The sequence below is a fragment of the Anaerolineales bacterium genome (assembly GCA_030583885.1).
Taxonomy (GTDB): Bacteria; Chloroflexota; Anaerolineae; order Anaerolineales; family Villigracilaceae; genus Villigracilis.
The window spans coordinates 4,310,235-4,367,905 of sequence record CP129480.1 but is presented as its reverse complement, the minus strand read 5'-3'; the positions used below and the strand labels follow the sequence as shown (position 1 = coordinate 4,367,905).

Below are 57,671 nucleotides of genomic sequence, written 5' to 3'. Positions count from 1 at the left end.
CTTCTATTACATCTGGCTCAGGGTTTTCATCGGCTGGCCGCAAACAGTATTTGACCCCGACCTTCTATTCCTGTTGCCGCTGCCGTGGTGGGGACCGGTGCTTGCGCCTGTTTTGATTGCCCTGCTGATGGTCATTGTTGGCGCGCTGGCGGTCATTAAAGATGAACATGGACTGCGTCTCCTCCCGTCATTCATGGATTGGGCTACTCTGGCTGGCGGCATACTGACCGTACTGTATACCTTCATGGCAGACGCTCTTGCCGCCCTGCCTGCTGATACGCAAACACTCAGCCAATTGCGCCCCTCCGAGTTTAACTGGATTGTTTATGTGGTTGGGCTTGCGCTGTTGGCATTTTTTGTATGGCGTATGGGCAAACCAGCGCACGTAGAGATAACTCATGGAACAGAGTAATAAACTCCGCAAGTTACATCCTAATATTTGGATTGTCACCGCGACATCTCTTCTCATGGACATCTCTTCGGAGATGATTGTCTATCTCATTCCGTTGTTTCTTTCCAATGTATTGGGTGTGCGCATGGCGTTCATTGGTTTGATTGACGGGGTTGCGGAGACAACCGCCAGTTTGCTCAAGGTGTATTCAGGCGCGCTGTCCGATAGGCTGGGTCAGCGCAAGTGGCTGGCGGTGATCGGGTATGCCATCTCCGCCCTTGCCAAACCGTTCCTCTATTTTGCAAACACATGGGGATGGGTGATGGGCGTGCGGTTTGCGGACCGCGTAGGCAAGGGCATTCGCGCCGCGCCGCGCGACGCGCTCGTAGCCGCCAGTACGGATGAGAGCAATCGCGGATATGCCTTTGGGTTTCATCGAGCGGGGGATACGGCGGGCGCATTTATAGGCATTGCCATTGCCGCGCTCATCGTTTGGTTGACACAGGCAGGATCATTGCAGATTACGCGAGCTACATTTCAAACTGCGGTGTTGGCAAGCGTCATTCCCGCCGTGTTGGCGGTCATTGTTTTAGGGGTGGGCGCAAAAGATTTGGGAGGAGCAGGCGGCAGGTCAGGCGCGAAGCGTTTCTCCTTTAAGGAGTTCGATTCCCGTTTCAAGAATTTCCTCTTTATTGTGGTCATCTTCACGCTTGGGAATTCATCCGATTCATTTATTATTTTACGCGCGCAGGAACGCGGCTTGAATGTGCTGCAAACATTATTCATGTTGATGACATTCACCGCAATCTATACGATTTTATCCAGCAGGTTCGGCGCGCTCTCCGATATAGTGGGACGGCGCAAATTGATCGTCGCTGGCTGGCTTGTGTATGGGCTGGTCTATCTGGGATTCGCGTTCGCACGGGCGGGCTGGCAAATCTGGTTGATGTTCGGACTGTATGGAATTTACTACGCTGCCACAGAAGGCGTTGCTAAAGCGTTCGTCGCCGACCTTGTGCCAGAAGCGCAGCGCGGCGCCGCCTATGGACTCTTTAACGCCGCGATTGGAATTACCGCTCTCCCCGCCTCGTTTCTTGCGGGACTTTTATGGCAGGGATTTGGTCAATGGCTGGGGTTCGGTCCCTCGGCTCCCTTCCTGTTTGGCGCGGCGCTGGCTTTGATTGCAAGCGTGTTGTTATGGCGGCGCGTTAAATAATTCATCGGTATTGTTTCACCCGTTTAAAAAAGAGCAGAAAAATTTCGCCAATTCACTTTATGGAGGCTGTTTTGAAAATTCGTTATCTTGGTCATTCCTGCGTTGAAATTACCGGCAAGCATCACATATTGATAGATCCCGACTTCACCCGCGACCCTGAACCGAGTGTGGAATACGTCTGCATTACCCACGCTCACAAAGACCATATTGGACGTGTGGCTGATGTTCCGAATGCAATCGTCCTTGCCTCTGCGGATGTCTGTGAGATCGCGGCCCACCTCGGGGTCCCGCGTGAACGATTGCATCCAGTCACGCCGGGTGAGCAGGTTGCAAATATCCAAATCCTTGCGGGTTACAGCATGGTGAACCAACCGCTTTACACATTTTTCTATATGCTATTTCGATGGCGGCGGCCCGACCCCGGCGGTACGCCGCTTTCCTTCCTTGTTCAGGATGAAGCAGACTTGTTGCATATTGGCGACGCGCACGAAGCGCCACTTTCCATTCACCCCGATATTCTGTGCCTGCCCTGGCGCACCACGCCCTTTGGCCCCAAACGCTATAAGGAGACTCTGATCAAAATGGCAAACCGCTTCGGCGCACGTTACATCCTGCCCATTCATTACGACCTGCCCGGCACCGAAGCCGACCCGCGCGAGATCGAGGGACGTGTAAACGCCGTTGTGTTGGACGGACATGGCTGGTATGGGTTTCAAAACAAAAAGAAGCTGGAGTAAAGGTCTCGATCATGCCAATTCTCATTTTTCTGGTCTCTTATGTTCTTGGCTCCATTCCCTTTGGGCTGCTTTTGGTCCGTCTGTCAACCGGCGAGGATGTTCGTCGGATCGGAAGCGGACGGACGGGAACGACGAACGCGCTGCGCGCCGCAGGTCCTGCGATCGCGATCTTGACGCTGCTCCTGGATGTGCTTAAGGGGGCCGGCGCAGTCTGGCTGGCTCGCTGGCTTTTTCCAGATAACGCCTGGATGGAAATCCTTGCGCCTGTGATGGCCATTTTGGGCCATAACTACTCCATTTTCCTTGCTGAACGCGGCGAAAATGGGCGATGGCGTTTACGCGGCGGCGCAGGAGGCGCGCCCGCATTGGGCGGCGCGCTGGGTTTATGGCCGGGTAGTGTCCTGGTCTTGCTCCCGTTCATTGTATTGATCTATTTTGGCGTGGGGTATGCCTCTGTAACGACGATGACAGTCCCTCTCATTGCGGCCCTCCTATTTGCAGTACGAGCCTGGCAGGGACTCTCCCCATGGCCATACGCAATCTATTGCCTGATTGCCGAGGTTTTCCTGCTCTGGGCTTTGCGTCCGAATATCCGCCGCTTGCTCGAAGGCGCTGAGCGCGGCATCGGCTGGCGCGCCAAGCGTAAAAATTGATATCACTTCACCAAAGGAGAAATAAACATGAAAAAGCAAAAAGTCGCAATTGTCACCGATGGGGCATCTTCCCTAACCCCCGCTATGGGAAAGGAATATGGTCTGGATGTCGCGCCTGTTTATGTGACATTCAACGGAGAGACCTATCTGTCTGGCGTCAATCTGGATGCGGCGGAATTCTACCGCCTGCTGCGCGCCAACAAGAAACTGCCCACTACCGCCCAGCCTACTGCTCAGGATTTCATTGACATCTACACCAAACTGGCGGAAGATGTGGATGAGATTGTGACGGTGGTCATTTCCCATCACATGAGCGCCACGCTCCAGTCCGCGTTAATGGCGCAGGAGCAGTTCAAGACCGTTCCCGTCCACGTAGTGGATTCCGAGTCCGTCACACTTGGTTTGGGGATGATGGCGATTGCCGCCGCGCGCGCCGCCGCACAGGGACAGGACGCGCAGCAGGTCGTCCAACTATTGGAGAAAATCAAGCAGTCTATGAACGTGATCTTCACTGTCGAAACGCTTGAATACCTGCAAAAGGGTGGTCGCATTGGCGGCGCAACGGCTTTCCTGGGATCGGCATTGAGCATCAAACCCATTCTTTATATCAAGAATGGACGCATCGAGCCGTTGGAACGTGTGCGTACGCGCAAGCGCGCGATTGCCCGCCTTCTGGAATTGGTGGAAGAAAAAGTCGGTGCATCAGAAGCCCATTTCGCCGTTCTGCATTGTGAGGCAGACGTGGAAGCGCGTGAACTTGGGGAACAGGTCAAGGCGAAATTCAATTGCGCAGAACTGGTGATTGCCGAAGCCGGGCCGGTGATCGGCACGCACGCCGGGCCGGGAACCCTGGGGTTGGGCTTTTACCCTGTACCAGGAGTGTGATGGCGGAAGCCTCCCTAATCCAGAACGCAACGAAACTACTTGCAGAAAGCCGGGCGGCGGTCGCCTTCACAGGCGCGGGAATATCCACGCCGTCCGGCATTCCCGATTTCCGCAGTCCGAAGACAGGTCTGTGGGCGTGCCTGGAGGCTGCCGGAGCGGACGAGACGCAGGCTGGCACCATTCAGGCATTCGGACGCGACCCTCGGACCTTCTACGAGCGCATGAAGCCTCTCTTCCAGGATATGATCACTGCCGAACCAAATGCCGCCCACTACGCTTTGGCTGAACTGGAAGCCAGGGGAATCATTCAGGCTGTCATTACCCAAAACGCTGACATGCTGCACCAGCGGGCCGGTTCGAAAAACGTCATCGAAGTTCACGGCTCATTGGCTGAAGCCACATGTATACAGTGTTACAACGTCAAGCCATTTCGTCCTCTACTGGATCAATTTTTATCCGATGGCATCGTTCCGCGCTGCAAAGAATGCGGGGGAGCAATGAAGCCAAACGTCATCCTGACTGGGGAACAACTGCCAGTTCGGGCAATGCTGGCAGCCCAACAGGCAATCCGTCGTTCTGACATTTTGTTGGTTGCCGGAACATCCCTGGCAGGAGGGCCTTCTTCGACACTGGTTGATAACGCATATTTGAGAGGCTTAAATCTGGTTATCGTCAACCAATCGCCCACTTTGCTAGACCAGGTTGCTGATGTCATTATCCATGCGGATGTGGCGACTGTTCTGCCAGCGATTGTTAAAGCTTTTCAAGGAATACAAAGATGACAGTAATGTACACACCCATCTCAAACGAAGCCTTGTATATCTTGGGATGTCTGAGCCATGTGGCGATGACATCCCAGCAGTTGTCCGAATACCGAAAATTCACATCTAATTTGGAGTGGGCAGAAGTTAATTCTGAAGGAATTTATCGCGAAATACAACGCCTGCAACGTCAGGGTCTGATCAAATGGATTCGCAATCCAGGCGATCTCAAACGTATCTATCATATTACGGAAGCAGGCCGCCAGTTTTTGAGGGATTACCTCCTCATCGAAATCAATAGTTTAATGGAACAACAACGAGACTTCACACTGGTCGTGAACGCGCTTGACGTCCTGGAAAAAAGTAAACAACGTCAGATTATCAACAGGCGTCGAGTGTTTGTAAATAAAATGATTAGCAGGATAAAAAAGACGCAGGCTTTATTGGATAAAAGGGAAAAAACCCGCCAACTCTTACTTCAGTATTATCTTTATCGCTTTCAAGGTCAACTCAGGTGGCTGGAGGATATTATCGGCTCACAGGGAGCACAAAATGATCATACATAATAAAGGGAAAGTTGTATCTGCGGGTAAAACGATAATGCCCGGAAAACCTTCTAATGATATGTGGGCATCAAAGGCATTGAATTGCTCAAATAGTTTTGATCACTATTGTGAAAAATGTCGGAAGGTGACAGTCTGGTTTCTTTTGTGGGGAAGGAACTCAACCACCCCTGGCTTTTTTACAGGAAATGCGCTGCTGGATGGCTGGGCAAGATGGGTATTCCCGCAATATAGCATATGCTCGGAATGCGAAACCAGAATCCCGTTATAGAAAATGATATTATTCGCTGTTAGTTTTATATTAAAAACAGAAGGTGTTAATGAAAATATTAATCATACTCGCCGGGCTTTTTGTTCTCGTCTATATTGTATATTACAGGCGGGAAATCCAACCAGAGATTAACACCCAACATAACCTATCCCTCCTGGGAGGAGAAGCTCCTCTCCTGCGAGAAGACGGGATCGTATTCCGGGATTTGAACAAGAACGGAAAGCTTGATCCCTACGAAGACCCGCGCCGTCCCATTGAAGATCGGGTGGAAGATCTTCTGACACAGATGACTCTGGAAGAAAAAGCGGGCATCATGTTCCAAACCATGATCGGCATGAATAATGACGGCACTTTGCAGGAGAAAGGCGGCATCATTCCCATGCCGCAGTCATCCGACCTGATCGCCAGTCGGCTCATGAATCACTTCAACGTGCTCCGAACTGCTGAGCCGCGCCAGATGGCAGAATGGTATAACCGTATTCAGAAGTTGGCGGAGCAAACCCGCTTAGGCATCCCCATCACGATTTCCTCCGATCCCCGCCATGCTTTCACTCAGAATCCGGCGACGAGCATGATGGCGGGCAAGTTCTCTCAATTCCCTGAGCAGATTGGACTTGCCGCTGCCCGCGATGTTGAATTGGTTCAACAATTCGCCGATATCGCCCGGCAGGAATACCTGGCAGTCGGTATTCGCCTGGCCCTGCACCCAATGGCAGACCTCGCAACGGACCCGCGCTGGGGTCGGGCAAACGGCACGTTTGGCGAAGATGCCAACCTTGCGTCCGAGATGATTGCCGCTTACATCCGCGGCTTTCAGGGCGAGCAATTGGGAGCGCAAAGCGTTGCCTGTATGACCAAGCACTTCCCGGGCGCGGGTCCGCAGAAGGATGGCGAGGATGCGCATTTCCCTTACGGCAAGGAACAGGTCTATCCGGGTAATCGATTTGAATACCACTTAAAACCGTTTGAAGCGGCCTTCAAGGCTGGCACAGCACAAATCATGCCCTACTATGGGATGCCGGTTGGTCTTCCGTTTGAGAAAGTTGGTTTCGGTTTTAACAAAGATGTTATTGCCGGCTTACTACGTGAGAAATATGGTTTCGATGGCGTGGTCTGCACCGATTGGATGCTCATCAACCCGGTCAAGGTGATGGGGCGCGAAATTATTCCTGCCAAAGCCTGGGGGGTGGAGCATCTCTCGGCGGCTGGGCGCATTCAAAAGGCGATTGAGGCGGGTGTGGATCAGTTCGGAGGAGAAGCGTGTCCCAAAGTCATTGTGGAACTGGTTCGCAGTGGCAGGGTCAAGGAGGAGCGCCTTGACCAATCCGTTCGCCGCCTGCTGCGAGATAAATTCCGCCTGGGATTATTCGACAACCCTTACGTTGATCCTGATATCGCTGAACAAACCGTTGGCAACCCCGAATTTCGCAAGGTAGGGGAACTCGCCCAGCGCAAGTCCATCGTCTTGTTGAAAAATGAGGAAGGAATTCTTCCGCTCAAGGGTGAGTTGAAGATTTATGTTGAGAATATTAATCCTGAAACCGCCAGCCGGTATGGACGGGTGGTCAATAATCTGGCTAATGCAGATATTGCCATCCTACGCCTGAATGCTCCGTATGAGAAACGCAAAGGTTTATTGGAAAGTTATTTCCATGCCGGGGATCTGGATTTCCAAGGTAGGGAGAAGGAACATATTTTAGACGTAATGAGCCGCGTCCCCACGATTGTTGATATTTATCTGGAACGTCCGTCGGTTATCCCTGAGATTGCAGAACAAAGTGTTGCCTTACTGGCGAACTTTGGCGCAAACGACAGGGCAGTGCTGGATGTAATTTTTGGCAAATTTGTGCCTCAAGGGAAACTCCCCTTTGAATTACCTGCATCAATGGAGGCTGTGCGAAGACAAAAAGAAGATGTGCCGTATGACTCTGAGAATCCGTTGTTCCCATTTGGACATGGGTTGACTTATTAGGCTTGCGTCTCCTGCTCCATTATGGAGCAGGAGATATGATTCTATTGGCTGTCCAGGTTGTGCTCCGCTGTTACCAAATCCCTTAATGATGCGGAGATTGTCTCCAGTTGCTTTTCGGAAAGCGTCAGGGGCAATCTTTCAATCCATTGGTTGCGGAACTCAATAGCCTTTTCAATCAGGGTGCGCCCTTTGGCGGTTAGCGTTAATTGTCTGACCCTTCTATCCTGGGGGGATTCCGCCCTATCAACCAATTGTTTGTCCACCAACCTATTTATTAACTGACTGGCTGCCGCCACGGAGATATCCAGATGACCACCCATTTCTGAAATATCGTTTGGGCCGCGATAATAGAGGTGCATCAGGATACTGAAATGAGACAGGGACAATCCTGATGCTTTGACAAAGCGCATGTAATTGCGCATGGAACGGCTGATAAACCGCTCTGACCATTCTTTCAAAACCTTGTTGAATTCAATCGCATCAGTCATCCTGCCTCCAGGTTGAAAATTCATTTTTGATATGGGAATTTTACCTGATTGCAAAAGTCGCACGTATCTATTTCAGGCAACAACACAGGCATCCTTCAATACATAAATATTCTGAGATGGGATTTACGTTATACAATTTCATCAATTTTCATCCCGCTTCTTTCCAATCTGAGAGTTGCTTCTGTTTCAATTCGCTTATTCACTCTCTTCCATAAATAAACTCCTTAATGCATTAACAATAGAGAGAATAGGATAGTGGTATCGCCCGAGCATGAGCCCTTTACTTCTGGCAATATTATGCTTCCAGAATTTACTTACGGCAAAATTATCCTTCCAGTCCGTCCTTCACCCCGCTACTTTTTGTCATTGACCAAAGGCTGGAAGCGGCAAACTTATGTTTCCAGCCGTGGCAAACTTATGGGTTAGGTTACACAAATTACAACAAAACATCCATTGTCAAGGTTGGCTGTCACTTTTCAAAAGCGACACTTTCCCCATACCCACCCATCTATTTCTATATCATGAACAACCAATGACCTGGTTGCTTTTTTATCTTCTGGCTATGAGCTTGTATGACCTGCGCACCCGGCGCATCCCAAACTGGGCTACCTATCCATTGATGCTTGCGGGCATGATCGCGCATTTCCCCGGACATATGGATTTGTGGCTGGCATGTTTTCTGCTGCTTTCCGCCTGGGCAAGCGGATGGATGGGCGCCGGGGATGTCAAACTCTGGATGGCAGTTCTTTGGGCTTTACCTGATTCCAATATCCCATCCCTGATCCTGCTTGTATTCCTTTCCTTCCTGATCACCAGCATCATTCAGTTCTTCTGGAGATTCTTTCAGAAGCAATCCCTCACCGGCATGAAATCCCCCGCCGCCTGGCGAACGATTCCCTTTCTCCTGATGGTCTGGCATGTACACTGATCTCTTCCTTGCCATGCTCAACCCCAAAAACGCACGCGGGAATCCCATCCTTTCTGCGCTGGTTTATACCTTCTGTCCCGCTGCTGCACGTTGGTGGCTGGTGGGCGCCGACCCTACCCCGCCCTTCGATCCCGTCTGGAAATCCCTCGAAGATCTATCATCCGGTGGGACTCTGCTCGAATTCTTGATCAAGTATGACTTTGACTCTTTGATCGAGGAAATTCGAACCTACATCCGCGAAGTGGAGGAATATAGAAGGCAACATAATAATCTTCGCGCCCCGGAACTTATGCCCCTCTTTCGCGGCGGGAATATCGCCATGAATCGCCGGTATGGTTCCCAGAATGCGATCAATCATCTTGGCGGGGATTGGCGCAACCTGTTTATTTACGTTCGCACCTGGGCGTTCCTCTCCCAGGACTGGCGTGCCGCGATGCTGATCGGACGTGACGCTGGCTACAGCCTGAATGCGGAGAAAGTCTGCCTGACCCTGCCTGGAGTACGTCTGCCTGTCCAATTCGATACCTGGGTCTGGCAGATCCCTGTGGGACATGTCACGGAAACCAAGATTGGTTCACTCGTCTCCAATGGTGAACAGGATCAACTGCGCTTTTCCCTGCTAAGCCGCTGCACCACCCTGGGAAAACAACCCTGGTCCAACACGCCTGCCATCGTTGCCCTGGATCGGGAGACCGGCGAAGCGAAGCATTTCGATCAACTCCTGGCCAATAGGGATTTGGAGAAAACGGTGGAGTCCCTGTCCAACCTTGCGAAGAAGGGTCCGCATCCACCCTTGAACGCCCTGCGGCAACCTTCGATCTGCAAACAATGCGGATACCAGCAATTGTGCTTTACAAGGAACTATATCTCCCAACATGCCCTGAAGGACTTATGAAAAAACTTCGCATCCTTATCATCCTGACGATCTTCCTTGCCGTCCTGCTCCTGAGTGGATTGACAATGTCTGCCACGCCAGTGTATGCCTCCAACGCAAACCTGCTCCTGACTCCCACACCCATTGTGACGGTCACAGTCACGCCGACTCCACCAACGGGAGGTGGAGGAAATACCACAACCACCATCTCACAGATCTTCAATCACCTCATCTTCCCCGCCGAAACCATCTCCGAAGCCCTGGCGGGCATCTTCGATAAAGCCGCCGACAAGGAAGTGCGCGCCATGAGCGAGGAAGTGGCGCGCTGGACCAGCGTGATCGGCGAGATTATACAGGCTCCCAGCCAAGACGATTACAGTACAGTGGCACAATCCAGTTTGCCGGTTGCGGCGGCATTAGCGCCCGCTTTATTCCTATTACGACTGGCGCTGTATCACTGGGGAAGGCTACTCGGTGATGATGACAGCGGATTGCGTGTGGTCGGGGATTGGGTTACGGCTGGTGTGTTGGCGATTGCCTCCGGTCCATTCCTTGATCTGATCGTCCGACTCGGGTGGTGGATGGTTGGAAAAGTGATCGGGGAAACTGGTATCTTGGCAGTCAGTTTTGTAGAGAACACCACTGCAACATCCATATTGTTGGGACTTGCGAATCAAACCTTCTTGGGCAGCCTGCTCAACATCGGTCTTTCCATCGGTTCGTTACTCGCCATCGGCGGGATGTTGTTTGCGTTTGCGTCCGCCAATGCCGTTCTATTTATTCTTGCTGTACTCGCTCCACCTCTTGCTATTGCGAGCGTGTTGCCTCAGGCAACCTGGCTGCGTTCCCTATGGATGAAGGCAGTGATCTTGATTGCTCTTCTGCCTATTGTGGCAGGTGGAGTCTTCAAGGCAGGCATGGCAGCCAGTACTTGGATGGGTCAGCAGGGGTTGTTGTCCGCCATTCTGCGTGTCGTCTGGCTGTGGGGTGCAACCGGATTGTTGCTGTCACTGGCAGGCATCCTGGGCAAGATGACTATCTCCACCACAGCGGATGCATTCGGAGGAATGATCAAGGCAGCGCAACAAATCATTTCCATCGGGATGCTGGCTGCCAGCGGTGTGGGAGCGGCGGGAGCTGGTGCGGTTGGCGCGGCAGGAGCCACGACAGGTGCGGGCGCATCTGCAACATCTACTGCCACGAGTGGACTGACCGGCGCGGAAGTCACGATGGGTCATCTCAATGCGGCGGGACAATTAACACAACAAGCCGGAAATCTTGAAGCGATGGGATTGCGTGCCCCAGCCGCCTATAATCGTTCGCTGGCACATGGACATGAACTTGCGGCGCGACAGGCGGAGTTGGGGGAACGGATGCAACGCTTCAATGGCGCCCCACCCTCATCACCTTCGGATGATTTTGGTTTCTCGCCATCGGTGAATGCCTCCATTCAATCCAACTTCAACGGCTCTCCCCAGGAATTCCAGCAGGGATTTCAAGCCATGTCCGCGGACATCTCTCAACATGGGATGGACCCAAATGTTTTCGCTGCTCAGTACCCACAGGAAACAGCACAGATGACCAGAGCCTACCTGGATCATTCGGAAGAGATCATGACAGCGCGCGATCCATTGATGCGCGCTTCTGAAATCGGAAACGCAACACGGGTGAAAGAGATACTTACATTCATGCCAAATTCCAGGGATGAAGAGGATCGCTCATGACCCTCGCAGAGACCTTTGCGCTGGTCTCCTTTTCCATATTCAGCTATGCCGACCTGCGCTATCGCCTGGTTCCAGGGATTGAAGTCTTTCTGTTAGGAACGATCCTTTTGACATTTCCCGCCACACCCATTCAGACCGGGATCGTATTGCTGGCATGTCTGTGGAGCATCTTCCGTAATCTATCCGGTTGGTTTGCCATACCCTTGTTGTTTTACCCACCTGTCTGGCCAGTGTTGTTCACCGGATATGGGTATCGCAAGGGCATCATTGGCAGGGCAGATTTGCTTGCGATTAGCGGGCTTGCCTGTCTTTTTCCTTTACCTGCCGTATTGCTGTCTCTTCTGGGATTGGAACTCTGGCGCAGGCTTTGGATACGCAGACAACAAGGGAACATCCCTGCCCTGCCAGGTCTGTTGCTTGGATTGATCGTCTATCTCTTATTGCGTTTATTCCTACCGACTCCATAGCGACACGAGCACACATCCCCCTTCCACAATTGAATAAGATGACCCCATGCCGCGCTCTGGAACTCTGGGCAACCCTCAGCCCTACACTCCCTTTGGTGTCTTCGCTGGTTTGTCCTTCTGGGGCGGCGGCTTGACCCTGCTCGCCGCAGCGCCAGGAATAGGAAAGACTTCCTGGCTGCTGCGGATGATCTTCGAGTCCGCCTGCTTGCATATTCCATCTGCCATTGGCTGTTATGAACACACCCCGGAGGAATTGCGTTTTCGCCTGTTTCTGCAAACAGAGGCAATGACCGGTGGACCTCATACGCAACCATCACAACCCGTTGTGGAAGCAGCCCTGGCACGCGCCAGTGAAGCAGTATTGCTGTCGCTCAACTCAGGTGAGGATACCGTACGCGCGTTGGAAGACATGTTGATCCATGATTACGCCTTCCCTGTCAAAGGACCTGCTTTGATTGCCGTAGATTATCTCAATCGTGTTCCAGTCGTTGGGCTAACTGGCATGATGAATGAGGAGGGCCGCAGTGGTGAAGCTGCCGCCGCGTTACGCGAGATGGCACGTCATCATGGTTGGGCGATCATTGCGGCTGCCGCCTTGAAATCCGAACGCTTCAACGATGGCGATGATCTGTCTGCTCTCCTGGGCGACGAACGAGTTCCCTATGAAGCGGACCGTGTGTTGGTGGTCAACCGCACCGGCGATGTCCGCGATTGCGGTTGCGCTCCGCTGGAAGTCCTAACCCTCAAAGATCGCACCGGACCGGCACGACGCTGGCCCATGCAATTCTGGGGCGAACGTTTCTATCCCGCGCTCGAAGCGGAATTCCATAAACACAATCCGATGGCATTGTCATGAGTGAAGTCACATCCCTTTTATTGACCTTCCTGCGCGAAGCCTGGGTTGCCCTGGCAGGCGCATTTGTCGCCTTCGCGCTGCTGGCGGGTATTGCCCAGATGTTGCGCGTGAGTTCCGCCTCTGTATTAGGCGCGAATCTTTGGGTGTGGGAATCCATATCTGCGCTGATTTCCATTCTGGTGTTGGGCTTGTTTGCCTTCCTTGGAATTCCGCAGATCGTGAGCGCTTTGCAGTCCACCCTGCCAGGTGGAGGCAGTTGTGGACCGATCAGTGAATTGGGCACACTTGCCTCTGGATTGATCGGTGGACTGGCTGCTTTACGCATGTTGAAAGCGGCATTCACGACGATGTTGTCCGCTTCGATTGGCGGTGCATCCTCATTCACCAATGCACTCATTGAATCTGGTGAAGCGCTCTTTGGCATGATCCTCGCCAGCGCCGCCATTCCATTGGCAGCCTGGTTTCTTGGCACTTGTTGATAACGAAAAGGAGAAGATATTTATGTTCGATCCCATCATGGAACAAATTCTGGCGATTGCCCGTGATGCCTGGGCATTCATGGCAGGGCTATTGATCGTCGTGGCATTACTCGGCGGCCTATATTTCATTCTGCAAGGCACAGCGGGTATGGCATTCGGCGGCAGCCGCATGACCTCGATGGCGATCATCGGAGTGGTCGGTCTGGTCATCATTGTGTTGTTCGCTTTCCTCTTTCTGCCGCAGTTGGGTGAGATGTTGAAGAACTTCCAACCCAAGCCCCCATTCTAGGAACGCCATGTTCAACGACCGCGATCTTGGCATTCTTGGCGCCGGTGCTTTGCTGGCTGTCTTATGTTTATTCCTTCCGCTATCTTTCACCGGAAAGGTGGTGATCGGTTTTCTGGTCTTGGTCTCCTTCATGGCGCTGGCTCTGCTGCGCCTTGGACCCGACCGCGTCCCGCCTGAAGTCTGGTTGACGCGTCGCTTTCGCTATTCAATGCAGACCCGGCAGTATGTCAACCAACAGGCAGCCACTCGCAGAACAGAAGGCGATCCATCTCCGCCCAAACAAAAGGTACAGCGCCCAAAGATGGAGCGCGAACATCCTGTTCCTCACTATCAACCACAGGCGGCAGGACCAACCATGCGTCCCATTGATCTTGCTTGGAACGAGGTCGGCGTCTATCCGTTGTTGACCGTCCTGTTGGGAGTCGTGGGAATTTACTTTGCTGTCTGGCTGGCAAACGGTGGTGCGCAGGAACTCGCATTCTGGTTTACATGGAGATAACAATATGATCACGTTGATTTCAATCATTGGCGCCTTGGCGCTGGCAACCATCCCGATTGCCTTTGGCTGGCGTCGCACCGTGGATGAAGCGGGCATGGCACGCGCGATGGGCATTGCGCAACCGAAGAAGAAATTCGATCCAGAGAAGTTTGCGCGTCAGACTGGAACAGGACTGGCGTTCAACCAGATTGCGTATGGGTTTCTGGCGTGGGTCGGTGGTGGACTGGCGGGAGGGATATTCCTCGGAGTCTTTCCTGCGATCCTGTTTGCCATCGCAGGTGGCTTGCTGTACGCAGGAACACTTTCCGACAAACGCCAGGAATTTCGCTTGAAGCAGGCCAAGGATATTTTACGTGGCTTGGGTGTAGTGGAGACTCTGCTCTCACAAGGCAAGCCATTGGGTGATGCGCTCAATGATGCGGCGCAAGCAGTGGGGCCGGATGGCAGGATGGTGCTGGGTGATTTAGTTGTGCGCTTACGGACTGCACCCGCCGATGAAGCGGCATTAGCTGTCCGCGAATGGACAACCGCCTGGGACAATCCCGCCGTGGACATTGTCGCTACTTCATTATTAGCTTCCATCGAAGGGCGTATCGAGATCGGTCCGCTGGTGGCTTCCTTGCGAAAGACTCTTGGGACGGTTGTGGAAGTGCTGTCCCGTGCGCGTGCCGCCGCCAAAGGTGTCGAATGGCAGGCGCGTTTTCTTGCTCTTTTCCCTCCTGCTGTTTTGGTATTGATTGCCGTCACCACTCCCGAGGTTGGGAAGTTGTATTCTGGTAATCCGCTTTTTCTATCTCCTGTAATCCTCGGCTCAGGTGTTTCCTACTGGCTCTCGATGCGCATGATCCGCAACGGTTTGTCCATTGAAGCCTCGATGGGCTTGCAAGCCGGACAGCAGGGCGAGATCCGCCTGGATCGGTTGGGACGGGTCTTGTAGTGAAAGGCTTCTTCCGGTTTTCCATTGTCTTGATGACCGCCCCGTTATTATGCGGGGCGGCTTTGGTGGTGGGTTATGTCATGCTGGTGGTTCTGACCATTCCGCAACTCCCGGCATGGGCGCAGCCTGGTGTTGAACAGTGGTTGTTCGATATCCCCCAGTATGCGGAGACCAGCGACAACGGTTCGTATGGCAATTCACTTCCATCCGGAATGAGCGCTGTTCCCTTCGATGGCTATGTTGGACCCGGTTCAGAGATCTATGGCTTGCCCCTGATCGGTCCCATCCCACATTGGAGTGATATCTATGACAAGCCATTATTAGGATGTAAGTTCCAAGACCCACATTACCAGACCCATACTGGTAGTGACTTTCCCGTGAATGAAGGCACACCGATTCATACAACCATCGCAGGCAAGGTCGTGTGGGCTGGCTCGAACGGTCCGTGGGGTAATCTGGTAGTGGTTGAGAATAATGGTTATCAGGTCTGGTTGGCTCATTTGAGCAGCATCCAGGTAGTGGAGGGGCAAATCGTAAACTACGGCGATGTGGTGGGATTGAGCGGCAACACCGGTAACAGCACCGGCGCGCATTTACATTACGGCATTCGCCAGAAGACGGGCGAACAAAGTGCCGTCTGGCTCAACCCACAAAACTATTTTACGGTTGATGAGTACATCAACATTGGATGTTCGGATTAGTCCATGAAAGTTCGATTGGGTGATGTAACCTTCTCCGATTGGATCAGCCTGAAATATGAGGGCGGTTATACCGACACCTTCATATTCGATATTGACGCCTTGAATGGATTGCCACCATTTGACTTTCATCCCCTCTTGCAGCGCCTGGTTGCCGAGTTGGATAAAAAAAGACCCGGCGCGTCTCTTTGGATCCGTGTGACATCTCCCGGGGAATGGTACCTGATGGAGGTCAAACGATCCATGACATCCGGGTTTTCCATTCCATATGTTGTCACTTCAAAAGACAAGACACCGGATTATCGCAGTTTCTCTTTTGGTCCAAGATTATTTTCTTCTTCACTCCATCATCCTCCCAAGGTGGACGATGAGTTCTCCAGTTTCTCTCGCGAAGAGTTGAAATGTCTCCAGGTTTTGGCAAGAAGCCGGAAAGGGATTGAGGAGGAGATCGCTTCCTTGGCGGGTCTTCCTGAAACAGTAACCAATGATGTTTTGCAGAACCTTCAAAAGAGCAAAATGGTGGTATTCAAACTTGGCGAGCAGTTCCAAAAAGACAAGTCGAAGCCGAAGAAAATGGATCCGTACTGGATGTGGCATCCGACTCGCAAAGGAGTATCCGTTGCCTTACGCAGTTGGGGGGCATCAAATGGAGTGGATTTTAGCGGCGTAAAGGAATTGAATCCGCACTTAATTGGGACGTCCCATAGGACGAATTCCCGCAGGTGGACGGCATGGCTACGATCCGCCTACCCACAAGTTGAAATATGGACGGGATGGACCGAAGTGCAACTTCCTGAAATATTTGTGCGCCCTGATGCGCTTGCTTGGGGGCGGATTCAAGGTTTCGAGACATTATTCTGGTTGGAGATTGGGGATGAACATAAGAAAAGAAAACAAATAGAAAAAATAACTAGGATACGGTTGGCATCCGCTCTGAAATTCTGCCAAGAGACAGGCGCCCGCCTTGTGTACACCCAAATAAGCCCACCGTGGGTACAAGATTCAGTTCGTTGGGCGTGCAATCAATTAGCACAAGATACGGCGGTCATTATAGGAAATGTGCGGAAGTTTGGAAAGCTTCCAGTTATTGAATGGGGGAAGTTTAATGATGTTGTATAATCCACAACATTGCAATTAACCACTAAGTTGAATAGGTACTACCTGCCATATAATTCGGTGAGGTGGAGTTTATTTCAACCATCATGAAATAACTCATTTGCATTATGGATAAAAACAACTTCGGTCGCAGGAGAGGAAAAGATGCCAACTAGAAATGATATGTTAATTGCACTTTATCGTGAGGTCATTGGCCCAAGAAATGGACCCAACGAAATCCTGCCGGAAGAACAAGATCCGCGGACTGAATATATTACAGGTGTGTTAGAACCGGTTACAGCATCCAGCACCGACGAAAGAATTGAAGATAACATTGACGAAATCATAGAAGAGACCAGCAGTGAAGAGGATCAAGACTCGCAAGGTTATGTAGCATCCCCCGGGGTATTTGCACCCGCCTTGGACCCCAAGGCACTACCGCGATCTATTGGCGTATCATTTACTCTGGAGGCGGAAGATGGCATTCCGCAAATTGAAGTTTGTGCAACTTGGTCAAGATACTATTTAGAACAGGATGGTTGGCATCGGAATCCATCAGGCTATTTGAGCGGCAGTCTCGATGTTTCACAAGCATCCATCGATCTAACCGCAGGGGCAGGGGCAAGACTGCATATTCGTTCCCGACAATTAATTCCGGGGGTTTGGAAAGTCTCCATTTTCCTGATAAATGTTACACAGATAGTTGGTGAACACCCAACCACAAGCGAATATCTTTTTCAACCGCAATTGCGGACTCATATACTTAACGGCACAAAATTAGTTCCTGTCAGACATCTTGACGATAATCATACTCAATCCCATGCGCAACCATTTGATAATCAACAAGAAGAATTATCACTTGCTTTGCTATACCGTCAACGCACGGCATTTGCGCGCGGACATATGTGCGGCGCGATGTGGAAAGAAATTGATCCTGAACGTCCCTTTGAATTGACCAACCGCCCACAAGAGGCTCCTTTCGTATGGACGGATTCAGAAACCATTACTGAATCAGAGAGAGGAAAATATTCACCTGCTGATGTGCGCTCCGAATTAATACCAATCTATTTAATTCAAACGCCTGATATGGATTGGCTGAATGAATATGGACGACCACCCGAATTGAGACCAGAAGTATTAGCCGAAACATGGGACCCTGATCAAGTCAGAGCGGCCCTGCAACCTTTAGTCGAGGGCTATCAGGCATGGCTGCAAGTACAACAAAGCGAACTTAATCGACTTGAGGCTGTATATCAGGATGTTGCCAGAACTCATCTTCAAGAATGTAACCAGGTGGCATCACGTATCCAGGAAGCAATAGAAATTCTTTGTTCAGATGAAGATGCCAGATTGGCGTTTTGTTTTGCCAACAAAGCCATTGATATGCAAGCGCGATGGAAAAATCTCCAGAGATCCCTAGCTTGGAGACCTTTTCAACTTGCATTTATTTTATTGAATATTCCATCACTTGCAAATCCATTCCATCCTGATAGAGACATATGTGATTTACTATGGTTTCCTACAGGTGGTGGTAAGACAGAGGCATACTTGGGTTTATCCGCATTCGTATTGGGACTTAGACGTTTGCGCGCCAAACATGACAGTCCAGGACAAGATCGAACGGGCGCTGGAGTTGGCGTATTATCACGTTACACTCTACGGCTACTCACAATACAACAATTTCGAAGAGCATTAGGGGTGGTTACAGCATGTGAAACCCTCAGAATGATGGGAGCAGGGAGAGGCAGCACTATTGGCTGGCGCCCACATGGATGTCAAAAAACAGACAACCTTATCTGGGGTGGAATCCGCTTTTCAGCCGGGTTATGGGTGGGTGGCGGAGTAACGCCAAATAGCATGATGAGCATTGGTCCAATGCCTGTGCCGGGGGGAACTGGGTTTATGATGATAGCTGGTGCATTGGATATTTTGCGCGGATTGCGTCCAGATTATGATGGGCCTGATGCAGAGCTTGCCAGGTATGTGCAACAAGTCAGAAGGAACTTACAGGTGGAAGGTGAACCAGCACAGGTCACAAACTGTCCCTGTTGCCAGACACCGCTAGCCATCTCTGACGAAGGACTTGGAGCAGGGGAATTCACCTTACATTTTGTTTATCAAGGCGGGAACCCGACAATTCCGCCAATAAGCATGCTAACACCCCGTCGTCCCATACCATCTCTGGTAATTAATTCAGTTAATATTTTTTCGCACCAATCGCCAACATATCGCACCATATCAATTAACTTTACAATACCCGACGGGTCATTTTTTTCGTCTCTAAACGTTGATGATTGGTGGGAGCAATCCATCAAACCTGCATTGGGCGGTAATGCACAAATACAATCCGCGCGCCCATCGCGTCCGGGCTATTTTATTTTGAAGTATTCCACAAACCAAGGTAGTTACAAACAAAATGACTTTGATATTTTCTGCCCCAATCCGAATTGCGACCTAAATCAGTCGCTTTGGGCGGAACAGGTTCCGGAACCTCGGGAACGAGAGGGCTCCCGGACAAATGTCCGACGACAGGTATCCACTACTCCAAATCCCAATCGTATACCAGATCCAGTCATTGATTTAACCGATGGCCTTTTATGGCAGGATATTCCAGAACCATTCCGATTGGAACAAGGCAAAAAGTGGTCAACTCGGATTCCCATTCCTGCTTTTACCGTGGATGACCAGATTTACCACAGATGCCCATCTCTTGTTATCTCAACCGTCGACAAATTTGCGCGTTTAGCATTTGAACCCAAAGCGGCATCACTTTTTGGGAATGTAACACATTATCACAGCAGATGGGGATATTACCGGATATGGTGTCCTCCATCGGACGGCTCCCAACAGACCGGTCTTCGAGATCATCCTGCCGGTCGTGCCGTTGGAAATCCTTTACATCGAGGAGTTCCACCATTTTCGCCACCCGAATTAATACTTCAAGATGAATTACATCTTATTGAAGGTCCCTTAGGTAGCATGGTTGGGTTATTCGAAACGGCAGTGGATATGCTTAGTCAAAGAATTATTGACGAACGGTTTGTGTTTCCCAAATATATCGCCTCCACAGCAACTGTTCGTCAAGCTGAGGCTCAGGTGAAATCGCTTTTCAATCGAAGACTAACTCAATTCCCGCCATCTGCAGTTTCCTCAGATGAGCGGTTCTTTGCCACTGGAACCGAAGCCCATCCTCTTGATACAAGAAAACCGGGCAGGCTGTATGCAGCTGTTTGCGCACCGGGTAAAGGTGCGCAAACCCCAATTGTCCGTATTTGGTCATCACTGTTGCAGGGATCATTTGATCTATCACAAAGCACTTCCATCAATGAAATAGATCCTTTCTGGACACTTGTAGGATATTTCAATGCCACCCGTGAATTAGCCGGGGCGCTATCACTATACAGGCAGGACATCCCGGAAAGAATGGAGAGCCGTTCCGGCATGGGAGCACGGGTTCTTGATGAGTCACGAAGGCTGGAACTCTCCAGTCGAGCCAGTTCAATGAATCTTCCTGTTCTGTTGCAAAAACTTGAAATATCGATGCCAAATGCCCAAGATGCCGTTTTTGCGACATCGATGTTTGGAACCGGAGTGGATGTGGATCGTCTCAGCCTTATGGTCGTGCATGGTCAACCCAAAACCACATCATCCTATATTCAAGCCACTGGTCGTGTAGGTCGTAAAACAAGCGCACTGGTGGTCAGCTTTTTCCGTGCAAGCAGGCCGCGGGACCTTGACCACTATGAATTCTTTACTGGTTATCATCGTGCGCTATATCGATATGTCGAACCGGTAACAGTTGCTCCCTTTTCTCCAAGAGCGCGGGAGCGGTCTTTGGGTCCATTAGCTGTTGTCCTTCTACGTCAAGCGAAGGCTCTGAATGGAATCCGTGTTCATGAGCAATGGCGGATTCAACAACGCATAGGAAGTACTTTTCATTCCCTGGCAAATCGAATGGCATCTGCAAGGTTTGACCCTGAAGTGATGATAATTCCAGAATTATTTGAACAAAGGTCAATCATCCAACCCGTTGGGCGCAGACCAGTGCCGGGTATTACCAATAATGAAACGGCATCAGAATTGGATAGATGGAGGGCAATTGCCGCCCTTTATCCGAATCCAGATCAATTTGTCTATAATGAACCAGCAGTGCTGCGGCAACCTCAACGCCATGTAGTGTTGGGGGATGCCCAACATCGTGGTCGCCTGGAGGAAGCATTTGAAAATGCTCCACAATCACTCCGTGATGTGGAAGAGACAACAGGATTTAAGGTGTAACATATGGCGCAAAGTTTACGTCGTTCACAGTTTGTAACCACCTATGGACCTGGTTCAATCCTCGAAGGTCCCGAAGGACCAAAGATAATTCCTTCACTTGATCGCTCCGGACTGTTTGGCGTGCGGAGACCCGAAGACTTCGAAATCACTGATCAAAGGCTGTCGCAATCGTTACTTGGCGGAGCCGGCATTGTAAGGCTGCCATCCAATGCTGAATTAGGAGAAACTGAAAGCAAATATATATACAATACCAAACGGTTCCCTTCCTGGTCATTGTGTGTAAGACATAGAATTTTATATCGAAAGACTCAAGGCAATAGCAGGGCCTGTCCACAATGTAATGAGCTGGCATCTGCAAATGATGCCTGGTCCCAAGCCAATAGGCAGGCCATTCGTTTTGTTATGGCTTGCCCGGAAGGACATTTGGATGATGTAGATTGGATTGGAGTGGTCCATCAAGGTAATTCAGGCTGCACTCCGTCTTTTTTAATTTGGAGAGGAGGTGGAGGTGCGCTTCGTAATATTACCATCCAGTGCCCAGATTGCAATCGGTCAACAAACCTTGGAGTTGCATACTCCCGCACATGGAGATGCTCAGGAAGATTTCCTGAAAGAGAACCAGTCTCAGGCTCACAACCCATAAGATCCGGATGCAATGCCGACGCGCGAATCTTACAGCGCGGTGCGGCGAACCTCAAAATTTCTGAAATTCAGACTGCATTGACAATACCGCCACGCGCAACAAGCTTGCATCGCCTGCTGGAAATTTCTGCCATTCAAGATGCCCTAGCTGTTGTTAACACTCCCGCAACAAAAAATGATTTCATGGTTGTTTTAAGAAATCTGGTTTCCAGGAATCGCCTACCTCAATCAGTGTTTGATGAGATTCAGTTATACGATCAACAAACTCTTTTGTCGGCAATTAATGATACGGTTACAGGGAGCCTGCCAGCCGATGTACACACCTTAAGACTTGAAGAATTCAATGCCTTGAAAGAGGCAGCAACAAATGGTCACCCACCTCAACCCTCATCCCAGCCAGGCAGACCTCCACAATTTGAAGTTGTTCAGAGTAACGTCCGGTCTGTTCAATATGATGGTGGGCGGCAACTCAGAATTACCCCAGTTAATCGTTTAAGAGTTGTGATGGTCCAAACGGGCTATCGCCGCGTTCCAGGCGGGGATCCTTTAAATTCTGCCGTTGTTAATACATCCTTCACAAATGATGGTCGAAACTGGTATCCTGGGGTTGAATTGTTTGGCGAGGGCATATTCATCGATTTGGATATTGAGAACCATCCTCAAAACAACCTGCAACTTTCGGGAGGTGCGTTTGAGATTTGGAGCGACGCTTGGAGAAATCCCGCCAGATTCACCAATCGAACACTGGTGGGGGAAGATCGCAACCAGCTTCACCCTGTTTTTGTTTGGTGGCATACCTTTGCTCACAGGATAATCAACGCGCTGTCGGTGGATTCTGGTTATTCATCGGCTGCTATAAGAGAACGTGTTTTTATTGATGTAAATGAATCCAATGGAGCAGCAAATGGCGGGATTCTTTTATACACTGCCCAGCCTGGTGGCGATGGAACATTGGGCGGGTTGATTGCACTTGTGCCCGAGTTTGAAAGAGTGATACGTGGCGCATTAAGGAATATTGATGCCTGTTCAAATGACCCACTCTGCGGAGAGGAGCAGTTTGGATATGGAAAATATAATGGTGCCGCCTGTTACGCTTGCAGCCTAATTTCCGAAACATCATGCGAACATCGAAATATGCGTCTCGATCGGAATCTATTACTACAAAACCTGCCATGAAAAATCAAACATCAGTTGTAGTAAGTGGTCTTGCCTGGATGGGTTCAGGTGTTGGTTCTATTGAAACATCAATGGAGAAACTTTTCCGGGAAGCCAAGAATGAAATCTTGATCACATCCTATGCAATTAGTGGAGCAGCAGACCACTTTCTGGATTGGCTTGAAACATCTCTTTCAAAGGGTATTCTAATTCGCATTGCTGTCAACAAGCTTGGTCAACAGCCAGGGGAAGTGGTGGCTCGATTGAGTAATCTAAATTCCATTTACCCTCATTTTCATTTGTATGATTTTCAAGGTAATGATGTCGAGGATTTACATGCAAAGGTAATAGTGGCGGATCGTCAATCAGCAATAGTAGGTTCATCCAATCTATCGCGACGAGGGCTTTTGACCAATCATGAATTGGCCCTCGTAGTCAGTGGTCAAACTGCTGAAGTAATTGCAAACACATTAGATAAACTGTTTACCGGAGAATATCTGATCAGGATTGATAAATCATCCTAGCGTTTGACTGATAAACAGAATGACATTGTAATACTGCAAATAACATGACAACACCTATTCCTGTAATTGACATATTTGCCGGTCCCGGAGGTTTGGGGGAGGGCTTTTCATCTTTTAAAAATAAGGAAGGAAAGCCAATTTTTAAAATCAAACTTTCCGTCGAAATGGATGAGTTCGCACATAAGACGCTGGAATTAAGGGCATTTTTCCGCCAATTTTCAAGTGATACCATCCCGCCAGAGTATTATGATTATTTAAAGAATAAAATTAGCAGGGAAGAATTATTTGGAAAATACAAACGCCAATCCCTAGCAGCAAAAAAAGAGGCGTGGAAGGCAACTTTAGGAGAAGAACCAGTAAAGAAGGTTAGAACTCGAATTTCAGAAGCCCTTGATGGGGCAACCAATTGGGTCTTAATCGGTGGACCGCCATGCCAGGCATATTCATTGGTTGGACGTTCTCGAATGCGTGGAGAAAATCCCTGGAAATATGCGCAAGATCACCGTCATCACCTTTATAAACAATACTTGCGAATTCTGGCGGATCATCAGCCCCCGGTATTTGTGATGGAAAATGTAAAAGGCTTGCTATCTGCAACAAGAACAAAAACCAACAAGCAGAACACATTTGATTTAATAATCAAGGATTTAAAGCGACCACTCAGGGCAAAAAGGAAAGGGACAGAGGAACCTTTGTCTTACCATCTGTTTTCATGCTCTACAAAGAAAACAGATAATAAGCTGGAAGCCAATGATTTTGTTGTTCGATCTGAGGAATATGGCATTCCTCAAGCCAGACATAGGGTCATTATTTTAGGGATTAGATCAGATTTATATTCTTCAGACCCGGATATTCTTGATAAAGCTGGGAAAGTTTCAATTAATCAGGTAATAAGTGATCTTCCAAAACTGAGAAGCGGACTCTCAAAGGAAATCGACACCCCGGAAAAGTGGAGGACAGCAATACAATCCATCGTGCAAGCTGGACAATGGTTTACAAAGCTTTCCCCAGAACTGAAGAAGGCTCTCAACGAAAACGCCTCGAAAATTAATCTCACCCTGACAACTGGCGGTCAATTTCTACCAGCAAACATGACATCAACCAAACTGTATCAATTTGATTGGTATATCGATAAATCTCTTGATGGAGTATGCAATCACGAATCAAGGACTCACATCAAAAAAGATTTACAACGATATTTTTTTGCCGCAGTTTTTGCAAAAATCAATAAACGTTCTCCGACTCTGGACGATTTTCCGAAAGCCTTGCTCCCAAAGCATAAGAACATCAAGACCAAAGTTGGTGAAACCATTTTCAATGACCGCTTTAGAGTTCAGGTCAAAGGGAAGCCTTCCACAACTGTAGTTTCTCACATCAGTAAAGATGGACACTACTACATTCATTATGACCCTCTTCAATGTCGTTCCCTGACAGTTAGAGAAGCTGCACGCCTGCAAACATTCCCAGACAACTATTTTTTCGAGGGAACCAGAACCCAACAATACCACCAGGTTGGTAACGCCGTTCCTCCACTTCTGGCAAAGCAAATTGCAGGGATTGTTTACGATGCTCTGCAGAAAATGCGCAAGAAAAATCATGCCTGATGTTTTCACAAAGCAAAAACGCTCAGAGGTAATGTCCCGTATCAGGGGCAGGGGAAACAAGGACACGGAACTTGCTTTGATTCGCATCATGAAAAAACATCATATTTCGGGCTGGCGCAGAAACTATGATTTATTTGGAAAGCCGGACTTTGTGTTCCCAAAACAAAAGGTTGCCCTGTTTGTGGATGGTTGCTTTTGGCATATGTGTCCAAAACATTTCAATATGCCACAAAATAATAAGGCGTTTTGGGAGAAGAAACTTTTGGGCAACAAGGTGCGTGATGGTGTTGTCGTAAAAACGCTTAGACGGGAGCATTGGAAAGTTCTTCGTATTTGGGAACACGAGCTTGCCAGCCCGGAGCAGGTTGTGAAGAAGTTAGTAAAGTCTTTACAAACTTAATTGTTATCCAACACATCCCCAAGGGATTTATGATTTTCCGAATTTCCCTGGACAAACAGTAATCACCCTGGTATCCTGGGGAAAGGAGATTGCACAATGTATAAATCAAAATTCAGCATCGATGGCGACGAAGACCCGGAAAATATCGTTGAAGGATATACGGATGGTACTCTTTGGAATGGGTGGGCTAATGTCTGCTTCACGCGTGAGCAGGTTTCAGCATGGCTGGATGCCTCGCCATATGACTATAGGTTCCTTGAAGCAAATACAAAAATGAACAAAAGGGATTATCCTGTTTTGTTGATCTACTTTGATGATCGCGAGGAGATTATTGAATCAACACCCCTTCCAACAGATAACGGGGAAATCCTGGAGGGATATTTTATGGAGGGGTATTGTTTTGTGGATATAAACAAAGATTGATATCCCTTATTTTCAAGGGGGTATTTGTATAAGATTACATTCTTTTCAAGTAGCGGGATACTTTAAAATATTTTCCTCAAAAACCATTATTCCAGTTGCCAATTTACCTTTATACTTGCTTTCTGGAGACCAAACGAGGAACAAATGGACGAACCCAAGAATGATTTTGACGACTCTGAACAGGAACCCTTGGTGCTTCGCTTCCAGTGCTTTATCCCTGAAAACGAGTATGGAATTGAAGAGGGATACTACATCGGAAACGCCCTGGTTCAACTTCTAAGAGACAACAAAGACAAGCCCGATGTCATCCAATTCATAGCGGACATGCTGGAAGAATAAACCCTGTCGGCAGGGAAATGAAAAAGACCTATATTCCTTCTCCTGAATACCTGACATCCATGTACGCCAAGCCTGAATTCAATGGCAGATGGGTTATCATGCCCAAAGTCCCAATTGATAAAATCAAGGTTGATAAAGCCTTGTTTTCCCATCAAAACGAAATCAACTGGGCTGACGTCATTTTCATCATTGAGAATTTTGAAATCGGTGCCTGGTTCCCCATTATGGTGAACCCCGACTTCTTTTTACTTGACGGTCAACACAGGCTGGCCGCCGCCCAAAAAATGAAATTAAAATATCTGGATGTAGTCGTAGATAACGGCGAACAATCCGCAACTCAAAAGGATAGATAACGGAATGCCCATTCTGCACTGGCTCAATGACGAAGAAGCACGCAAAACATCAAGCCGAGTACCCTATCGTCTCCTTGAAGCGGACGAAACGCTTTCCTACGGCGACCCAAATGCTGAAAATATGCTCATTCGAGGTGACAACCTTGAAGCCTTGAAAGCCTTGCTACCTTACTTTGCAGGACGGATAAAGTGTATTTATATTGATCCTCCCTACAATACCCGAAGTGCTTTTGAACATTACGATGACAACTTAGAACATTCAATTTGGCTAAGTACAATGTACCCGCGATTGGAAATGTTGCGTGACTTATTGGCAAATGATGGTTCGATTTGGATTTCAATCGACGACTCTGAAGCTCATTATTTGAAAATATTATTGGACGAAGTTTTTGGAAGAGAGAATTTTATTGCCAGTAACGTGTGGCAAAAACGCTATTCAAGAGAAAATCGTGGTGCTATTGGCGATGTTCATGAATATGTCGTGGTTTACGCAAAAGACCCGGATGTTTTCAAAATTACCAGAAATAAGATTCCACCTACATCAGAACAATTGAAAGTCTATAAAAATCCAAATAACGACCCTAATGGTCCTTGGCGCGGTATTCCAATGACAGCACAAGGGTATAGACCTAATCAGATGTATCCAATTACCACACCAACCGGAGTCGTACATTATCCACCTGAGGGGCGTTGTTGGAGCATGATTGAGTCCGAATACCAAAAATTACTAAGTGCTGGACGTATTTATTTTGGAAAAGACGGAAATTCACAACCAAACGTTATTCGGTATGCTAATGAAATAGAAGGTTTTGTTCCTTGGACTTGGTGGACAAGTGATGAAGTGGGACATACCGATGAATCAAAAAAAGAAATGCACTCTTTGTTTGGTAAAGAAAGCGCATTTGAAACTCCTAAACCGGAAAGATTGTTGCAACGTGTTATCGCGATTGCAACCAATCCAGGCGATTTAGTTCTAGACTCTTTTCTTGGTTCAGGTACAACTGCCGCTGTCGCCCACAAAATGGGAAGACGATATATCGGAATTGAAATGGGAGATCATGCCATAACCCATTGTGTACCCCGCTTGAAAAAAGTAGTGGACGGCGAACAAGGCGGCATCACCGAAGATGTCAACTGGCAAGGCGGAGGCGGGTTCCATTTCTACAAACTTGGTGAATCCATCTTTGACGAAGAGGGCAAGATCAACCCCTCTGTCAGGTTCCGCACTTTGGCGGCACATGTCTGGTTTACAGAGACCCATACACCGCTGGAAATCCGAAGCAAAAAGGCATCTCCCCTGCTTGGCGTTCACAATGGCATTGCCTATTACCTGCTCTATAACGGTATCCTTGGCGATAAATCCAAAGACGGTGGAAATGTCCTCACGGGCAAGATCCTCGCCAGTCTTCCGCCGTATCAAGGACAAAAGGTGATCTATGGCGAACTGACCACCTTCAATTCACAACGACTGGCACGCGAAAACATCATCTTCAAGCAAGTCCCATACGATATAAAGGCGCGCTAATATGACCTTCCAACGCAAAGAATATCAGGAAACCGCTTTAGGAATTTTGAAGGACTACCTCGAAGTAGCCCGCGTTCATGGAGCAGCGGATGGCTTCGCCCGCATCATTCGCGACTTGGGGTTGACTCGCACCTACAAGCCTTTGCCTCCTCTGCCAGAGACTCCCTATCTCTGTCTTCGCATCCCAACAGGTGGTGGCAAAACCTACATGGCAGCCCGTAGCGCTTCCATCGCCTCGAATGTCTACCTTGAAGATGAATATCCTGTAATCCTGTGGCTGGTTCCAACCAACGTCATCCGCCAACAGACGCTTGAAACCCTCAAGAAACCCAACCATCCCAACCGTGAAGCCTTGATGGATGCTTTCAAAGGGCAGGTTAAGGTGTTGGATATAAGCGAGTTCACCCAGATCCGCCCGCAGGATTTACGTGACCGCGCCTGTGTTGTTGTCGGCACATTTGCCAGCCTTCGCGTCAAAGACACAGACGGTCGCAAGGTCTATGCCCATAACGAACACCTTGAACCGCACTTCGTTAACCTGCCAGCAGGGATTGAAGGATTGGATACCATTGAGGAAGGCGCAGAAAAAGGAAAACCAAAATATTCCTTCCGCAATCTTCTGACGGTTCACCGTCCACTGGTCATCATCGATGAGTCGCAGAACGCTGCGTCAAAACTCATGCACGAAGTGTTTGAGCGCATCCAGCCTGCCTGTGTTTTTGAGTTCACCGCCACACCAACACCAAACAGTAATATTCTATATAACGTATCTGCCTCTCAACTCAAACACGAGCAAATGATCAAACTGCCAATCGTGTTGACCGAACATCAAACCTGGGGTGAAGCCATTCAGGATGCAATCCTCACCCGCAACAAACTTGCAGAAATCGCCGCCAAAGAACCCGATTTTGTCCGCCCGATTGTCCTGATCCAGGCAGAGGAAAAAGGTCGTGAAGTCACCGTGGATGTGGTGGAAAAATTCCTGATGGAAACCTGCCATATTCCACGTGAACGTATTGCCATTGCTACAGGTACACAGCGCGAGTTGGATGGTGTCAATCTCTTCGATCCCAACAACAAGATCGAAGCCGTTATCACCATTGAAGCTCTAAAAGAAGGCTGGGATTGTTCCTTCGCCTATGTATTTTGTTCGGTTGCAACGGTCCATTCCAAAAAGGATGTGGAACAATTATTAGGACGAGTGCTGCGTATGCCCTACGCCCGTGAAAGAGTCCACACCGAATTGAACCGCGCCTATGCACATGTTTCCTCCACCAGTTGGACAAAAGCCGCTGAACAGATGGAAGACTGTCTTGTGGATATGGGCTTCGACAAACTGGAAGCTGAACAGTACACACAGGTACAACTCCCGGTCAGTACCGAGCCTGTCACATTCAAACCGCAGGAACCCGTTGTATTCATCCTCACCGAAGAACCTGATCTCTCGAAGTTTGATTTGGTGGAACAATCACAACTCAAGATCGAAACAGGCAGCGACAACCGCCTTCTTCTTCGCGTTTCAGGAAATGTCACTCCCGAACTGGAAAAGAAGATTATTGCATCTGTCCAGGAAGAAGATCGTCCCAAAGTCGCTCAAACCATAGCGCAATATCGCCAGCTTCCAAAACGCCCTCTCTCCCCAGCGGAACGGGGTGAACCATTCCTTGTTCCCCAATTGACTCTGTTTCAGGATGGCGAACCAGAACTAGCTGAATACGTTTTGGACGATCATCTCTGGAATATTCTCGACTATCCCGCCGAACTCACCGAAGACGATTTCAAGATCGAAGAAAAAGCTTCTACCTATGAATTTGACATCAAAGGTGAAAGACTCACCTATAAGTTTTTAGGCAAACAACTTCCGCTTGATTTCAGCGATACCGAAAGCGGGCTAACTGATTTGCAACTCACCCGTTGGCTTGAACCACGTTTGAGACAGCCAAACATCCGCCCCGAAAACCTTCTGGAATTTACCCGCAAAACCCTAAAACAATTGCTTGATGAGCGAAGTATCCCGCTTGTCACGTTGGTGCGTGCCCGTTTCCAACTGATCAAAGCTATGGCTGCCAAGATCAAGGAATACCAAGTCAAAGACAGCAAATCCAACTATCAGGCGCTCCTGTTTGGCGATAACACCACCGCAGAAACAACCTATGATTATTCCTTCAAGTTTGATCCGAATAGCTATCCTGCCAGCGATTTCTACCACGGGCGCTATCAATTCAATAAACACTATTACGGTAACGTTATTGGCTCCTTCGACACTGATGAGGAATTAGAATGTGCCAAAGCAATTGACCAAAGCAATGAAGTTAAATATTGGGTACGAAACCTGGTCCATGACACTTGGGCTTTCCGCTTCCCCCTCTCCAGTGGGAAGTTTTTCTACCCCGATTTTGTTGCCTTGCTAAATGATGGGCGAGTATTGGTCGTCGAATATAAAGGCGAACATCTTATAGAAGCCTCCCAGGAAAAGAAAAATATCGGCGAGAAATGGGAAGAAACAAGCAATAACAAAGCCCTGTTTATCATGGCAATCAAACATGATGAAAAAGGCAGGGATGTATACAGACAGATTGAGGACAAGGTCAAGTAAGTTTAGAAATCTGAACCAACAACGTATTTCCATTTCCTAACAGGAAGCACTCCAACCCAAAGTACGTCTCTGATCCTATTATTTCCATAGGGCTGGACAACTACAGGTACTTTATATGAGTAATTTCGAGCAAGCCAACCCAGTAAGCAATATAGCGAAGATTCGTGCAATAGATGACAGTGGATGTCGCCTGTATCTGGAATTTCCAAACGGAACTTTTACTACTGTGGTTAATGAAGAACCATTTGAGTATGCAGTTGGGTCCATTGTTTTTGTCGGCATCAACACGAACTTTATTGACTCTGCTCCAGATAGTCTTTGGCCAGATCAGTCATTTGTTGGCGTTGTTCGTTTGAGATTACCAGACATCACTATTGTTGATGCCGGCGGTCGGTGGATTAAGATTCCCACAAGCCAAACAGTTTGTAGTGAAGGGAACACTGTTGAGGCGATGATCTCAACTGGCGTCATGCGTGTTCTGTCAAAAGAGCCCATTAAGTATATTGAGTTACCTGCTATCGACGACGCGGTTGTTTCAAAATTCAGGCTGGAAAAGGAAGCAATCAAAGTCACGTTCGATGATTTTGGTGGACTCCATGATGTAGTTGAACGGGCACGGAAGCTTATAGAAGTACCACTTAAGCATAAGGCTGCCCTGACAACTATTGGAACGCGCCCAATTAAAGGCGTTCTGTTTACTGGGCAACCCGGCACTGGGAAAACGATGTTAGCAAGAATTATTGCGAACAGCACGCAGTCAGCATTTTATGAAATTAGTGGTCCTGAGATATTCAGCAAGTGGTATGGACAAAGCGAGGAGCTACTCCGCAAGATATTTGAAGATGCAGAACAACAGGAACAGGCAATTATCTTTTTCGATGAAATTGACAGTGTTGCTGGTCAGCGTGCTGACGAATCGCATGAGGCTTCACGTCGCGTGGTCGCCCAGCTTCTAACCCTTATGGATGGATTTACAAAAAACAACATTGTTGTGATTGCAACATCCAACAGACCGCAAGATATTGATGTCGCTTTACGTCGTCCAGGCAGGTTTGATTGGGAGATCAATTTTCCGCTTCCAAATCGTCTTGATCGCGAGTTGATTCTTCAGGTTGCGACCAAACGATTCAATATTTCAGATAATCTTCCACACGCATGGGTAGCACAGAAAACCGAAGGGTGGTCGGCAGCAGATTTAGCCGCGATATGGACCGAGGCGGGCTTGTTGGCTGCAGCGGACGACAGGTCTATCATTCTGCCTGAGGACTACATTGGAGGCTTCGAGTTAGTAGCAGCACAAAGGCGCCGAACCGCTAAACTTTCAACGAAAGGCAATTCAAAATGAACTTCCTTAAGCGCATTCCGGCTCGGATTCGTCAATGGAGAAAGAAGGATAAGCTCAATATTGAAAAGGGCAGCCTGAGGGAATTTGTCTACCTCGATGAGGTAAGTGTTTATAGTCTAGTTGCTTCCACACTCGGTCCTATTGCAGAACAATTTACAGATACTGATACTTCTTCATGGCAAAGCGAGGTTGGGAGTTCGGTGGGCGCAGGGGTTGGAGTTGCAAAGGCTGAATTGAATTCGCGGATCATGAATAATCAGACCAGTGGAACTCAAGTAGTTCGGAAATCCATTGTCCAAGCGACATTTAAGCAACTGTATGAAAGTGAACTAGAGTCGCTTAGTATCCGACCTATACCAGGAGATCTTGAGCATCCGAAGATCCATAATATGGATGAGTTACTTGCGACTGTCCAAACATCTGCCGACGGCTATTGGGTGATTGATCCATTAAACCTTTCACGGGGAAAATTGTTTGAGTTGGAAGTCGAGTTGGATGCAGATCCTATATTCCGTGCAAGTACTTTTACTTCTACCATTTTGGAAATCCTGGAAGAAAATGCTGACCTGTTCGGATTAGATGTGGCTGGCGAGCTCGTTCAAATGAAATCTGTCGGTCGTATTCTGGAGAAACTTCTGGCTGGACTTGTCCCAATTCGCGGCAAGGTTGTTGATTATTGTGTAATAGAACTTGATGATAAGGAGTGGATCATAAACCGCCTCCTCCTACGGGATTTACCCTCTCAAGATCAGCCTCTTACCCACCCGGTTTTCGTGGTGGGAGTCGCAGAGCAAGCCCTTTTCTGGAAAGATATTAGGCGGATTCTATTTTCTAATGCACGTTACCGTATTCTTTGCAGGATGGGTCAGACTGGGCTACAGACTACTTGGACTCCAGTTAAGTTGGCACATATCCTTGAGTCTGTCATTCCCGGGTTTTCGAAGCAGGTCGATATAGCAGGAATATTTGCGCTTGCTACTACCAATGCTTCGAATCAGACAGAACCGGCGGCTAGATCAAAACAGCAACTGATGCATAATGCATTGGTCAAATATGCTGACTTAATAGCCGAACACTTTCAAATTAAACTCACGACAAAGCACAAGGATGAAATCAGGCTGCTGGCAGATCAGCATTCTAGTTCATTCGGCAATCAGGAAGTAAGACTTCAAGCATTCAAAGCCATCTCTGCGTATCTAGCCAGCAATTTTCACTTTAACCAGGATTCACTTCTATTTGCGAAATTTCGACAGGCTGCACTAGCAGATGCCGGGATCGATATAACTGGCAATAGTACGCCGTTTCCGTCTACCCAAAGTGCCGCGGCTGATACAACTTCCCTGGATCGTTTCATCGATTCTGAGTTCGTGGCAATCTATTGGTAAGGCACGCATACCTCAGAGAATACTAGATGCAGAGAACAGGTCTATCATATACTTCATGAAACACAGGAAATTGCAGCAGGGAATGAAATGAAAATCTATTTTTCTGATTATTTCGAAATTTCGCCTAAAGTGCTGGAAAAATATGGTGCTTTCAACATATCGCTTATTAATGATTTACCCCTGTTCATAGATCCCTTCCTGCTTTTTCACAGTCGAAAGCCTAAGTATAAAGAGCTTCATAATCAGATCATTAAGTATGTGAGATTTCTACGTGACAAATCAACAGACATCAACTTGGATGACGGATTGTTGCAAGCATGGTATTTTTTCCCTGAAGTAAAGCAAAATTGGCTCGGTTTTTCAGTTTCGGGTAATAAGGGGGCCGGGTTAAGAGATGACTTTGCTTATTCATTACACGCCAACCTAAACAAGATATTTTCAGGTTTTGGAAACGAGAAGATCACCAAGGGAAGTCATCTTGAAAAATTATGTCTCATCAAGGGAGGAGTTGGGCGCGACAAAATTAGTGACTTCACCACGAACCTTATTAAGAACTTTCTCCTGCAATATACACAAGAGTTTGCAGTTAAATACCTTCCACGAAAGTATAAAAAAAGGATTGCAGTCAACAAAGTAGTCTTCAATTACAACACAGAATCATGGGAGCGAAGAACATTCACCCTGCCCTACATAAATAATGATTATGTGATTCTGACACCTAAGAATCTATTAACCCGTCATGATCTGTGGATAAACAAGGAGGATCTATTTGACGACTTTGAGGATATACCAGAAGCTATCCCTAATGCCCAGCTCCGAGCACAAATCGATAATTATTTCAAGTCCTTGCTCCCAGAAGATCCAACAAAAAAAGATATCAATAAGGCAAAACTTCAGACTGTTAACAACTTTCCTCAGCTATTAGATTACTATATTCGATATAAAGAGCAAAACGGAGACAGCGCAAATACTAGTAGCACTTATAAAGTGAAGGAAGCAGAGTTTCAATACATCCAGCAAATACAAGCGCTTTCTGAAGACCTGCTGAAAAAGTCAGGTTTTTACAATAGTAAGGGCAGAACCTACGAAGAGTCACTGCAAAGAGTCAAATTCCTGAAAGATGTGATTGAGAACAAGGATGGTTACAAATATTTGTATCACGAAGGCAAACCGATTGAGAACGAAAACGATCTGCAAATCTTATACAGATTGACCTGGTTCGCCACTGATTTGGATGTAAATCGCGAAGTAAATAACGGACGCGGACCTGTTGACTATAAAGTTTCTAAAGGCAGCAAAGATACGACTGTCGTGGAATTTAAACTTGCAAGGAATACCAAACTTGAGGCTAATCTCAAAAACCAGGTAGAGATTTATAAAAGAGCAAATAATACGAAGAATGCTATAAAGGTCATTCTCTATTTCAACGAAAAAGAGAAAAGTAAAGTCTACGATATTTTGAGAAAACTACGAATCAAAAGTGCCCCCAACATAATACTTATAGATGCCAGTAAGGAAAACAAGATATCTGCATCAAAAGTCAGATAGGAAATTGACCATGTCAAAGCGGCTTCGCAACATCCTCCTGCTCATTGTTGTTACCACCTTCATCATCTGGGGTATTAATCGGTATTACATAGCATTCCTACCCGAAGGCTCAAATCATATTTTGGCGATTTTTCTTTATGTGCTTGGTCTATTCACTGCACTTCGAGGTGCCCTGGATGCAGGAAAATATGTCAGCGAACTGCTATTTCCTGATCCTCCAGGCCCAAGTCAAAAAGAGTTAGCGAGAAAGGAAATGCGCAAATCGCTCGTTCGTCTGGAAAGCGAACAAGCGAATGAATTTGCGAGGGAGATGCTGGGAAACGAACGTTGTTTGCGATTCTGGGAACAGATTCATTCTAATCGAAGAAATGCCAGTTCGCTTAACGAATTGGTATCTGATCCCTTCTCGTTCGACGGTCTTATCGAGGTGTTTGAGAAATCTAATGATCAACTGCCTCGCAATATTGGAACTCTATTAGAGAAACTGATCAATGTGCAGTGGACACAGGAGAAACTAGGAAATAAGAATTGGATTGACTTGCAACAGATCCAATTCGCATTTGCCCAGCTTGCGAGCAGCCATTACCCGTCAAAGGAATATCCCGCTCAATCCTTTTATCGCGAAATACATGGCGAGGAAGCTGCTTACTCCGAAATGCTGGATATCTTGGGAACAAAAACCATGTGGGGTAAACCGTTGGGTTGGTGGGGAAAGTCTCAATTAAAGCTTTACTCGCGACTTGCTGATGTATCTGATCGCGCACAAAGAGTTCCAAGTTTCTTGCGCTGGTTCGTTCTCCTGCCAATTACTATTCTTTATTACATTATAAGCACACCTTACTGGATATCCAACAGGATTGAAAAGCTCCTGAAAATTCGCCGAAACCGGGCAGAGTCTGTCCTGCGGCTAGCAGAACAAGCACACATTATCAAGCGTGACGGCAAGGCATTCCGTTTCACACCAGGTGTCTGGTCTGACTATTTTGCAGCATTGAACAATTCGAGATATCCGGTGGATACGATCATCGAAGGATCAAAAACTGGTTGGCACTCCAGCTACTGGAATCGGCTGGACCCCGGCAAGGATTCCATCTCCACAACCTTGTGTGGTCTAATTCCAAACCCGTCTGTTTATATTGAGAAATTGATTCTTGTTGATCCATACCTTGCAGCACAATGCATCGTAAGCGGTATTGACAATATATCGGAGGAGATCAGGTTCGCCACATACAACCGGCTTATCGCCAATATGCTGGATGTCCATTCTGGAGGTGAGGAACGCAGTGCGGATTCTGCCAAACTCCTTCGCGAACTCCGCGATGATCCATCTTGCATAGATGAGATACTTGAAACAATTGAAAAGAACTATGTTGAAAATGTGAATCTCGATCTGGTAAAGATTATTGCGGAATTTGGCACTAATGCGGTCGAGCTTCTAATCAAGAAATTAGATACCGCACAAACTTCGAAACGCTATATCATATTGGCACTTGGTGAAATTGGAGATCAACGTGCCTTGCCCATATTGATGTCCCTCTTGAAAGTTAACGATCGGGATATTAGGCTGATAGCCATGATGGTAGCAGCTTTCCAATTCCGCGAACCTACGATCAATGCCCTGTGGCGAGACACCCTGCTTTTTCAGCATGATCATGATGACGGTAAAACACTCTGGTCGCATGCACAGATTGCAGGTCCAGCTATCGTTCCTGTACTGATAAATCTATTTCGTTATGGCGTGCGCAAATTCTCGCATCAAAACGCCAAACCACTGCGCACACCAAACTGGGGCGATGCACCTTTCAGATTTTATTCCTTACTGAGGCAGCATAGAGAGAACAGTTCTACGAAAAAGTCTCTATTGGATGCATTTACCAACTCGTCTAACAAGCATTTCAAGATCGTGATGATAAACGCGTTAGCGGAAATCCAGTGTAGCGAAGCAAATGATATGTTTATCGCGTTGCTGACAAATGCAAATGACGAAATACAAATGGCAGTGATCCAGGCGTTGGGTGCAATCAAATCGACAGAAGCAGTACCTGTGTTGATTGGCAAGCTCTATTCTGACAATGTTTTTATCGTTTCTAAAGCTGTCTCCGCTCTTGGCAGCATCGGTTCATCAGCTGCCGTCCAGTCGCTAATAAAAAAACTTGAAAGCGATGAAACAGAAAAATATGAAGCTTTCCCCTCTGAACAGGGAACTCCGATTGATTATCTTGCGATGTGTGCCCTAAGTCAAATTCAGAATGAAACCGCGCAAACGGCAGCTATCAAGTGGTGTGGGGCACATCTAAGTGATCAACGTAACGCAAATTGGGGACGCGAGTCTGTTTCAAAAAAATGTGAGGATTATTTATATATGAAATCTCATATCCCACTGGCTGCTCAACTCTATGAAGAGTGGACTCGGAAAAATGTGATTTCCTAGACTGTAGGCAAATCATAACAATAGTAATCAATCTCCAATCGATGGCTTGTTAAATCTTTTTACAGGGAGGTTTCGGTAGTGTATTGGTGCGCATCGTCTTTCTTTGTCGAACTATTCTGACAATATTTATTTCTTGAGCTATATACACCATCCAAAACACTATACCCCGTTGCGTCACTTTCATTAGGCATCATATTTTTCCCCATTTACCGGCTGCACGTTAAAACAAAAAACCCCTGATTTTCAACAAATCAGGGGCAAACTGTCTATATAAACCTATACCTCACCAAGTATTGTTGCAACCTTTCATGCGAGATCACCCTTCCACTATAGTCTTCCCGCCATGAGCCATCTTCCAGTGGTGTGTATACCAGCGGCTTCCTCGCCGGCATCACCAATCCGCATTGGAATGGCAATCTGGTCTCGAACAAGCGTCGGCGTTCCTCTCTGCGTCTGCGGAACAACTCTCTCTTGCTCAATCCCTTCTTTGGCAGTTCACCCGTGAAGAAGGGTGACTGCACCTGGACTAGCGTCTTATCAGGATAAGCTGTGCGAGAACTTGGTTTGCTCTGGACGCGAACACTTCTCCCAGATGTGGACCTAATCCCTGCACACTTGGGACCCATGCCGATAGCAATGCTCAGGGGAGATTTCAACCGCCGACCACATTTTTTGCATCTTGGTTGTTTTTCCATCTTGACCTCCATCATAGGATAGCGCAGTCCGGGCTGCCCACCCGGACTGCTGTCGTTTCCCTGCATTCTCCATATCTTATTGCGACTGTAGAATGCAGGGCTTAGAAAAGGGACACTTGATTTTGTGTCACCTGCCTGGAACGCACTCGACTTGCCGCCCTCCCCACCACACCTTTGTTGGTCATCCAGTCAGACCAGGAAACCGTCTTAGGTATTTCTGGAACGGGTAACGGCGCACTTGGAACTGTCGGGCAACCCATTGGCGAATTGGAAACCACTACTTCATCGGCAAACAGCGATTGCAGATCTGGAAGATCAGCCGACTCCAAGGCTTCACGTGCCAACTTCATGAGGATGTCGCCGTCTTCTTCCGGAACGATAGCGCCCCCGACCTCGTCCCCATAAAGGAGTTGCGCTGCCTTCATTTTCTGGCCCATCAATGCCAGTGCTCTTGCCTCCATCGCTTCGCCGTAGACCGAGAAGATTGCCTTCACCGGTTTGGTTTGTCCAAGCCGCCACACCCTGCGCACAGCCTGCCATAACGTATAGTAGAGTAGGAATGTGGCGAGTTATCCTTGCGGACACTTTTCCACAGACCCCTCTCCGAACCGGACTTGATACTTTCGTATCATCCGGCTCTCCAGAACTTAAGTGCTTCGAGCGGGTAACGGTTTCCCTGTATGTATTGCTACATGGCACTTCGCACACACCACCAGCGTTTTTCTTTGCATCGCAATCATCGTCGTCACCCAGGTGGGTTTCTCCTTCCGTCCGCGCCAACGGCTTTTCAGGTCAGCCAGTTTCCGAACATGATGCACTTCACAATTTTCCTGTGAGCCGCAGATTTCACATTCGTTGGCTTGCAGCCTTTGAACAAGGTCAGTACGTGAACTGAATGCAACATTTCGCCGTCCATTGTTGTCGTCAAGAATTTCTGTGCCGGGCTTGACTACTTTCAAGGAAATACCGCCCCAGTAGATATACCGTGTTCCGTTTTTGGTTGGCACTTCCACAACCAGAACCTTGTAGGTAAATCCTTGCACGGTGCGTTTTCCGCCGTATCTTTGGTACATACGGGCAACAGTGGACTTGAATTTGTTTGCCAGTGTCTTTGTCAATGAAACTTCCATGACGTACTTGAGCTTGCGTAACGCCTTCCTGTCGGTAGCGAATTTATAGTACTCAGCCACACCACGAAAACGCTGCTGGTAGACATCGATGATTTGAGCGTCCGAGAACGCCAGTAATCCAGCTTCGTGAATGGGCTTTCTGCCGCGCATATAGCGTTTTGCCAGCTCGTCAACCTTGCCATAAGGGATGCCCAACCTGATACATCCGTTTACACTTCGGGTTTTGGTGAGTGTCCCGCTTCGGGGTGAGATTTTGTCGTCTGCGTGGTACACGCTGATGTCGTACCCGAGAAATCGCGCGTGTTCGGTGCGCGAGTGTGTGATGAGGGTTTTGGATGCGCTCATTTCAAGATGCAGCTTTTCTTTCAAGAACACGCTGATGGCTGATTTTATTTCCTCTGCTTCGGACTTCGTCCCAATGAAACTGAGAATGAAGTCATCTGCATAACGAATGTATTTCAGCCTTCGGAAGTTCGGGTCATGCACATCCTGAGACGGGAGTTTGCGGCGTTGGAGTTCAAGTTCCTGAACCCGCTTTTGATCGCCTGCATTTCGCGCACACTTGATGGCATACGCTAAGTTACCGTACTCGCGATTGTCAGCGCGTTTCTTCCCGCGTGTGTACTGCGGGATAAGCACATCTTCGATGTAAGCATCCAGTTCGTGCAGGTAGATGTTTGCCAGCAGCGGGCTGAGAATACCGCCCTGTGGAGTACCGCTGTACGTGCGGTTGTACTGCCAGTTTTCCAAATAGCCTGCCTTCAGTCCCATCCGCAGGAGGTTGAGTAATCTTCCATCCTGAATGTCTCTTGCGAGAATTGCCATCAGGACTTCATGGTCGATGTTATCGAAACATCCGCGAATGTCGCCTTCGATGAACCATGCCGCGCCTTTGAACTTGTATTGCAGATTTGCCAGTGCCGTATGACATCCGCGTCCGGGGCGAAAGCCATGTGAACTGTCCCGAAATCGGGGTTCATAGTAGGCTTCCAGCACCATCCGCAGAACTTCCTGCACCAGTTTGTCCGTGAAGTTCGGAATACCAAGCGGGCGTGTCCCTCCGCTTTTCTTGGGGATTTGAATGCGTCTGGCAGGACGAAAGTTGAACTGTTCACAACGCAGTTGTACGATAATGCGCTGTATTCTTTCACGGCTCATTCCATCCACTGTCTCGCTATCGCTTCCCGAAGTCAAAGCGCCACGATTGCGGGCTATCTTGTCATAGGCAGCGAGAAACAAGTCCTCACTGAACAGACTTCGATAGACCCGCGTCAGGGGAATACGTTTTTCACCCATCTTTTGCACTGCTTGTAGAATTTGTTCGGCTTTCTGCATTGCGCATACCTCCATTTTCTTTTTACAAGCGATAGTTCCTAACTCCCTTCGCCCTGCGGTCGGCTTTCCCGACCTCCCTGGGTGGTCGTTACACCACCGACTACTATGGAGTTTCCGTCGCCATAGGGCTCGCGCCCCGCAGGCGATCCCGCAGTACAGTCATGAATGACGTTATCAGAATGACGTAGGGTGTCTTTTCGTGGTTTGATAGGTCTCACTGACCATCGTTCCCGACAGGAGGACTTCGCAACTCTCAGCTTCTACAAGATGCTGCTGTCGGGGCTTGACCTCAACCGTTGTGTCAAGGGAGGAATAGTCTCCAACTTACCACTGGACTTCAAACAGTTTAGTTTTGCCCATATCATTCAGGTCTTGGGACGACACATCTGGTAAACGGTTTCCCAGTTCATCCCTTTTCCGGCGTGCTATTTTCCCGTTCGGGTTTCCCTTTTCGGTTAACCGGATGACCTCACAGGTTCTTTCCTCAACCTGTGGTACGTCACGTACAATCATTCATGCCATCATGCGGCGCACGAGTGAATACTCGATCTCTCCAAAGACTACTGATGAGAAGGCGATCAAGTCGAGACCCGTCTCCACCAATCGTGGATTGACCACCAGCGCATCCAGACCAACCACGCGCTTGGCAATCCATTCCTCTCGTTTGCGTGGGTTGACACCACTGGTTAATACTTCCGCACGCACCCCGCCTTCTCGTAGGACTTTCAAAATGCGATCCTGAATATCGCGTGTTCCTGTCTGGCGCAGGTAGATCAACACCTTACGCCCTTGCTGACGTTCAGTACGACAGAAATCCACCAGCCAGGACTCCTTGGGCATGGATTCATGGCTTACGACTGCCGGCAGTTCCATCAATTGTTTCCTGCGTACAACTTCTCCTTTCTGATTGACCTCATCCACTTCAACCACCTCATCGCGGAAGGCAGAGTTTGGGCGCGCCAGAGTCCACTGCAGCCAGGTCGAGAGATAGCGCCTGTTCTTGATGGCAAGGTCATACAATTTCTTTGCCATCACACGATATTGGCTGCTCTGTTCGTCGGTCATCTCCAACGTCACTACCTCCTCGGCATAATGTGGCATCGCCAGCCCAAGATCCTTCAGGGAGAGAAATATCGTGGTGTCCAACAGGCGGTTTACAATGGCAGGCGAAATGCCAGGCTTTTCCTTTGCCTGATTTTGATACCGTCGATTGCCTGTAAAACCATCTTCATCCACATCTTCTTCGGCGCGTTTGCTTTTGCGGGTCATCTCCAACACACCATATAACCGCGCCCAGCGTTTTTCATCATTGAAGGCAAAATCCTTGCGAACGCCGGCGTTCAAGCGATGGAGCAACCAGAAGATGGAAGTACTCTTTCCTCCAAAGAAGGTACCAGTCAGGGTCAATGCATATTTTGTGGCTTCAACAAGTTGATGGAAGGCAACCCCCCGGTCACTGGCTTTCGCAGCGAACTGGTGCAGTTCATCGGCGATCAATAACTTGAATTCACCCTTGGCATGTTTGGCGATGTAATCGGCAATTGCCCAACGGTGACCTGTGAATTGGAAGAGCGGCGTTCCACATTTTCGCTTACCCCATACAGGGTTGCCATGCTCATCGCGCACTAGACGTTTATGATCATCCAGTTCATAGCCCGAAATTTCCGCCTCGCAAAAACGTCGTTTATCGCCTAAGTCATCAAACGTGGTTGAAACCTTGACGAAGCCACCCGGTAGATCGATCTGTATCGGTGAACCACAAGTCGGGCAGCAGAGAGCTTCAAATACCCGTCCATCTTCATCATCCACAAACTTCTTGCGTATCACAGCATGCTCCCAGCCCGCGCCATATTTCGCAGAGGTATGGGCAATCACGGCAACGGGCTTTTTGCCAAGCTCTCCATTCTTGTAAAGTTGCAGGAACCTGCGTACATCATTCACATCGCCGGGATCATTTGCGTTACGACCGATGCGGGTGATTTCCATCGCCTTCGAGCCAGGAATTGTTTCTTCGATTTCCCGAATCCACTTTGGAACAAGATGCGGCGGGCAGAGCACGATGGCTGGGTAGGCATTGAGTAATTCGAGAGTTGCTGTGCCAAGAAGAGTCTTTCCTAGTCCCATTTCGCCTTGAATATTCCCCACACCATTCTTGCGTATTGATCGAGCGATTGCTGTTGCCGCATGCCGTTGTGCCGGCAACAGCCCTGCCTTCTCCTGTCCGGGCAACGGCTTGCGCTTCGTTCCAAGGGTATCCAATACAGCAGTTTCTTCCGATGTTGGATCGAAGTTGTACAAAGGCCGGTACGCGGACAGGATATGCGCGCCAATCTGATCCCCATACTTATGCATGAACTTGGAAAGCGGATCAACGGTATCAATGATCTCGATCCCGCTTTGGCGCAGGATGGCAACTGTGGAAACGAAACGGTCGCGGAAGATTTCAGAGGTCACATGTCCTTTCTTATCTGTGTTTTCTTCGACCTTCTCTGTAACCTTCACCACCCGTCCCTTTACCAACATTGGCTTGCCATCTTCATCGGTCAACCGCAACGTTCCCATCATCCCGGATGCCATCAGCATCGCAATGTGTCCCTTCTTGAGCGGCATGACCGGTTGCTTCAATTCACCCAAGCCGCGCGAAAGATTGAGCAGGTCCAACCATTCCTTTGAAGAATGCAATCCGCGTTTCTGAGTGGCATCCACGATCTCTTCCGGCTGCCAATCCAGGCGGGAGAAGCGGATGGGTTGTCCACCTGATCCTTTGTCAATTGCAGGAAGTAGTTCATACAACGGTTCATCCACTTCCACCAACATGGGCGGTTCGACATCTGCCCAAGCCTGCACCTGATGGACTTCCTCATGAGATGGGATCTTGTATTTCACCCGCTTGGTCGCCAACACAATGACCTGATTGAATCCGGTGTCAGGGTAACGGTATATGCGGATGTTCTCGTAATACCCAGCCAGGTGGGAAGCCACATCCAGATCACGAAGCAACGGATGCGGGACGATGTAGATTAAGACCCCACCGCGAATCAGTTTGGGTGTGGTGGATTTCAGAAACTCCAATTCCAGGCGTTTCTGGTCACCCAGACGATCATGGCTATAGGGCGGATTGAGGAACAACAGCGTGATGGACTCACTCGTCAGATGGCAGGAACTCCAGGGTGTATTGAACAGGCGGTCCATTTTTTCAGCAGCGAGTGCGGCACGGGCTGGGGAAAGTTCCGCGCCCCAACTCTGGCAGTTAAATGCTTTTGCCAGAATGGAAGCTGCTGTACCTTCACCGGCACAAGGATCGAGCAGCCTGCCGGACTCGGCAGGCTTGAAATATTTTGTGAGTAGTTGAGCAACGGTTTGGGATGTTTCATAGAAACCGCACTTTTCTATTGCGGGAGGACGCATATCAAATCTCCTTTTGAAAATAAAATCCCCCACACCGAATGGCATGGGGGATCAGGTTGATTTTTGTTTTCTTACTTCGCCTTACAGAACAACCGCCCGGCGATGTTCACAAAGCCGAGCGGTTCATTCTTCTCCAGGTCAACGAACTCTGGCAATCCGCGAGACCAGTCCGACTCCGAATGACGGAACTGGATCACCAGCGTGCGATGTTCTTTGCGGAGATCGGTCCACAATTGCCAGACTTCTCCACGTCCATCACAGATGGTGAACTCGAAGCGCTGGAGTGCGGCTTCTGCCATAAGTTGTTTCCTTGTCTTCGCTGGAATTTTCACATCCACGAATTTCAACATATGCTGCCAGTCGGCTTTACGCATTTGCGCCAGCCAGTATGCCAGGGGGTCGTTCGAATTCAAGGCTTTGTTCATATCGAAGATCTCCTCTGCGGGAATGGAACGTAACATGGGTTGCCTCCTATATCTTCAAGACTTCCTGCTCCAGCAGGTTCTGCACCAGGTCCTGCCAGGGTTTGGACAGATCGAGCCTGACTCCCCCACGGCAATCCCCGCCCGTGACCAGCCGCTGGATGTATTCCGCATCCAGTGCATACTCCCAGAGCGCCTTTGCCCACGCATCCGGGATGGGAAAGGCAAGCGTCTCCTGCAGGCGTTTCAATGCCAGCGCCTGCAATTGCGCTTCAACATTCCCATCTTCAAAAACCAGGGCATAGGCAGCATCGTCCTTTGCCTCCCACTTGCCGGGCAAGGCCTTGCGGCAGAGTATCCCGGCGTGCAGGACGTTGAACTCCGGCAAGGGATGGGTCAGCATCTTTACTTCGCCGTCTGCCAGCACTGAAGTGCCGCGCATGGAACAACCGCCCTTGCCACGGATCAGCGACGCCCAGAGACTCTCCACGCTGGTCTTGTGAGCGGCGATCCCGACATACACCAGTGTGTGCTGATAAGGTCGATCCTGCATCACCGCAAAGCCGGTGACATCAGCGCGCGTATGGGCATTGGTCAGGGCGGGAATGCGCCCTTCCGGGTAAAGGTGCTGAACGGGAGCGACATCCTCCACCGGTTCGATGCGATAGATGTACACGCCGGCATTGACCCGTACCAATTCCTGGTTGATGTCCCGTAACAGTTCATGCGCGTTCAAGCCCACGTTGATGGCAGTGAAGGTGATCTCGATCTCCTCCACCTGAATGCGAACGGTGCGTGCGTTCATATCCACGGTTGCGCTCCCCGGCAGCCACTCCTTGATGTTCTTCAAGACAGGCGGCAGATCAGCACCGGGAGACGGGGTAAACCACAACGCCCCATGAAACGGGACATTGGGAACCGACTCGAATTTTCCATACGGCGCGGTATACCGATCCCTGCCCTGAAACTCCACATCAGGCAGATCGTTCAACGCGGGCAGCCAGAACTGCTCATAGGAGGAAACGAGGATCTTGCCATTCGCGGCTGTCTCTCTTTGAGCGGTTCTCAAATCTTCAATCCGTTCCTTGATGTATTCATCTTCATACGGTTCGGTCCATGCGAACATTATTCCTCCGGGGTAGTGATGGTGAGATGGAAGTCCAACAGCCCGAAGACTTCCCCTTCCTCGGGGTCGTCACCGGCTGTGACCGTAGGCTGGTATTCGGTGAGATAACGCCAATCCAGGATGTGGCTGTCATCCGAACAGATGCCGTTCTCGGATAGCAGTGCGGACATTTCATCGGCGACCGAGTCTGGGTCGGCATCGGCAGCGACCGCGATCTGAATAGTCAGGATGCAAACCTGCTGATTCGGTCTTACGGCGTGCATGTTGACTCCTTTTGTTCGATGAGCAGAGCTTCATCGGTTTGAGTAACCGTAAGCCACGGCTCCACCGCATGGGTATGCCAGGCTTCACAACCAAGCATGATTGGTACATCAGGCGTCTCCATTGCCAGCGTTTTGGCAAGAGCGATAGCTTTGGTCAGGTTGCCTATAGTTTCGTCAGGGAACAAGCCGATCTGGTGAGCAATAATGTTTCCCTGTCGCCAAACCTTGAAGACGCCCCGCACCTCATCGTGTTGTTCCACAGACAGCCTGTTGAAATCCAGCCGATAATCGCGAAGCACATCCTCCATCATGTTCCAGCGAATGCCCTCGTCCGAGTCGTGAAACTGGAACACTTCATCGAGTAATCCAATCGCATGTTCCATCAGGATCGGCTTGCCCATGTTGAAGGCACACTGAACGATGTGATCCGCCCGCCAGACATGGGCGATCTTGTCCTGCCAGTAACGGTGCAGGACACGCAGCACATCGTTATTGTCAATATGCAGTTCGATGGCAATCGCATCCGCCATTTCTTCGATCATGTAGTCGTACATGGTTCTCCTTTACAGGTGTAGATGGGAATACGTCATGCCGTCATCACCAAGCTGCGAGTAGTGAATGGCATAAGCTTTGCGGATGTAGCGGCGTGCGCCGCGTTCGAAGCGGAAGAGGGGTTCGTTCTCGTACAGATACTTCCTAGATGTACGGCGGAAGATCGTCCAGCCGATGGCATCCGGCGCGCCAGGTTGACTGCGCTCGATCTGGACGTGTACACCGCTCCGCAACAGGGACAGGGTTTGCTCCAGAGTCAGCGGAAGCGCTGCCTCCGGCAGAGTTGCCTTGAAGGGCAGGATGACCAGGTCCGGTTTGGTCGGCATCATGGTGTCCCGTCCCCTCGTGTATCGAGCCAGCGCTTTAGCTCCTGCCTTTCCTTTTCGATCTGCTGAATGAGATCATCACGCACCCGCGTTTCATCCCAGCCGGTATGATGTGCCTGTTCCAGTTCCTTCAGGAAGTTGCTAATGTTGCGTTTTTGCTCAGGGACAGGATCAAAGGTGGGATCGGCAGTCGCCTCCACCGAGACATACTCATGCCAGGGATGATCGTCCTCGCTCACGACAGCGAAGAAGCGTTCCTCGATCTGCACCTGCCGGGCGATGAAGAACAATCCATCGGAGAGAAGGGAACGTATTTGTGTATCAACCTCCTCAACGGTCCGTTGTGTTTCATTCGGGAGGATGACTTCGCCATGCTGCTTGTAATTGCTGGCATCGCGGTACATGTATACGAAGCGGATGTTAGTCATGGGATACCTTGCCTCCCTCCGCCCAGCCTTGTGCCTTGATATTGCGCGCCCACATGCTTAGGAAGGAGGAGACCTGCTTGTGGAAGCGGGTATCCACATAAGTCTTTCCATCGCGCTCGATGAACTTCGAGCGATACCCAAAGAAGGCTTGGGTGATGCCGGTCGGCACCCAGGAGGGATAATGCAATTCCACATCCGGGTCGGCGATCAGGTCGCCGTTCTGCTCGAAGTAATGCGCGACGCTGATCATCTCACCGTGGCGTTCGATTACCAAAGGCTGGTAGCCGGTCTTCTCAAAGCGCACATGGAAGGAGTCCTTGTTTTGGAAATCACCCAGCAGGTTGTGGGACTTCAACAGGTGTTCGATGGTTTCTTGAAAGAGTGTGGTCATTTTGGTTTCTCCATAAAAAGATTGGAGGGCGACGTGGTCGCCCTCCAAATGTCTATTGATCTATTCGTCCCAGCCACTGATGCTGTCTTCCATTGCGGCTTCCAGCCAACCGTCATCCCCAAGGCGGGAGGCGTTCTCGTATTGTTCAACGAGTGGACCTTCATCCGGTTCGATGTCCGCCTCCTGGTACTCGTGATCGGGACGCAGAATGACATCCGCCGGGAAATCGCCTGCCTTCCAGATCGGGAGCGTGCGCGCGACTTCATAGCCGGGCTTGCAGAATTCCTGCGGGTCGAGTTCCGGAGAAACGATCACCACATATTCATCGGAGTCGGAGGTGTAGTGTGCCAGAATATACGGTCCGATCTCGGAGAGCGCCGCCTGTTTGTATTCGAATGGCGGTAAGGACACACCGGCTTCTCCAAACAGCCAGGTGATCTTTTCCTTGAGCCACTCAATATCGGCGTCGCGATTGAAGATCGTGCGGCGGTGGAAATCACGGGGGATGTCGGTCAGGTTGCAATACTCATCCGGCTTCTGATCTGCCAGGGCGTAGGCGGAGGTCTCGATCTCCAGACCGACAATGGCATCCTCCTCCCATTTCCAATTCACACTGCCGACATACTCGCAGGGCTTGGAAAACACGCCGGGATTCATCACGATGCCATCCCAGCCTTTGGGATGATCCTTGGGTGTACACCAGACCTGGAAGCCGCCGCTGCCTGCTTCGAAGATCGCGGCAGAATGAGGATTGGTGGCGATGTCGAGTTTGCGCGCCAGGTCGAGTACGGGTTTCATCTTTTGATGTTCAGAATGGTGGGACATGCTTTGCTCCTTGTAGTTGTGAATTGGATTTATCCGCCGCGCGGGCCGTCGTAGTCGTACTGGTGATGGAATTCCTCGATGCCCTCGGACCAGCGGGCATGTCCGCTGAAGCCCATGCCACCTTCGAAGTATTTCAACTCGAAGGTGTGATCGGGAAACATCGAGGCAAGCCTTTCGACCACGGGGATGGGCGGACTCCAGGCGGTATCGAATTCCAGGAAAGCCTGGATGGGTTCGGCATCCGGCAATGGACTGCCACATTGCTGGCAAGTCAGGACGACCATCGTCTCGGTCTTATGAACCGTCTGGCAGTAGGCACACTTGGATGTCTTGCGGAGAGGTTTGGAGGAGTCGGCGCGTGTGGTGAGATGGACATGACAGGCATTCCACTTTGTCTGCCAAAAATCGCAGCACCATTCGTAGCCGCCTGAGTTGTAGCCATCCTTGATCCACGGTGCGCCGGGTTCCACACCATATTCCGCGCCGAGCGCTTCGAGTTTTTGTTTGCGTTGCGGGTCATCGTTTGCGATGGCATTTAATTTTTCCCGATACTGTTCCGCGCGTTTATCCATATCGCGATAGATCTGTGGATAAGGGATGATCGTGTTGAAGTCCAGGATGCGGACATCTTCATCCTCCCCGGATTGGGAACGGATGGTTTCGAGCACCTTGTTGACATCGGGACCAGTGATGGTCAGTTCGTTTTCATTCCAATTAGGCATGGGATTGCTCCTTGTGTTTTAAAAATTTCCTGCCGGTTGAAAACCGGCAGAGTGGGGTTTGGTGAATATTCAGCTTGATCCTGCGCATCGCATTCCAACGCAATGGTGAGTTCTTCAGTCGTCATGTTTTCCTCGACGATGAGCTGTTCCATGCGTGGGTCGGCGCGTGCCAGGCGTTCGGCGTCAGCGGCTGTGCGGATGTCTGGATTTTTTCTTCCATAGCGTGCGAAGTAACCTGCCCCGACTTTGCTTTTGAAGGGTCCGATCACAGCCTTGTACAAATGTCCGTGAGTCTGTTTTGTGGGTGGCATGGCAGAGTGAAACAGGATCAGATCATCCTCTTCACGCTTGCCGAGATAGAATGGCATGTTCCCTCCTAAAAATCCTGGATCAGTCCCAGCAAAATCAATTGCTCCTTTTCCTCGACATGCAGGCGCAGGCTGGTCTCGATGAAACGACCGCTGATCTTGTCATCGCGCAGGAAGTCGAACGTGAAGGAGAAGGACGGACGCTGATCCAGCGCTAGATGGTGATGCGCCATCCAGAGAGCATCATAGAGTTGCTGGTCGTGGTCATCCTCGTCATCGGCATGGATGGGCATCAAGGCATCGCTCAGGGACTGGCTGATCTCCACCTTCTTGGTGAAACCGAGGCAGGCGGTTGCCCAACCCGCATTCAACCAAGTGGTGTTCGTGAGGATGCTTTTTACAGCGGGTGCAACAGCAAAGGTGAGATTGAGTGTCAGTTGTTTCATCCTGCCTCCTAGTTGAAGCCCAACCCGCGTTCCTTGAGGCTGACCCATTTGCCTTGACCGATCACGAGATGATCCAGGAGGTCGATGTCAAGTAATTTGCCGGCCTGCACGATGGCGCGTGTCACCGCCACATCATCCGGCGAAGGCGTGGGGTCACGTAGAGTAGGGGCAGGGACGCCATTCACAGATTGCTCCGTGTGGTTTTCCCCACCCCTCTCTCCAAACCGGACTTGAGACTTTCGCCTCATCCGGCTTTCCATTGAATTAATTTGCTGTCTGGCGGTAGCCGTGTTCAGCCTTGTGGCATTTCAGGCACAGAGTTTCGAGGTTATCGAGGCTGTGGGATTTCGTACCCTTCTTGTGATGCACGCGCAAACTCTCGGAAGAGCCACAGCGTACACACTTGAAGTCATCCCGCATCTTTGCCCGCAATTTGAGTTCCGCAAGTTCAAGCGGCTCGTTGCGTGAGGCGCGATTGCTGCTTGCCCCGATGGTCGCCAAGTAAATGGCTTCCTCTGGCCCGGTTTCTCCCATTGGATAATCCAGCAAAGTTGACTCTTCTTCCATCAGGTAGGGATGAGGAAACCCATCCTTTCCCTTTTGGTAGTAGCGTCGTCTCTGCAATTCCTTTGGGGAGGGTAGCCACTGGTACGCTTCGAGGATTTTCTCCCCTTCACGTATACTGGCTGTCCAGCGCGTTCTGTTGTGAATGACTTTGGTCTTGGTTGTAATCAGATTATGTTTCCGGCTGCCTTTGTGTTTCTTCAGGAGCCAGCCGAGGTATCTGAACCATGTATGGCGGGTGATGTCTTCGATGTCAGCGAGCAGGCTGGTGTACTTGTAATACTCTGCCCAACCCTTCACAATTGCATTCAGGGTGGTCAGCCTGCTGTATTCGTCCATCCATGTCCAGCCTCTGGAAGTCAGGTCTTTGAGTTTCTTCTTGACTCGCTCCTTGCTCTTTTCTGCCGGTCTCAGATGCACCACCCAGCGTCCTTCGGGGTTGGCTCTCTGAATGTGAAATCCCAGAAAGTTGAACCCGTCGTTGACATGGGTAAGCAGCGTCTTTTCTTCGGACAGTTCGAGGTGGAGTTGGGTCTTGAGATACTCTCGGATTTCCTCTTTGGCTTGCTGTACTTCGGCGATGCCGTCATTGCTCATCACAACAAAATCGTCCGCGTAGCGGACGAGACGGTAATTGCCTTTTCCAGCTTGTCGTCTTTTGGCTTTCTCATAGGGAGACAGATTCCACTTTGCCTCTGCCCACTTGTCGAACTCGTTCAAATAGACATTGGCGAGCAGTGGAGAGATGACACCTCCCTGCGGTACGCCCGTTTCCGTGCGTGCAAAGAGTCCGTCTTCCATGACGCCAGCCTTGAGGAACTTCCAGATTAGGTCTAGGATGTCTTTATCTGCGATGCGCTGTTTGAGGATGGAGAGCAGCTTGCGATGATGTACCGTATCGAAGTAGCCCTTGATGTCACCCTCGATTGCGTAGTAATACTTTTGTGTTGGTCCCGTCAGTGACATAACGACCGCAATGGCATCCATTGTGCAACGACCTTTGCGAAATCCAAAGGAGTAGGGTTGGAAGTCCGCTTCGTAAATGGGGTCGAGAATGGCTCTCAGTGCTTCTTGCACGATGCGGTCTCTGAGAACCGGTATCCCCAGCGGTCTTTGTTTCCCGTTCGCCTTCGGGATGTACACTCTTCGGACAGGTTGAGGCTGGTAGGTTTTCTTCTTGAGAGACTCCATGAGCATCTCCATTTCCTGCTCATAGTTCTTCTTGAAGGTATCCCGTGTTGTGCCATCGATACCTGCCGTTGAGCTGCCCGGTCGCGCCAGAACGGCTGCGGCTGCACATTGAATCCAGTAGTCCCAATGCATGAGACTGTATAGATTAGTGAAGCGGTGTTGTGGATTTTCCTGTGCTGCCAGTGCCAGGCTTGTTTGCTTTTGGGACATCTTGGATTGGCTCATACGTCCTTTCTCCGTCTTAGTTTGCATTAGCCTATGTAAATTCAACTGCCTTCCTTCGCCATGTGGCAGGCTTTCCCTGCCTCTGACTACTACGAAGGCTCCGTCCCATGCGCGGCATGTGGTCGCAAGCTGACCTACTCCCTTGCGGGAGAACTACGCATGGTTCCCAAGTTCATGTAGATAGCGTCTTCCTATCGCGGTAGGTTTGGTCTGTACGCCTTGCTCGGCTCGTTGCCTCGCTCGTCATCGGGGAAGACCAGATTATTCTGGAGTGCTGGCTTCCTATCCATCAGAGATTATGTTCATCCTAGCGAGATGAACAATCCGATGACTACACCCTCGCCCTAACGTAAAGCGGGTGTTCCAACCTGCGGCGCTTCAAACAACCATTTCTTTTCGTAACCGTGGCGATAGTCTGGCTAGCAGCCTCGGGAAGAGTAGGGCTTCCCTTGCCACATTGTCGAGGGAGCTTCAGAAGCGATTCTGCTTCGGGTCTTCGCCCCTGTCCCTCTAGCCACTCTGCACACTCCGTGCAGGGTTCCGCTTGGAACTTTCTACCTACATGCTTCTTGGCGCACCCGAGGGATGGTTATGAATCAAAATCAAGGCGGAGGCATGGCGGCTGATTGCGGCTTGAAAGACCTCGCCCACCCGCACCTGGGAGGAATTAACTGATCCCTGATACACCTCCACGATCTCCAGCACGCGGTTGCGGCGGTCCAGCAGGATCGTTCTTAAATGTTCCTTTTCGAGCAGCGACATTTCAGCCTGCACCAGTGCAGCAGCATCGGCTGGTGAGTTGATTGCCGTTCGTTCATCACCCGGCATACTCAAACGCAACCCCAGATTGAGCGCCGCCTTGATGCGGATGGCGGTTGCCTGATGGATGCCTTTTACTTTGGCGAGTTCGGAGGGATGCGCCTGGTACAGACGGCGGATATCGCCATCGAAACGCGCCAGCAGCGCCTGCGAGAGTTCGATCTGTTTCTGCCCGCCGATCACTGCCGCCACGAGTTCGGTGATGTTACAGGCATTGGCATTTTGAGTAATGCGGTAGGCGGGCTGTTCACGCAAAGGCATGGTCTTGAGGATGGGTTGCTCGTAGGTGGGTGGAGGTTGAAGCAGCAGGGAATTGTTGTCGTTCATGGGACTCCTTGGAAATAACAGACGGCATGGAGCGATTGGCTCCATGCCGTCTGTGTGGAAATGATTCTCCGGTTATGCCATTGCCATTTCAGGCAGGCTGATGGCGATGGCTTCATCTTCGGGGAATGGATCTTTGCTACCTTCCACCATCATCGGCATGATGACTGCCGTGAAACTGCCGGCTTCCACCAGGATCGGCTTTGTGCCATTCGTGATACGCATGACCAGCTCACCCTTGCAGGCTTCCACCGCGCGTTTCAAAAAGGTGGCAGACAACCAGGCTTGGGCATCCTCACCGCTGGCAGTCCCTTCCAGAATGTTGCGACCTTGCCCGGTCTCTGTTTCCGCTGACGCGATCTTGGCTACGCCGTTAATTGCCTTGATGAAAGTGCTTTGGGTCCCCATCGCATTGACCATGCGAATGGATTGCATCAGGCTCGGTTGCTGGATCTGAAGGACGGCAACAGCGTTCTTTCGCGCATCCTCGATCAGGGTCTTGATCTGCTCAGACGGGAAGTTGCCGTCTGCAGTGACAGTTGCCAGAGTCAGATCTTTGGAGTCATTGGGGTTGGTGATCTGGAAAATGTAACGGTTCTCACCGGATGTACACATGCACACCGTGTCGCGATCATCCACCAACGTAGATAACAGACGCGCACTGCTCAAAGGGAGAGATACGGAGGTTGGTTCCGTAGGACCTTCGATGCTCTCCAGCACAAGACCCGCTGAATATCCATCGGCGGTCTTGGCCATCACTGTGTCGGAGTTGAGGATCAGGTGAACGACTTGCAGGACGGCACGTGAGTCATCTGTGGAGGCGAAGGGTAGCGCACGCATCAGACTGCGGAAGATGGTTCCCGAAAACGTGGCAACCGTTTGAATGCTTTCCTCACCGATCACCGGCAGGGGTTCATCCACAATGCGCAGACTGGTGCGATTGGAGTTTCCCTGTTGAATGACCAGGGAAGTCCCATCCACATGCAGGCGGATCTGCCCCGCCAGAGTCTCCACTACGGCTTTCAGGGTGGCGGCGTCCACACAGATGGATAGTTCTTCACTGCAATCCACATTCACAGTGGAACGCGCGGCGGTCTCACCGTTGAAGCAGGAGAGGTGTAGGATGCCGTCCGTATGCACATCCAATCGAACGAGGGAAAAGGCTGCCATCAGGGTGCTCTTCGTGCTGGCGCGGGTGACGGCATTCAATGCCGAGTGAAGCAGATCTTGTTGAATTGTGATCATGGGTTGGGTTCTCCTTTTTGCTGTTCCAGATAGTCCTGCAGGATCAGGACATCCAGGTAAATGTGGTTCGTGCGTTCGTCAGGCGAAGCATTTTCAAAGTGGGATCCTTCGTCCTGCGCGAGATAATCGAGGACGCGGGAAAGTGAGCGAAGTTGTTCAGCGTTCATTCAGTGATCTCCAAAAAACGAGAGGCTGCCCAACAGGACAGCCTCTTGTGATTTGATGGGCTAGTACGGAATGTCATCCTCAGCGGTATCTGCTTGCGCGACAGCAGGCTCATTGTTCTTGTTGTCCAGGAAATGAATCTCCAAGACTTTGAGTTCATAATCCGCAGCCGCTGTGCCATCCTGACGAACCCAGATGCGTGGACGACCCGTGGCTTTGTCCGGTGTCAAACGACCTTCGACCAGGACCTTGCTGCCCTTTTTCAGGTACTGATTGCAGACCTCGCCCAGTTTGCCCCAGGCGGTGCAACGGAACCAGGTTGTGATCTTGATGGTCTCACCCTTCTCATTGTTGTACTGGTCATTGGTCGCGACATTGAAGGTTGTCACGGCTGTGCCTGATGGGGTGTAACGCATTTCCGGTTCACCGCCGAGGTGACCGACGAACACGGATTTGTTGTATTGCTTTGACATGAGAGTCTCCTTGTTCTGATTTTGTTTTTTGAAATTACTTGCAGATGTCGTGCAGGCGCTGGTCCACCTCATACTCGCCGGAGGCAATGTATTGAATGAGTCGGATAACGAACCAGACCGCCCAGATCAGGATCAAGGTGGCGATGATGGAAGCGAAGATGGTAAGAGCAGACATTTTGTTTTCTCCTTAGGAAAATGAAAATCGGGGAGCGATGTTTCATCGCTCCCCGATTCAGGGAATGGTTGCATTTGAATTTACAGAATGGACGGCCACCATCCACTTAGGATGGCTTCGTCGGGGTCCAGTTGATCGGGAGGTCGCAGGGTGCGTACTTTCGCACCGCCGTGTCGGATGGATGCCGATACACTTTGCGCCCATTCGACACCAGCTTTATCTGGGTCACGCAGTAAAAGATAGTCGTACTGCGGATGTTCGCGGAACCACTGGTGCATTTTGGCGGAGGGACTGGCGCCGTTGGTGTAGACCGCAACCGTGTCGGTTTCGCGTCCAAGCTGATGAAGTTTTTGGGCGGTGATAAGCATATCGAACAGCCCTTCCAGCACAATCAACGTGCGTGTGCTATTGGTGATGCGCCAGCCTCCCAGAGGTTGAACACGGTTGCCCCAGGTCTTGTGATTCTTGATCGGCGTGAAGTTGCGTGTGCCTTTGGGAAGTTGTTCCTCCGGGATATAGCGCACGTTCATCACGGCTGGCTGTGTCGGCGGATCTGCATACACCACACCGCCGGCCCACAACCAGATCCCATCACGGCGCACCATCATCGATTGTTTTGCGGCTTCAATGATCTCGCGATGAACCCGTGGAATAGGAATGCCATAGCCTAGCCCGTAGACCAATGCGGTATAGGGCGTCACGCCGCGCCCTGCCAGATAATCCCAGGCAGGCGAACGTTGGACGATGGAACGCGCTTCCGACACGGCTTCATCGAGCAACTGCACCTGTGTCGGCGGGCGTTTGGGGCGTGTCGGTGTGGTTGCCGATACACTTGGCTTCCATTTGGCATCCCCTTGTGGGACCTGACCCAGCTTTTTTTGTAATGACTTCAACGAACCGCCACTGGCGCCACAGCGCAGACACTTCCAGTATCCGCTCTGCAGATTGACACCGAAATTGGGTTGCCCACCCTCCCCTTCCCGACTCGCGTCGTTATGGAAGGGACACCAGAAGATGGCCCAATTGCGATGATCCTCCACTCGAACCGCCGTTCCCAAAATTTCTTCGGCGGCGGACAGGATGTTTTCCATGTGCTTTTCTGCGACCTCCTTTTCGTCTGACTATTTGCCGATACAGTGTGCGATGGCAGCCATAAGGACCGTGAGCCAGTGATGAGGCTGGCTGGCGGCGATGGCGACCAGGATGAGAAGCATTGCGAAGGTTCTCATGATCTATCTCCTTGTTTGGATGGATTAAATAGTCCCAGGGAGAAGGCATGATCACGCATCCGCGCAGTCCAGCATTTCGGCTCATTCCACCTCCACGCTGGCCCAACTGGGCGCGGTGGTATACACGGCTGCATCTTCGTGCAGCAGTGTAACGTCGGCGGTATACAGGTAGTCCCCTTGCTGTCGTCCGGCGGAGGCGGCGACGTTGATCGCCTTGCCATTTACGATCACCATGCGTTCATTGGCTGGGAGCGGAAAAGGCGCGTAAATCTTGACGGTTTTTACGGTTGTGATATGATCGGGCTTGTACATTTTCAGTACCTCGAAACCGTCCAGCCACTAACTGGGCGGTTTCACTTTTTATCTGCCGGGCCTCTCACCCCGGCGAGTCCTCGCTGTCTTGTGCCCCACGTTAGTGGGGTAAGAAACGAAAACGGGCGTTGGCATGGGAAGTCCATGCACAACGCCCGTTTGTGTTGAGGGGAGTATTCAGTTTTGGGGTTGGTTCGATCTGCCTCCTATAAGGGTTTCAAGAGAACTTTTGATACCGACACACCCATGAAAACCATGATGTGTGTCGGTATTGACATAGGGCTTGTTGGGGACGGTTGAACCTGTTCTAATGGGTTCCCATTTTCCAAGCGTTTGTTATTTCTTTCAGTGAGTTCATGCAAATTTCCAAACAAGTCTGTTTCGTACATGGGGAAAGTGGATGATACGGGTGAATTGATTTGGGGATGTTGAATTTGGGCTCCTTTCGTTGAATGGATGGTGGGGATTGGATACAACAGCAGAAGCCCGGCGGTTTGCCAGGCTTCTTGAAGAGAGGGATGGATTGTGGAAAATAGGAACAGTGCGGATTATATGGAGTTTGAGAAAACTGTCAAAGCACGTAGGCGGCAGATATTCCCCTTGCATATCATTGTGCGACCTGTAAAAACGCCCCTATTCCCTACGGGTGAACTTGTGTGTGGGGACCGGGAATTGCAACCACAGGATGCCATCGGACACATCAATAATTCCCTTTCCGGGGGTTATTCGGAGGCGACACGTTCCTCATACCCCCTGACAGCCTTTCGTATCATCGCGCAAAAACGAAAAAGGATACGAAATGGACACCAAACAAGAATGGAAAAAACGCTTTACATGGATCGTGCTTCTGGTTTTGACGCCGGCAGTTTTATTCGCTGGACTTAACTTTCAGCAGTTGGTTTCCGCCTGGACAGTCCGGAATGAAACCCAGCGGCTTGCGAAGCTGGCGGGAGATGCACCGGATGATTTTGAAAATCCTGCGCCACTCACTGAGGATTTCGAGGAGGGTCTTTCCACGGCATTTTGGGATTTCACGATCATCAATGGCGCCGGTCAGGTCTCCAATGAAACCGCCTGGCACGCAGCGGAAATGGAGATCGATCATCAACTCACCCTCCGGCATGTGCAGGATCCGAAGTTTGAAACCGAAAGCTCGAAATGGCAGGAACCTTCCAGCGGGCAATACAACAATGTCACGTTGATTGGCGGCAACGGGTTTCAACCCACTCCTTCGAGCGATG

The 57,671-nt window shown here is 49.8% G+C and carries 58 protein-coding genes (2 of these 58 cut by a window edge); 34 read left to right on the top strand and 24 right to left on the bottom strand.

All coding sequences use genetic code 11. The features are described from left to right. From QY332_21910 to QY332_21875, 8 genes are all read left to right on the top strand, one after another. On the top strand, positions 1-412 hold the 3' portion of the coding sequence (locus tag QY332_21910; GenBank protein WKZ36268.1) for a hypothetical protein. It extends 266 nt beyond the left edge of the window; 412 of the gene's 678 nt are visible here — the last part of the coding sequence; its start codon lies off the left edge, out of view; the stop codon is at positions 410-412. 55 nt (positions 413-467) lie between these two features. Next, a complete protein-coding gene (locus tag QY332_21905) occupies positions 468-1,607 on the top strand; it encodes an MFS transporter (protein WKZ36267.1) in 1,140 nt (379 codons plus the stop codon). A 71-nt stretch (positions 1,608-1,678) separates the two neighbouring features. Next, positions 1,679-2,344 (top strand): MBL fold metallo-hydrolase, encoded by a 666-nt coding sequence (locus tag QY332_21900; GenBank protein ID WKZ36266.1) that lies wholly within the window; start codon positions 1,679-1,681, stop codon positions 2,342-2,344. Between the two features lie 11 nt (positions 2,345-2,355). Next, positions 2,356-2,997: a glycerol-3-phosphate acyltransferase gene (locus QY332_21895; protein ID WKZ36265.1), complete on the top strand. Its 642-nt coding sequence runs from the start codon at positions 2,356-2,358 to the stop codon at positions 2,995-2,997. Positions 2,998-3,024: 27 nt separating this feature from the next. Then, positions 3,025-3,882, top strand: a complete 858-nt coding sequence (locus QY332_21890; GenBank protein WKZ36264.1) for a DegV family protein — start codon at positions 3,025-3,027, stop codon at positions 3,880-3,882. Then, complete coding sequence (locus QY332_21885) at positions 3,882-4,664, top strand: NAD-dependent protein deacylase (protein ID WKZ36263.1); 783 nt, start codon at positions 3,882-3,884, stop codon at positions 4,662-4,664. The genes QY332_21890 and QY332_21885 overlap by 1 nt, the downstream gene beginning before the upstream one ends. Before the next feature lie 5 nt (positions 4,665-4,669). Further along, positions 4,670-5,209: a helix-turn-helix transcriptional regulator gene (locus QY332_21880; protein WKZ36262.1), complete on the top strand. Its 540-nt coding sequence runs from the start codon at positions 4,670-4,672 to the stop codon at positions 5,207-5,209. A 317-nt stretch (positions 5,210-5,526) separates the two neighbouring features. Continuing rightward, positions 5,527-7,449: a glycoside hydrolase family 3 N-terminal domain-containing protein gene (locus tag QY332_21875; protein WKZ36261.1), complete on the top strand. Its 1,923-nt coding sequence runs from the start codon at positions 5,527-5,529 to the stop codon at positions 7,447-7,449. Positions 7,450-7,490: 41 nt separating this feature from the next. Here the strand turns inward: QY332_21875 and QY332_21870 are convergent, their stop codons facing one another. After that, positions 7,491-7,937 (bottom strand): MarR family transcriptional regulator, encoded by a 447-nt coding sequence (locus QY332_21870; protein WKZ36260.1) that lies wholly within the window; start codon positions 7,935-7,937, stop codon positions 7,491-7,493. A 532-nt stretch (positions 7,938-8,469) separates the two neighbouring features. Here QY332_21870 and QY332_21865 point away from each other — a divergent pair. The 25 genes from QY332_21865 (at position 8,470) to QY332_21745 (ending at position 37,331) form a co-directional block, all read left to right on the top strand. Then, a complete protein-coding gene (locus QY332_21865) occupies positions 8,470-8,865 on the top strand; it encodes an A24 family peptidase (protein WKZ36259.1) in 396 nt (131 codons plus the stop codon). Next, positions 8,855-9,760 (top strand): hypothetical protein, encoded by a 906-nt coding sequence (locus tag QY332_21860; GenBank protein ID WKZ36258.1) that lies wholly within the window; start codon positions 8,855-8,857, stop codon positions 9,758-9,760. The genes QY332_21865 and QY332_21860 overlap by 11 nt, the downstream gene beginning before the upstream one ends. Next, positions 9,757-11,463 (top strand): hypothetical protein, encoded by a 1,707-nt coding sequence (locus tag QY332_21855; GenBank protein WKZ36257.1) that lies wholly within the window; start codon positions 9,757-9,759, stop codon positions 11,461-11,463. The genes QY332_21860 and QY332_21855 overlap by 4 nt, the downstream gene beginning before the upstream one ends. Beyond that, positions 11,460-11,930 (top strand): hypothetical protein, encoded by a 471-nt coding sequence (locus QY332_21850; protein ID WKZ36256.1) that lies wholly within the window; start codon positions 11,460-11,462, stop codon positions 11,928-11,930. Before QY332_21855 ends, QY332_21850 begins: the two co-directional genes overlap by 4 nt. 46 nt (positions 11,931-11,976) lie before the next feature. Beyond that, positions 11,977-12,786, top strand: a complete 810-nt coding sequence (locus QY332_21845; GenBank protein WKZ36255.1) for a DnaB-like helicase C-terminal domain-containing protein — start codon at positions 11,977-11,979, stop codon at positions 12,784-12,786. Then, a complete protein-coding gene (locus QY332_21840) occupies positions 12,783-13,265 on the top strand; it encodes a hypothetical protein (protein ID WKZ36254.1) in 483 nt (160 codons plus the stop codon). Before QY332_21845 ends, QY332_21840 begins: the two co-directional genes overlap by 4 nt. Before the next feature lie 22 nt (positions 13,266-13,287). Continuing rightward, positions 13,288-13,554, top strand: coding sequence for a hypothetical protein (locus QY332_21835; protein ID WKZ36253.1), 267 nt, complete (start codon positions 13,288-13,290; stop codon positions 13,552-13,554). 7 nt (positions 13,555-13,561) lie between these two features. Next, on the top strand, positions 13,562-14,053 hold the full coding sequence (locus tag QY332_21830; protein WKZ36252.1) for a hypothetical protein: 492 nt from the start codon (positions 13,562-13,564) through the stop codon (positions 14,051-14,053). Positions 14,054-14,057: 4 nt separating this feature from the next. Continuing rightward, on the top strand, positions 14,058-14,990 hold the full coding sequence (locus QY332_21825) for a hypothetical protein (GenBank protein WKZ36251.1): 933 nt from the start codon (positions 14,058-14,060) through the stop codon (positions 14,988-14,990). Further along, positions 14,990-15,691 carry a M23 family metallopeptidase gene (locus tag QY332_21820; protein ID WKZ36250.1) on the top strand — a complete coding sequence of 234 codons (702 nt, stop codon included), beginning with the start codon at positions 14,990-14,992 and terminating at the stop codon, positions 15,689-15,691. Before QY332_21825 ends, QY332_21820 begins: the two co-directional genes overlap by 1 nt. Before the next feature lie 3 nt (positions 15,692-15,694). Beyond that, positions 15,695-16,807, top strand: a complete 1,113-nt coding sequence (locus QY332_21815) for a hypothetical protein (protein ID WKZ36249.1) — start codon at positions 15,695-15,697, stop codon at positions 16,805-16,807. Positions 16,808-16,948: 141 nt separating this feature from the next. After that, a complete protein-coding gene (drmA, locus tag QY332_21810; GenBank protein WKZ36248.1) occupies positions 16,949-21,061 on the top strand; it encodes a DISARM system helicase DrmA in 4,113 nt (1,370 codons plus the stop codon). Positions 21,062-21,064: 3 nt separating this feature from the next. Then, the gene (locus QY332_21805) at positions 21,065-22,879 is read left to right on the top strand and encodes a DUF1998 domain-containing protein (protein ID WKZ36247.1); all 1,815 of its coding nucleotides are present in this window, start codon (positions 21,065-21,067) and stop codon (positions 22,877-22,879) included. Continuing rightward, complete coding sequence (locus QY332_21800) at positions 22,876-23,382, top strand: phospholipase D-like domain-containing protein (protein WKZ36246.1); 507 nt, start codon at positions 22,876-22,878, stop codon at positions 23,380-23,382. The genes QY332_21805 and QY332_21800 overlap by 4 nt, the downstream gene beginning before the upstream one ends. Before the next feature lie 44 nt (positions 23,383-23,426). Further along, positions 23,427-24,986 (top strand): DNA cytosine methyltransferase, encoded by a 1,560-nt coding sequence (locus QY332_21795; GenBank protein ID WKZ36245.1) that lies wholly within the window; start codon positions 23,427-23,429, stop codon positions 24,984-24,986. Beyond that, positions 24,979-25,386 (top strand): very short patch repair endonuclease, encoded by a 408-nt coding sequence (locus QY332_21790; protein ID WKZ36244.1) that lies wholly within the window; start codon positions 24,979-24,981, stop codon positions 25,384-25,386. The genes QY332_21795 and QY332_21790 overlap by 8 nt, the downstream gene beginning before the upstream one ends. Before the next feature lie 96 nt (positions 25,387-25,482). Continuing rightward, on the top strand, positions 25,483-25,809 hold the full coding sequence (locus QY332_21785; protein WKZ36243.1) for a hypothetical protein: 327 nt from the start codon (positions 25,483-25,485) through the stop codon (positions 25,807-25,809). Positions 25,810-25,953: 144 nt separating this feature from the next. Next, positions 25,954-26,148 carry a hypothetical protein gene (locus tag QY332_21780; protein ID WKZ36242.1) on the top strand — a complete coding sequence of 65 codons (195 nt, stop codon included), beginning with the start codon at positions 25,954-25,956 and terminating at the stop codon, positions 26,146-26,148. Between the two features lie 17 nt (positions 26,149-26,165). After that, positions 26,166-26,501 carry a ParB/RepB/Spo0J family partition protein gene (locus QY332_21775; GenBank protein WKZ36241.1) on the top strand — a complete coding sequence of 112 codons (336 nt, stop codon included), beginning with the start codon at positions 26,166-26,168 and terminating at the stop codon, positions 26,499-26,501. 4 nt (positions 26,502-26,505) lie between these two features. Beyond that, entirely contained in the window at positions 26,506-28,026 is a 1,521-nt protein-coding gene (locus tag QY332_21770; protein ID WKZ36240.1) for a site-specific DNA-methyltransferase, read from the top strand. A gap of 1 nt (position 28,027) precedes the next feature. Next, complete coding sequence (locus tag QY332_21765; GenBank protein WKZ36239.1) at positions 28,028-30,622, top strand: DEAD/DEAH box helicase family protein; 2,595 nt, start codon at positions 28,028-28,030, stop codon at positions 30,620-30,622. Positions 30,623-30,737: 115 nt separating this feature from the next. Further along, a complete protein-coding gene (locus tag QY332_21760; protein WKZ36238.1) occupies positions 30,738-31,967 on the top strand; it encodes an AAA family ATPase in 1,230 nt (409 codons plus the stop codon). After that, the gene (locus QY332_21755; GenBank protein WKZ36237.1) at positions 31,964-33,352 is read left to right on the top strand and encodes a hypothetical protein; all 1,389 of its coding nucleotides are present in this window, start codon (positions 31,964-31,966) and stop codon (positions 33,350-33,352) included. The genes QY332_21760 and QY332_21755 overlap by 4 nt, the downstream gene beginning before the upstream one ends. Positions 33,353-33,439: 87 nt before the next feature. Further along, entirely contained in the window at positions 33,440-34,900 is a 1,461-nt protein-coding gene (locus QY332_21750; GenBank protein ID WKZ36236.1) for a hypothetical protein, read from the top strand. A gap of 10 nt (positions 34,901-34,910) precedes the next feature. Then, positions 34,911-37,331 carry a HEAT repeat domain-containing protein gene (locus QY332_21745; GenBank protein WKZ36235.1) on the top strand — a complete coding sequence of 807 codons (2,421 nt, stop codon included), beginning with the start codon at positions 34,911-34,913 and terminating at the stop codon, positions 37,329-37,331. A gap of 796 nt (positions 37,332-38,127) precedes the next feature. Here QY332_21745 and QY332_21740 read toward each other — a convergent pair. The 23 genes from QY332_21740 to QY332_21630 form a co-directional block, all read right to left on the bottom strand. Then, a complete protein-coding gene (locus QY332_21740) occupies positions 38,128-38,520 on the bottom strand; it encodes a hypothetical protein (protein ID WKZ36234.1) in 393 nt (130 codons plus the stop codon). A gap of 153 nt (positions 38,521-38,673) precedes the next feature. Beyond that, complete coding sequence (locus tag QY332_21735; GenBank protein WKZ36233.1) at positions 38,674-40,491, bottom strand: reverse transcriptase domain-containing protein; 1,818 nt, start codon at positions 40,489-40,491, stop codon at positions 38,674-38,676. A 513-nt stretch (positions 40,492-41,004) separates the two neighbouring features. Beyond that, on the bottom strand, positions 41,005-43,899 hold the full coding sequence (locus tag QY332_21730) for a DUF6094 domain-containing protein (protein WKZ36232.1): 2,895 nt from the start codon (positions 43,897-43,899) through the stop codon (positions 41,005-41,007). Positions 43,900-43,970: 71 nt separating this feature from the next. Then, positions 43,971-44,360, bottom strand: a complete 390-nt coding sequence (locus QY332_21725; GenBank protein ID WKZ36231.1) for a hypothetical protein — start codon at positions 44,358-44,360, stop codon at positions 43,971-43,973. Positions 44,361-44,370: 10 nt separating this feature from the next. Beyond that, a complete protein-coding gene (locus QY332_21720) occupies positions 44,371-45,447 on the bottom strand; it encodes a hypothetical protein (GenBank protein ID WKZ36230.1) in 1,077 nt (358 codons plus the stop codon). Further along, positions 45,447-45,710, bottom strand: a complete 264-nt coding sequence (locus QY332_21715) for a hypothetical protein (GenBank protein WKZ36229.1) — start codon at positions 45,708-45,710, stop codon at positions 45,447-45,449. Before QY332_21715 ends, QY332_21720 begins: the two co-directional genes overlap by 1 nt. After that, positions 45,698-46,264, bottom strand: coding sequence for a hypothetical protein (locus tag QY332_21710; GenBank protein WKZ36228.1), 567 nt, complete (start codon positions 46,262-46,264; stop codon positions 45,698-45,700). Before QY332_21710 ends, QY332_21715 begins: the two co-directional genes overlap by 13 nt. 9 nt (positions 46,265-46,273) lie before the next feature. Further along, positions 46,274-46,591: a hypothetical protein gene (locus QY332_21705; GenBank protein WKZ36227.1), complete on the bottom strand. Its 318-nt coding sequence runs from the start codon at positions 46,589-46,591 to the stop codon at positions 46,274-46,276. Next, positions 46,588-47,016, bottom strand: a complete 429-nt coding sequence (locus QY332_21700; protein WKZ36226.1) for a hypothetical protein — start codon at positions 47,014-47,016, stop codon at positions 46,588-46,590. Before QY332_21700 ends, QY332_21705 begins: the two co-directional genes overlap by 4 nt. Next, positions 47,009-47,407, bottom strand: a complete 399-nt coding sequence (locus QY332_21695; protein ID WKZ36225.1) for a hypothetical protein — start codon at positions 47,405-47,407, stop codon at positions 47,009-47,011. The genes QY332_21700 and QY332_21695 overlap by 8 nt, the downstream gene beginning before the upstream one ends. A gap of 60 nt (positions 47,408-47,467) precedes the next feature. Then, complete coding sequence (locus tag QY332_21690) at positions 47,468-48,232, bottom strand: hypothetical protein (GenBank protein ID WKZ36224.1); 765 nt, start codon at positions 48,230-48,232, stop codon at positions 47,468-47,470. A 29-nt stretch (positions 48,233-48,261) separates the two neighbouring features. Beyond that, complete coding sequence (locus tag QY332_21685) at positions 48,262-48,954, bottom strand: hypothetical protein (protein ID WKZ36223.1); 693 nt, start codon at positions 48,952-48,954, stop codon at positions 48,262-48,264. Beyond that, complete coding sequence (locus tag QY332_21680; GenBank protein WKZ36222.1) at positions 48,927-49,322, bottom strand: hypothetical protein; 396 nt, start codon at positions 49,320-49,322, stop codon at positions 48,927-48,929. Before QY332_21680 ends, QY332_21685 begins: the two co-directional genes overlap by 28 nt. A gap of 8 nt (positions 49,323-49,330) precedes the next feature. Next, positions 49,331-49,708, bottom strand: coding sequence for a hypothetical protein (locus tag QY332_21675; GenBank protein ID WKZ36221.1), 378 nt, complete (start codon positions 49,706-49,708; stop codon positions 49,331-49,333). Between the two features lie 8 nt (positions 49,709-49,716). Beyond that, positions 49,717-49,893 carry a JAB domain-containing protein gene (locus tag QY332_21670; GenBank protein ID WKZ36220.1) on the bottom strand — a complete coding sequence of 59 codons (177 nt, stop codon included), beginning with the start codon at positions 49,891-49,893 and terminating at the stop codon, positions 49,717-49,719. A 79-nt stretch (positions 49,894-49,972) separates the two neighbouring features. Further along, entirely contained in the window at positions 49,973-51,688 is a 1,716-nt protein-coding gene (gene ltrA, locus QY332_21665) for a group II intron reverse transcriptase/maturase (GenBank protein ID WKZ36219.1), read from the bottom strand. A 558-nt stretch (positions 51,689-52,246) separates the two neighbouring features. Then, complete coding sequence (locus QY332_21660) at positions 52,247-52,834, bottom strand: JAB domain-containing protein (GenBank protein ID WKZ36218.1); 588 nt, start codon at positions 52,832-52,834, stop codon at positions 52,247-52,249. 72 nt (positions 52,835-52,906) lie between these two features. Next, positions 52,907-54,076 carry a hypothetical protein gene (locus tag QY332_21655; GenBank protein WKZ36217.1) on the bottom strand — a complete coding sequence of 390 codons (1,170 nt, stop codon included), beginning with the start codon at positions 54,074-54,076 and terminating at the stop codon, positions 52,907-52,909. After that, positions 54,073-54,243, bottom strand: a complete 171-nt coding sequence (locus QY332_21650) for a hypothetical protein (protein WKZ36216.1) — start codon at positions 54,241-54,243, stop codon at positions 54,073-54,075. Before QY332_21650 ends, QY332_21655 begins: the two co-directional genes overlap by 4 nt. Before the next feature lie 60 nt (positions 54,244-54,303). After that, positions 54,304-54,714 carry a single-stranded DNA-binding protein gene (gene ssb, locus QY332_21645; GenBank protein WKZ36215.1) on the bottom strand — a complete coding sequence of 137 codons (411 nt, stop codon included), beginning with the start codon at positions 54,712-54,714 and terminating at the stop codon, positions 54,304-54,306. 34 nt (positions 54,715-54,748) lie between these two features. Next, positions 54,749-54,889, bottom strand: a complete 141-nt coding sequence (locus QY332_21640) for a hypothetical protein (protein ID WKZ36214.1) — start codon at positions 54,887-54,889, stop codon at positions 54,749-54,751. An 80-nt stretch (positions 54,890-54,969) separates the two neighbouring features. Then, a complete protein-coding gene (locus QY332_21635) occupies positions 54,970-55,980 on the bottom strand; it encodes a toprim domain-containing protein (protein ID WKZ36213.1) in 1,011 nt (336 codons plus the stop codon). 219 nt (positions 55,981-56,199) lie between these two features. Further along, positions 56,200-56,430: a hypothetical protein gene (locus tag QY332_21630; protein ID WKZ36212.1), complete on the bottom strand. Its 231-nt coding sequence runs from the start codon at positions 56,428-56,430 to the stop codon at positions 56,200-56,202. A gap of 799 nt (positions 56,431-57,229) precedes the next feature. On the opposite strand from QY332_21630, the gene QY332_21625 reads away from it, so the two are divergent. Next, positions 57,230-57,671, top strand: the start of a protein-coding gene (locus tag QY332_21625) for a hypothetical protein (protein ID WKZ36211.1). 500 nt of this gene lie beyond the right edge of the window; only the first 442 of its 942 coding nucleotides appear in the window; the start codon lies at positions 57,230-57,232; its stop codon lies beyond the right edge, outside the window.

What these genes read in the sequence shown, in the direction of transcription:
- QY332_21895 (WKZ36265.1), top strand. Translation starts at nt 2,356, where the DNA reads ATGCCAATTCTCATTTTTCTGGTCTCTTATGTTCTTGGCTCCATTCCC.
- QY332_21825 (WKZ36251.1), top strand. Translation starts at nt 14,058, where the DNA reads ATGATCACGTTGATTTCAATCATTGGCGCCTTGGCGCTGGCAACCATC.
- QY332_21805 (WKZ36247.1), top strand. Translation starts at nt 21,065, where the DNA reads ATGGCGCAAAGTTTACGTCGTTCACAGTTTGTAACCACCTATGGACCT.
- QY332_21855 (WKZ36257.1), top strand. Translation starts at nt 9,757, where the DNA reads ATGAAAAAACTTCGCATCCTTATCATCCTGACGATCTTCCTTGCCGTC.
- QY332_21875 (WKZ36261.1), top strand. Translation starts at nt 5,527, where the DNA reads ATGAAAATATTAATCATACTCGCCGGGCTTTTTGTTCTCGTCTATATT.
- QY332_21660 (WKZ36218.1), bottom strand. Translation starts at nt 52,834, where the DNA reads ATGAACGACAACAATTCCCTGCTGCTTCAACCTCCACCCACCTACGAG.
- QY332_21650 (WKZ36216.1), bottom strand. Translation starts at nt 54,243, where the DNA reads ATGAACGCTGAACAACTTCGCTCACTTTCCCGCGTCCTCGATTATCTC.
- QY332_21655 (WKZ36217.1), bottom strand. Translation starts at nt 54,076, where the DNA reads ATGATCACAATTCAACAAGATCTGCTTCACTCGGCATTGAATGCCGTC.
- QY332_21885 (WKZ36263.1), top strand. Translation starts at nt 3,882, where the DNA reads ATGGCGGAAGCCTCCCTAATCCAGAACGCAACGAAACTACTTGCAGAA.
- QY332_21630 (WKZ36212.1), bottom strand. Translation starts at nt 56,430, where the DNA reads ATGTACAAGCCCGATCATATCACAACCGTAAAAACCGTCAAGATTTAC.
- QY332_21640 (WKZ36214.1), bottom strand. Translation starts at nt 54,889, where the DNA reads ATGTCTGCTCTTACCATCTTCGCTTCCATCATCGCCACCTTGATCCTG.
- QY332_21700 (WKZ36226.1), bottom strand. Translation starts at nt 47,016, where the DNA reads ATGACTAACATCCGCTTCGTATACATGTACCGCGATGCCAGCAATTAC.
- QY332_21680 (WKZ36222.1), bottom strand. Translation starts at nt 49,322, where the DNA reads ATGCCATTCTATCTCGGCAAGCGTGAAGAGGATGATCTGATCCTGTTT.
- QY332_21795 (WKZ36245.1), top strand. Translation starts at nt 23,427, where the DNA reads ATGACAACACCTATTCCTGTAATTGACATATTTGCCGGTCCCGGAGGT.
- QY332_21675 (WKZ36221.1), bottom strand. Translation starts at nt 49,708, where the DNA reads ATGAAACAACTGACACTCAATCTCACCTTTGCTGTTGCACCCGCTGTA.
- QY332_21905 (WKZ36267.1), top strand. Translation starts at nt 468, where the DNA reads ATGGACATCTCTTCGGAGATGATTGTCTATCTCATTCCGTTGTTTCTT.
- QY332_21730 (WKZ36232.1), bottom strand. Translation starts at nt 43,899, where the DNA reads ATGCGTCCTCCCGCAATAGAAAAGTGCGGTTTCTATGAAACATCCCAA.
- QY332_21835 (WKZ36253.1), top strand. Translation starts at nt 13,288, where the DNA reads ATGTTCGATCCCATCATGGAACAAATTCTGGCGATTGCCCGTGATGCC.
- QY332_21715 (WKZ36229.1), bottom strand. Translation starts at nt 45,710, where the DNA reads ATGCACGCCGTAAGACCGAATCAGCAGGTTTGCATCCTGACTATTCAG.
- QY332_21815 (WKZ36249.1), top strand. Translation starts at nt 15,695, where the DNA reads ATGAAAGTTCGATTGGGTGATGTAACCTTCTCCGATTGGATCAGCCTG.
- QY332_21685 (WKZ36223.1), bottom strand. Translation starts at nt 48,954, where the DNA reads ATGCCTAATTGGAATGAAAACGAACTGACCATCACTGGTCCCGATGTC.
- QY332_21790 (WKZ36244.1), top strand. Translation starts at nt 24,979, where the DNA reads ATGCCTGATGTTTTCACAAAGCAAAAACGCTCAGAGGTAATGTCCCGT.
- QY332_21870 (WKZ36260.1), bottom strand. Translation starts at nt 7,937, where the DNA reads ATGACTGATGCGATTGAATTCAACAAGGTTTTGAAAGAATGGTCAGAG.
- ssb (WKZ36215.1), bottom strand. Translation starts at nt 54,714, where the DNA reads ATGTCAAAGCAATACAACAAATCCGTGTTCGTCGGTCACCTCGGCGGT.
- QY332_21765 (WKZ36239.1), top strand. Translation starts at nt 28,028, where the DNA reads ATGACCTTCCAACGCAAAGAATATCAGGAAACCGCTTTAGGAATTTTG.
- QY332_21865 (WKZ36259.1), top strand. Translation starts at nt 8,470, where the DNA reads ATGACCTGGTTGCTTTTTTATCTTCTGGCTATGAGCTTGTATGACCTG.
- QY332_21860 (WKZ36258.1), top strand. Translation starts at nt 8,855, where the DNA reads ATGTACACTGATCTCTTCCTTGCCATGCTCAACCCCAAAAACGCACGC.
- QY332_21840 (WKZ36254.1), top strand. Translation starts at nt 12,783, where the DNA reads ATGAGTGAAGTCACATCCCTTTTATTGACCTTCCTGCGCGAAGCCTGG.
- QY332_21830 (WKZ36252.1), top strand. Translation starts at nt 13,562, where the DNA reads ATGTTCAACGACCGCGATCTTGGCATTCTTGGCGCCGGTGCTTTGCTG.
- drmA (WKZ36248.1), top strand. Translation starts at nt 16,949, where the DNA reads ATGCCAACTAGAAATGATATGTTAATTGCACTTTATCGTGAGGTCATT.
- QY332_21890 (WKZ36264.1), top strand. Translation starts at nt 3,025, where the DNA reads ATGAAAAAGCAAAAAGTCGCAATTGTCACCGATGGGGCATCTTCCCTA.
- QY332_21850 (WKZ36256.1), top strand. Translation starts at nt 11,460, where the DNA reads ATGACCCTCGCAGAGACCTTTGCGCTGGTCTCCTTTTCCATATTCAGC.
- QY332_21635 (WKZ36213.1), bottom strand. Translation starts at nt 55,980, where the DNA reads ATGGAAAACATCCTGTCCGCCGCCGAAGAAATTTTGGGAACGGCGGTT.
- QY332_21780 (WKZ36242.1), top strand. Translation starts at nt 25,954, where the DNA reads ATGGACGAACCCAAGAATGATTTTGACGACTCTGAACAGGAACCCTTG.
- QY332_21705 (WKZ36227.1), bottom strand. Translation starts at nt 46,591, where the DNA reads ATGATGCCGACCAAACCGGACCTGGTCATCCTGCCCTTCAAGGCAACT.
- QY332_21755 (WKZ36237.1), top strand. Translation starts at nt 31,964, where the DNA reads ATGAACTTCCTTAAGCGCATTCCGGCTCGGATTCGTCAATGGAGAAAG.
- QY332_21760 (WKZ36238.1), top strand. Translation starts at nt 30,738, where the DNA reads ATGAGTAATTTCGAGCAAGCCAACCCAGTAAGCAATATAGCGAAGATT.
- QY332_21750 (WKZ36236.1), top strand. Translation starts at nt 33,440, where the DNA reads ATGAAAATCTATTTTTCTGATTATTTCGAAATTTCGCCTAAAGTGCTG.
- QY332_21710 (WKZ36228.1), bottom strand. Translation starts at nt 46,264, where the DNA reads ATGTACGACTACATGATCGAAGAAATGGCGGATGCGATTGCCATCGAA.
- QY332_21770 (WKZ36240.1), top strand. Translation starts at nt 26,506, where the DNA reads ATGCCCATTCTGCACTGGCTCAATGACGAAGAAGCACGCAAAACATCA.
- QY332_21800 (WKZ36246.1), top strand. Translation starts at nt 22,876, where the DNA reads ATGAAAAATCAAACATCAGTTGTAGTAAGTGGTCTTGCCTGGATGGGT.
- QY332_21735 (WKZ36233.1), bottom strand. Translation starts at nt 40,491, where the DNA reads ATGCAGAAAGCCGAACAAATTCTACAAGCAGTGCAAAAGATGGGTGAA.
- QY332_21725 (WKZ36231.1), bottom strand. Translation starts at nt 44,360, where the DNA reads ATGTTACGTTCCATTCCCGCAGAGGAGATCTTCGATATGAACAAAGCC.
- QY332_21845 (WKZ36255.1), top strand. Translation starts at nt 11,977, where the DNA reads ATGCCGCGCTCTGGAACTCTGGGCAACCCTCAGCCCTACACTCCCTTT.
- QY332_21785 (WKZ36243.1), top strand. Translation starts at nt 25,483, where the DNA reads ATGTATAAATCAAAATTCAGCATCGATGGCGACGAAGACCCGGAAAAT.
- QY332_21745 (WKZ36235.1), top strand. Translation starts at nt 34,911, where the DNA reads ATGTCAAAGCGGCTTCGCAACATCCTCCTGCTCATTGTTGTTACCACC.
- QY332_21690 (WKZ36224.1), bottom strand. Translation starts at nt 48,232, where the DNA reads ATGTCCCACCATTCTGAACATCAAAAGATGAAACCCGTACTCGACCTG.
- QY332_21695 (WKZ36225.1), bottom strand. Translation starts at nt 47,407, where the DNA reads ATGACCACACTCTTTCAAGAAACCATCGAACACCTGTTGAAGTCCCAC.
- ltrA (WKZ36219.1), bottom strand. Translation starts at nt 51,688, where the DNA reads ATGAGCCAATCCAAGATGTCCCAAAAGCAAACAAGCCTGGCACTGGCA.
- QY332_21880 (WKZ36262.1), top strand. Translation starts at nt 4,670, where the DNA reads ATGTACACACCCATCTCAAACGAAGCCTTGTATATCTTGGGATGTCTG.
- QY332_21775 (WKZ36241.1), top strand. Translation starts at nt 26,166, where the DNA reads ATGAAAAAGACCTATATTCCTTCTCCTGAATACCTGACATCCATGTAC.
- QY332_21720 (WKZ36230.1), bottom strand. Translation starts at nt 45,447, where the DNA reads ATGTTCGCATGGACCGAACCGTATGAAGATGAATACATCAAGGAACGG.